At 62.0% G+C, this 49,437-nt stretch carries 44 protein-coding genes; 33 read left to right on the top strand and 11 right to left on the bottom strand.

The window, feature by feature from the left end:
* Positions 1–360 precede the first annotated feature (360 nt).
* Positions 361–1,455 (top strand): Fic family protein, encoded by a 1,095-nt coding sequence (locus HMPREF2690_RS08340; RefSeq protein WP_246815451.1) that lies wholly within the window; start codon positions 361–363, stop codon positions 1,453–1,455.
* 230 nt (positions 1,456–1,685) lie between these two features.
* Here HMPREF2690_RS08340 and HMPREF2690_RS08335 read toward each other — a convergent pair whose 3' ends face one another.
* On the bottom strand, positions 1,686–3,056 hold the full coding sequence (locus HMPREF2690_RS08335) for an FAD-dependent oxidoreductase (RefSeq protein ID WP_070820652.1): 1,371 nt from the start codon (positions 3,054–3,056) through the stop codon (positions 1,686–1,688).
* 228 nt (positions 3,057–3,284) lie between these two features.
* On the opposite strand from HMPREF2690_RS08335, the gene HMPREF2690_RS08330 reads away from it, so the two are divergent.
* From HMPREF2690_RS08330 to HMPREF2690_RS08290, 9 genes are read left to right on the top strand one after another with little or no spacing between them, the layout of a single operon-like run.
* Positions 3,285–4,997 (top strand): nitrite/sulfite reductase, encoded by a 1,713-nt coding sequence (locus HMPREF2690_RS08330; protein WP_070820655.1) that lies wholly within the window; start codon positions 3,285–3,287, stop codon positions 4,995–4,997.
* Positions 4,994–5,251, top strand: coding sequence for a hypothetical protein (locus HMPREF2690_RS08325; RefSeq protein ID WP_070452160.1), 258 nt, complete (start codon positions 4,994–4,996; stop codon positions 5,249–5,251). Before HMPREF2690_RS08330 ends, HMPREF2690_RS08325 begins: the two co-directional genes overlap by 4 nt.
* On the top strand, positions 5,248–6,024 hold the full coding sequence (locus tag HMPREF2690_RS08320) for a phosphoadenylyl-sulfate reductase (protein WP_070820651.1): 777 nt from the start codon (positions 5,248–5,250) through the stop codon (positions 6,022–6,024). Before HMPREF2690_RS08325 ends, HMPREF2690_RS08320 begins: the two co-directional genes overlap by 4 nt.
* A 38-nt stretch (positions 6,025–6,062) precedes the next feature.
* Positions 6,063–6,983 (top strand): sulfate adenylyltransferase subunit CysD, encoded by a 921-nt coding sequence (gene cysD / locus HMPREF2690_RS08315; RefSeq protein WP_070820650.1) that lies wholly within the window; start codon positions 6,063–6,065, stop codon positions 6,981–6,983.
* Positions 6,983–8,317 (top strand): sulfate adenylyltransferase subunit 1, encoded by a 1,335-nt coding sequence (locus tag HMPREF2690_RS08310; protein WP_070820649.1) that lies wholly within the window; start codon positions 6,983–6,985, stop codon positions 8,315–8,317. Before cysD ends, HMPREF2690_RS08310 begins: the two co-directional genes overlap by 1 nt.
* A 5-nt stretch (positions 8,318–8,322) precedes the next feature.
* Positions 8,323–8,955, top strand: a complete 633-nt coding sequence (locus HMPREF2690_RS08305) for a sirohydrochlorin chelatase (RefSeq protein ID WP_070570705.1) — start codon at positions 8,323–8,325, stop codon at positions 8,953–8,955.
* A 1-nt stretch (position 8,956) separates the two neighbouring features.
* The gene (locus tag HMPREF2690_RS08300) at positions 8,957–9,889 is read left to right on the top strand and encodes a sulfite exporter TauE/SafE family protein (protein WP_070820648.1); all 933 of its coding nucleotides are present in this window, start codon (positions 8,957–8,959) and stop codon (positions 9,887–9,889) included.
* Between the two features lie 6 nt (positions 9,890–9,895).
* The gene (locus HMPREF2690_RS08295; protein ID WP_070820647.1) at positions 9,896–10,462 is read left to right on the top strand and encodes a nucleosidase; all 567 of its coding nucleotides are present in this window, start codon (positions 9,896–9,898) and stop codon (positions 10,460–10,462) included.
* Positions 10,446–10,868, top strand: a complete 423-nt coding sequence (locus tag HMPREF2690_RS08290) for a hypothetical protein (RefSeq protein ID WP_070820646.1) — start codon at positions 10,446–10,448, stop codon at positions 10,866–10,868. Before HMPREF2690_RS08295 ends, HMPREF2690_RS08290 begins: the two co-directional genes overlap by 17 nt.
* Positions 10,869–11,096: 228 nt before the next feature.
* Here HMPREF2690_RS08290 and HMPREF2690_RS08285 read toward each other — a convergent pair whose 3' ends face one another.
* Both HMPREF2690_RS08285 and HMPREF2690_RS08280 read right to left on the bottom strand, forming a co-directional pair.
* On the bottom strand, positions 11,097–11,621 hold the full coding sequence (locus tag HMPREF2690_RS08285; protein WP_070423283.1) for a type 1 glutamine amidotransferase domain-containing protein: 525 nt from the start codon (positions 11,619–11,621) through the stop codon (positions 11,097–11,099).
* Positions 11,622–11,666: 45 nt separating this feature from the next.
* Positions 11,667–13,067: an AI-2E family transporter gene (locus tag HMPREF2690_RS08280; RefSeq protein ID WP_141761226.1), complete on the bottom strand. Its 1,401-nt coding sequence runs from the start codon at positions 13,065–13,067 to the stop codon at positions 11,667–11,669.
* 154 nt (positions 13,068–13,221) lie between these two features.
* Here HMPREF2690_RS08280 and HMPREF2690_RS08275 point away from each other — a divergent pair, with 154 nt between their 5' ends.
* The 5 genes from HMPREF2690_RS08275 to HMPREF2690_RS08255 all read left to right on the top strand — a co-directional run bounded on the left by HMPREF2690_RS08275 (position 13,222) and on the right by HMPREF2690_RS08255 (position 19,317).
* Complete coding sequence (locus HMPREF2690_RS08275; RefSeq protein WP_070615468.1) at positions 13,222–14,742, top strand: acetaldehyde dehydrogenase ExaC; 1,521 nt, start codon at positions 13,222–13,224, stop codon at positions 14,740–14,742.
* A 255-nt stretch (positions 14,743–14,997) separates the two neighbouring features.
* Positions 14,998–16,830, top strand: coding sequence for a molecular chaperone DnaK (gene dnaK / locus HMPREF2690_RS08270; RefSeq protein ID WP_070484726.1), 1,833 nt, complete (start codon positions 14,998–15,000; stop codon positions 16,828–16,830).
* Between the two features lie 33 nt (positions 16,831–16,863).
* Positions 16,864–17,544, top strand: coding sequence for a nucleotide exchange factor GrpE (gene grpE, locus HMPREF2690_RS08265; RefSeq protein ID WP_070452538.1), 681 nt, complete (start codon positions 16,864–16,866; stop codon positions 17,542–17,544).
* A 144-nt stretch (positions 17,545–17,688) separates the two neighbouring features.
* On the top strand, positions 17,689–18,873 hold the full coding sequence (dnaJ, locus tag HMPREF2690_RS08260) for a molecular chaperone DnaJ (protein WP_070820644.1): 1,185 nt from the start codon (positions 17,689–17,691) through the stop codon (positions 18,871–18,873).
* Between the two features lie 21 nt (positions 18,874–18,894).
* Positions 18,895–19,317 (top strand): heat shock protein transcriptional repressor HspR, encoded by a 423-nt coding sequence (locus HMPREF2690_RS08255; protein WP_070484720.1) that lies wholly within the window; start codon positions 18,895–18,897, stop codon positions 19,315–19,317.
* Positions 19,318–19,440: 123 nt separating this feature from the next.
* Here the strand turns inward: HMPREF2690_RS08255 and HMPREF2690_RS08250 are convergent, their stop codons facing one another.
* The 3 genes from HMPREF2690_RS08250 to HMPREF2690_RS08240 are packed head-to-tail and all read right to left on the bottom strand — an operon-like array spanning position 19,441 to position 22,662.
* Positions 19,441–21,207 (bottom strand): pyruvate dehydrogenase, encoded by a 1,767-nt coding sequence (locus HMPREF2690_RS08250; protein WP_070820643.1) that lies wholly within the window; start codon positions 21,205–21,207, stop codon positions 19,441–19,443.
* A 58-nt stretch (positions 21,208–21,265) separates the two neighbouring features.
* A complete protein-coding gene (locus HMPREF2690_RS08245; protein WP_070484717.1) occupies positions 21,266–22,417 on the bottom strand; it encodes an alpha/beta hydrolase in 1,152 nt (383 codons plus the stop codon).
* Positions 22,414–22,662 (bottom strand): hypothetical protein, encoded by a 249-nt coding sequence (locus HMPREF2690_RS08240; RefSeq protein ID WP_070452523.1) that lies wholly within the window; start codon positions 22,660–22,662, stop codon positions 22,414–22,416. Before HMPREF2690_RS08240 ends, HMPREF2690_RS08245 begins: the two co-directional genes overlap by 4 nt.
* Before the next feature lie 91 nt (positions 22,663–22,753).
* Between HMPREF2690_RS08240 and HMPREF2690_RS08235 the strand changes: the two genes are divergently transcribed.
* The gene (locus HMPREF2690_RS08235; RefSeq protein WP_070820642.1) at positions 22,754–23,584 is read left to right on the top strand and encodes a carbon-nitrogen hydrolase family protein; all 831 of its coding nucleotides are present in this window, start codon (positions 22,754–22,756) and stop codon (positions 23,582–23,584) included.
* Here HMPREF2690_RS08235 and HMPREF2690_RS08230 read toward each other — a convergent pair.
* Positions 23,571–24,635, bottom strand: a complete 1,065-nt coding sequence (locus tag HMPREF2690_RS08230; RefSeq protein WP_070820641.1) for a ferredoxin reductase domain-containing protein — start codon at positions 24,633–24,635, stop codon at positions 23,571–23,573. The genes HMPREF2690_RS08235 and HMPREF2690_RS08230 overlap by 14 nt on opposite strands.
* Before the next feature lie 70 nt (positions 24,636–24,705).
* On the opposite strand from HMPREF2690_RS08230, the gene HMPREF2690_RS08225 reads away from it, so the two are divergent.
* The 14 genes from HMPREF2690_RS08225 (at position 24,706) to HMPREF2690_RS08160 (ending at position 41,451) form a co-directional block, all read left to right on the top strand.
* Complete coding sequence (locus tag HMPREF2690_RS08225) at positions 24,706–26,058, top strand: sodium/glutamate symporter (protein WP_070820640.1); 1,353 nt, start codon at positions 24,706–24,708, stop codon at positions 26,056–26,058.
* A gap of 1,060 nt (positions 26,059–27,118) precedes the next feature.
* Positions 27,119–28,117 (top strand): DUF3644 domain-containing protein, encoded by a 999-nt coding sequence (locus HMPREF2690_RS08220; protein WP_070820639.1) that lies wholly within the window; start codon positions 27,119–27,121, stop codon positions 28,115–28,117.
* A gap of 521 nt (positions 28,118–28,638) precedes the next feature.
* The gene (clpB, locus tag HMPREF2690_RS08215) at positions 28,639–31,197 is read left to right on the top strand and encodes an ATP-dependent chaperone ClpB (protein WP_070820638.1); all 2,559 of its coding nucleotides are present in this window, start codon (positions 28,639–28,641) and stop codon (positions 31,195–31,197) included.
* 179 nt (positions 31,198–31,376) lie between these two features.
* Entirely contained in the window at positions 31,377–32,408 is a 1,032-nt protein-coding gene (gene adhP, locus HMPREF2690_RS08210) for an alcohol dehydrogenase AdhP (RefSeq protein WP_070423267.1), read from the top strand.
* Between the two features lie 243 nt (positions 32,409–32,651).
* Entirely contained in the window at positions 32,652–33,065 is a 414-nt protein-coding gene (locus tag HMPREF2690_RS08205) for a DUF4265 domain-containing protein (protein ID WP_070820637.1), read from the top strand.
* A 60-nt stretch (positions 33,066–33,125) separates the two neighbouring features.
* Positions 33,126–33,971, top strand: coding sequence for a sulfurtransferase (locus tag HMPREF2690_RS08200; RefSeq protein WP_070423264.1), 846 nt, complete (start codon positions 33,126–33,128; stop codon positions 33,969–33,971).
* A 36-nt stretch (positions 33,972–34,007) separates the two neighbouring features.
* Complete coding sequence (locus HMPREF2690_RS08195; protein ID WP_070615438.1) at positions 34,008–34,850, top strand: type III secretion system chaperone family protein; 843 nt, start codon at positions 34,008–34,010, stop codon at positions 34,848–34,850.
* Positions 34,847–35,377, top strand: a complete 531-nt coding sequence (gene pyrE, locus HMPREF2690_RS08190; protein WP_070423263.1) for an orotate phosphoribosyltransferase — start codon at positions 34,847–34,849, stop codon at positions 35,375–35,377. Before HMPREF2690_RS08195 ends, pyrE begins: the two co-directional genes overlap by 4 nt.
* A gap of 55 nt (positions 35,378–35,432) precedes the next feature.
* Entirely contained in the window at positions 35,433–36,050 is a 618-nt protein-coding gene (locus tag HMPREF2690_RS08185) for a TrmH family RNA methyltransferase (RefSeq protein ID WP_070820654.1), read from the top strand.
* Between the two features lie 81 nt (positions 36,051–36,131).
* Positions 36,132–37,346, top strand: coding sequence for a glycoside hydrolase family 76 protein (locus HMPREF2690_RS08180; protein ID WP_070615435.1), 1,215 nt, complete (start codon positions 36,132–36,134; stop codon positions 37,344–37,346).
* 42 nt (positions 37,347–37,388) lie between these two features.
* Positions 37,389–37,898, top strand: a complete 510-nt coding sequence (locus HMPREF2690_RS08175) for a cysteine hydrolase family protein (RefSeq protein ID WP_070423261.1) — start codon at positions 37,389–37,391, stop codon at positions 37,896–37,898.
* Between the two features lie 20 nt (positions 37,899–37,918).
* Complete coding sequence (locus tag HMPREF2690_RS08170) at positions 37,919–39,106, top strand: hypothetical protein (protein WP_070820635.1); 1,188 nt, start codon at positions 37,919–37,921, stop codon at positions 39,104–39,106.
* Between the two features lie 57 nt (positions 39,107–39,163).
* Positions 39,164–40,198, top strand: a complete 1,035-nt coding sequence (fbaA, locus tag HMPREF2690_RS08165) for a class II fructose-bisphosphate aldolase (protein WP_070820634.1) — start codon at positions 39,164–39,166, stop codon at positions 40,196–40,198.
* A gap of 80 nt (positions 40,199–40,278) precedes the next feature.
* Positions 40,279–41,451 (top strand): FUSC family protein, encoded by a 1,173-nt coding sequence (locus HMPREF2690_RS08160; protein ID WP_070820633.1) that lies wholly within the window; start codon positions 40,279–40,281, stop codon positions 41,449–41,451.
* A 312-nt stretch (positions 41,452–41,763) separates the two neighbouring features.
* Here HMPREF2690_RS08160 and HMPREF2690_RS08155 read toward each other — a convergent pair whose 3' ends face one another.
* Together HMPREF2690_RS08155 and HMPREF2690_RS08150 are read right to left on the bottom strand one after the other, a co-directional pair.
* Complete coding sequence (locus HMPREF2690_RS08155; RefSeq protein ID WP_070820632.1) at positions 41,764–42,612, bottom strand: PRC and DUF2382 domain-containing protein; 849 nt, start codon at positions 42,610–42,612, stop codon at positions 41,764–41,766.
* A gap of 301 nt (positions 42,613–42,913) precedes the next feature.
* Positions 42,914–43,717, bottom strand: coding sequence for a hypothetical protein (locus HMPREF2690_RS08150; RefSeq protein ID WP_083320352.1), 804 nt, complete (start codon positions 43,715–43,717; stop codon positions 42,914–42,916).
* 52 nt (positions 43,718–43,769) lie between these two features.
* Here HMPREF2690_RS08150 and HMPREF2690_RS08145 point away from each other — a divergent pair, with 52 nt between their 5' ends.
* Positions 43,770–45,059: an adenylosuccinate synthase gene (locus tag HMPREF2690_RS08145; protein ID WP_070820630.1), complete on the top strand. Its 1,290-nt coding sequence runs from the start codon at positions 43,770–43,772 to the stop codon at positions 45,057–45,059.
* 245 nt (positions 45,060–45,304) lie between these two features.
* On the top strand, positions 45,305–46,390 hold the full coding sequence (locus tag HMPREF2690_RS08140; RefSeq protein ID WP_141739371.1) for a hypothetical protein: 1,086 nt from the start codon (positions 45,305–45,307) through the stop codon (positions 46,388–46,390).
* On the opposite strand, the gene HMPREF2690_RS08135 is transcribed toward HMPREF2690_RS08140, so the two are convergent.
* Positions 46,361–46,873 (bottom strand): GNAT family N-acetyltransferase, encoded by a 513-nt coding sequence (locus HMPREF2690_RS08135; RefSeq protein WP_070422117.1) that lies wholly within the window; start codon positions 46,871–46,873, stop codon positions 46,361–46,363. The two genes, HMPREF2690_RS08140 and HMPREF2690_RS08135, sit on opposite strands and share 30 nt — an antisense overlap.
* Entirely contained in the window at positions 46,866–47,150 is a 285-nt protein-coding gene (locus HMPREF2690_RS08130; RefSeq protein ID WP_070422119.1) for a type II toxin-antitoxin system TacA family antitoxin, read from the bottom strand. Before HMPREF2690_RS08130 ends, HMPREF2690_RS08135 begins: the two co-directional genes overlap by 8 nt.
* Before the next feature lie 411 nt (positions 47,151–47,561).
* Here HMPREF2690_RS08130 and HMPREF2690_RS08125 point away from each other — a divergent pair.
* The coding region (locus HMPREF2690_RS08125) for a YPDG domain-containing protein (protein WP_210401390.1) at positions 47,562–49,437 on the top strand (1,876 nt) is incomplete at its 3' end.

Below are 49,437 nucleotides of genomic sequence, written 5' to 3'. Positions count from 1 at the left end.
CGTTCAAATCCGGCAGGTACAGCGTGGCCAGGGTCGTGACCAGCTGCAGCACGATAACCAGCGCAATCGTCGGCGCGTAGCGTTTTCCAAATCGCGTGGTTAAGCGGATGAGATCCACGTGGGTGCCCTTTCTGTAGGTAACCGGGCAAGTGTAGACGTTTCTGGCGTGCTGCTGCCTAAAAGACGATATCGCCTTTTACAGGGTGCGCCGTTGCAAAACCCCAGGTCGCGGTCCGGTGGTTGGTGTAAAAGACGATATCGCCGTTTGGGCTGTGGTTGTAGCAGCGGTCCGCGGGGTGCGTCATGTCGATTTTGCATCAAAAAATCGACACGTCGCGCGGACGTGTTTATTCTTTCGACATGACCGGAAACACAGCGGCGTTCGACCCTGCGAAGCCGTACAACGATCTGCCTCCGCTGCCACCACAGCACACGCTTGAGACCGCAAAGGTGCTCAAGGCTGTTATCGACGCCCGCAGCGAACTGGCCGCCCTCAACACCGCATGCCGGTTGATCCCGAACCCGGAGATCATCACCTCCACTATCCCGTTGCGTGAGGCGCAGGCATCGACAGAGATCGAAAACATTGTGACCACGAACGATGAGCTGTTCCGGGCTCAGTGGAGCATCGATCCGGAGCCTACGCCGGCAACCAAGGAAGCGCTGCGCTACCGCGATGCTCTGCGGCGCGGCGTGGACCTGATCGCGGATAGGCCGGTGTCGGAGAAGGTTGCGGTTGAGGTGTGCTCGACCCTGCAGGGTGGGCAGGCCACGCTCCGCTCAACACCGGGTACCTACATCGGCGACCCGGTCACGGGCACGCGCGCGTACACCCCACCCGAAGGCCTCGACGTGCTGCAACGCCACCTTTCGGCGTGGGAACGCTACATCTACTCGGACCACGGGTTGGATCCGCTGGTGTTGATGGCGGTGACGCATTACCAGTTCGAAGCTATCCACCCGTTTTACGACGGCAACGGCCGCACCGGCCGCATCCTCAACATCTTGTTGTTGCTGCAAGAGAAGGTGTTGTCACTGCCGGTGCTGTATCTGTCAGGGACGATCGTCGATAGGAAAGCGGAGTATTACCGGCTGCTGCGCGCGGTCACCGCGGACGGTGGGTGGGAGCAGTGGATCCTGTTCATGGTCAACGCGGTGACTGAGTCGGCCCGGAGCACAAGCTTGCTTATCGACGACCTCTGCACCCTCCAGGACACCACCACCGCCCGTGTCCGCGAAGCCGGCATCTCGCCAGCAGCCGAACTGGCGGAGCTGCTGTTCGTTCAGCCGTATGTCCGCATCACGGACGTGATCGATGCGGGACTGGCGAAGCGGCAGACAGCATCGATGTGGCTGTCGCAGCTGGTCGAGGCCGGCATCCTCGAAGAACAGAAGGCGGGGCGGTCGAAGGTGTTTCTGAACACAGCAGCGCTCGAGGTGCTGACCCGACGCTAACCCCCGATATCGTCTTTTACAGGGTGCGCCGTTGTAGAACCCCAGGTCGCGTCTCGCCGGTCGGTGCAAAAGGCGATATCGCTTTTTGGGCTGTGGGGGCCGCTACGGTGCGCGGGGTGCGTCATGTCGATTTTGCGACAAAAAATCGACACGTCGCGTGGACGTGTCGATTCGGTGTACATCAAGCGGTGCGCGCTGTTTGGTGTGCGCGGACCGCGCATCACATGGCGTTACTCGCCGGCGCGGGAGTGACCCAGCATGTCTTCCCACTCGACGATCTTCTTGCGCTCACGCGGGAAGGTCGCGTCGGCGGCGCCGAGGGCGCGCTCGGCCTCGTCGAGCTTGTACCAGCCGGCCCAGGTGGCGTAGTCGATGCCGCGCTCGCGAAGCAGGTCGAGGATCTCGTCCTTGCCGGTGTGGGCCGGGGTGGCGAGCTTGCCGGCGTCGGCGTCGGCGATGAGCATGTCGGTGGTTTCCTTCGCGTCCGACTTGGTGTTGCCGATCAGGCCGACCGGGCCACGCTTGATCCAGCCGGTGACGTACAGCTTCTCCTCCGGTGCGGCACCCTCTTCGGCGGTGACGAGGACGCGGCCACCGTCGTTAGGAATGACGTGGCGCTCGAGGTCGAACGGCACGCCCTCGACAGGCTCGGAGCGGTAGCCGACGGCGTGGTAGACCTGCTGGACTGGCCAGTCGGTGAACTTGCCGGTGCCGCGGATGCCGCCCTCGCCGTCGAGTTCCTGGCGCTCGGTGCGCAGGCCGGTGATGTTGCCTGCGTCGTCGGTAAGCACCTCAACCGGTTCCTCGAAGAAGTGGATGTAGATCTTGTGCGGTGAGTCGTCCGGCTCGCGCATGGCGTACTGCTCAAGCACCTGGCAGTTGAGGTCGATGGACTTGTCGGCGCGACGGACTTCTTCGGAGAGTTGGTCGTAGTCGATGTCCTCCGGGTCGACGAGCACCTGGATGGTGTCGGACTCGTCGAGTTCGCGCAGTTCCTTCGGGGTGAACTTCGCCTGGGCGGGGCCGCGGCGGCCGAACATGTGGACGGTCTCGGCCTGGTTCTTCTTCAGGGACTCGTAGACGTTGTCCGGGATCTCGGTGACGGCGAGCTCGTCGGCGGTCTTGGCCAGCACGCGGGAGATATCCAGGGCCACGTTGCCCACGCCGATAACGGCGACTTCCTTGGCCTCGAGGTTCCAATCGCGCTCGAAGCGTGGGTTGCCGTCGTAGAAACCGACAAACTCGCCGGCACCGATGGACTTGTCGCCACCCGGGATGAGCAGCTCGCGGTCGCGCACGGCGCCGGTGGAGAGGACGACGGCGTCGTAGTAGTCACGCAGTTCGTCGATGGTGATGTCGCGGCCGACGGTCACGTTGGCGATGAGGCGCAGCTTGTCCTTGTCCAGCACGTTGTGCAGGGATTTCACAATGCCCTTGATGCGCGGGTGGTCGGGCGCAACACCGTAGCGGATGAGGCCGAACGGGGCGGGCATCTGCTCGAAAAGGTCGACGTGGATGTCGTGCTCTTCGTTGCGGATGAGCAGGTCAGAGGCGTAAATGCCGGCGGGGCCGGCGCCGATGACGGCGACGCGCAAGCTCATAGGTGATGGTCCTTTCGCAAAAGGGGGATTTTTTCGATGACTGACACTATAGCGCATAGACAGAGCGGTCTTAAAGTTTCAGCGATTTACATTCGTGTTTCGCGGGACAAGTAAAACAGGCCTTAACGGACGCGGTCAACCTATTACATTCACGCCATTAACCGGCAGTTTCGGCGTTTTGGTTGTGCTAGACAGGCCGGTACGGCATGCTTGCCCATCAACACCGAAATGAACAGCATCGCCGAACCGACCGGTCTACTTTTTGGAGGGCCCGTGACCGCACCAACGAAAACCGCGAAACCGCGCGCAAAGAAGCCGCAGGGGCAATGGCTTATCGACGGCACCGCGCCGCTCAACCACGATGAAGAAATCAAGCAGGCGTCCCCGGTCCTCGACGTGAAGCAGCGTGTGATCGATACCTATTCCAAGGGCGGCTTCGACTCGATCGATCGCGAGGACCTGTACCCGCGCTTCAAGTGGCTTGGCCTGTACACCCAGCGCAAACAGAACCTGGGCGGTGAGTTCACCGGCGAGGACAACAAGGTGCTTGAGGACAAGTACTTCATGATGCGCATCCGTTTCGACGGAGGCATCTGCTCCACCGCGCAAGCCCGCGCCGTCGGGGAGTTGTCCCGCGATTACGCCCGCTCCACGGTGGACCTGACGGATCGGCAGAACATCCAGTTCCACTGGGTGCGCATCGAGGACGTCCCGGCGATCTGGGAGAAGCTCGAGGCGAACGGTCTGAACACCTGGGATGCCTGCGGGGATGTGCCGCGCGTGATCTTGGGCTCGCCGGTGGCAGGTATTGCCAAGGACGAGATCATCGACGCCACTCCCGCGATTAGGCAGATCCAGGAGATCGTTACCGCAGACGAGTTCCAAAACCTGCCGCGCAAGTTCAAGTCTGCGATCTCCGGCAACGCACGCCAAGATGTGGTCCACGAGATCAACGATCTCGCATTCATCGGCGTCGAGCACCCTGAACTCGGCCCCGGCTTCGAGTGCTACGTGGGCGGAGGCTTGTCGACGAACCCGATGCTGGCACAATCCCTCGGCGCCTTTGTCACCCTCGAGCAGGTCCCGGACGTGTGGGCGAACGTGGTGCGTATCTTCCGCGACTACGGCTACCGTCGCCTGCGCAACCGTGCCCGTCTGAAGTTCCTCGTGGCCGAGTGGGGTGTGGAGAAGTTCCGCGAGATCCTTGAGGACGACTACCTGGGCTACAAACTCCCGGACGGTCCGCACGCCCCGAACAACCTGGTGGACCGCGACCATATCGGCGTGCACGAGCAGAAGGACGGCAACGTCTACATCGGTGTGAAGCCGACGCTGGGCCACATGTCGGGCGAGCAACTCATCGCCTTGGCTGACCTGGCGGAGAAGTACGGCGTGACGGATCTGCGCTTCACCCCGTTCAAGGATGTCCTGCTGCTCGGGGTTGCGCCAGACACCGCAGCAAACCTCCAGGCGGACCTGGAGGAGATGGGCCTGTACTCCAAGCCCTCCGAATTCCGCCGCGGCCTGCTCAGCTGCACCGGCCTGGAGTACTGCAAGTTGGCGCACGTGACCACCAAGTCCCGCGCCATCGAACTCGCCGATGAGCTGGAGGAGCGCTTCGGGGACCTCGACTCGCCGATCACCATTTCGCTCAACGGTTGCCCGAACGCCTGCGCCCGCCACCAGGTCTCCGACATCGGTTTGAAGGGCCAGATGGTGGATAACGGCCACGGCGAAAAGGTCGAAGGCTTCCAGGTACACCTTGGCGGCACGATCGGCGAGGGCGCGAACTTTGGCCGGAAACTGCGTGGTCACAAGGTGTTGTCCAGTGAGTTGACGGAGTATGTGGCCCGGGTGGTGCAGCGCTTCGTCGATAAGCGTGAGGGCGCTGAGACATTCCGTGACTGGGTCGCGCGCGCCGATGAGGAGGACCTGCGATGAGCTTTCGCCGCGAACCAAACCCGAACCGCAACTTTCCCACCTTCTGCCCGTACTGCGGTGGCGAGGACCTGTGGCCGAACGAACAGACCGAATTCGCGTGGAAGTGCTGCGAATGCCTCCGCATCTTCGAGGTGAAGTTCCACGGCCAGGACGACCCGCAAGGCGCGCCGTCGAAGGCGCCATCCACGGAGGAAGCGCTGCAGGCCTCGCTCGCACGCCACGGCCACACCGGCGCATTGAAAGGCAACCAATGATTAACCTGCTCAACCAGCCCAGCGACTTCCGCGATCCCGACATCAGCCCCGACGGCCCGACAACGACATCGCCGCTGCCACACAGGGTGGCGCAGCAAAACGCATTGCTTGTCGACGACTGGGCCGCAAAACTCCACAACGCCCCCGCCTCCGAGATTCTCCAGTGGGCGAACGAGTACGCGCCGGGCCCACTCGTCGTGACCCTGTCTATGGAAAACACGGTGCTCGCCGAACTGGCCGAGCGCCACCTGCCCGGCGCGGACTTTCTGTTCCTGGATACCGAGTACCACTTCCCGGAAACCCTGGAGGTGGCCGACCAGGTGGAGGCGCGCTACCCCTCGCACCGCCTGGTGCGGGCGAAGGCGCAACTGACCCGCGCACAGCAGGACGAGACGTACGGGCCCAACCTGTACCTGCGCGCCCCGGGTGCGTGCTGTCGCATGCGCAAGGTCGAGCCGCTGGCGGTGCATATGAGCCCGTACGCCGGCTGGATCACGGGGCTGCGCCGCGCCGACGGACCCACCCGCGCCGACGCGCCAGCACTGAGCCTGGATGCGACCGGACGGTTGAAGATCTCCCCGCTGGTCACCTGGTCCCTGGAAGACACCGCCGCCTTCGAGCGCGACAACGACCTGATCATCCACCCGCTGACCCGACAGGGCTACCCCTCCATCGGTTGCGCCACCTGCACCCTGCCCGTGGCGGAAGGGGAGGACCCACGCGCCGGGCGCTGGGCGTTTGCCACCAAGACAGAGTGCGGCCTGCACGAGTAGCCGAGAAGCGCAACAACCGGACAACAAGGAGCAACACAATGACGCAAGCAACGGCAACGGCAACGCAGCTATCGCCGCACCTGAAGGATTTAGAAAACGAGTCGATCCACATCATCCGTGAGGTGGCGGGGCAGTTCGACAAGATTGGCCTGCTGTTTTCCGGCGGGAAGGATTCCTGCGTGGTGCTGGAGCTGGCGCGCCGCGCGTTTTACCCGGCTAAGCCGCCGATTGAGCTGCTGCACGTGGATACGGGGCATAACTTCCTGGAGGTGATTGAGTTCCGGGATGCGATCGTCGATAAGCATGGGCTCCGTCTGCGAGTCGCGCATGTGCAGGATTGGATCGACCGCGGTGACCTGCAAGAACGCCCCGACGGCACCCGTAATCCGCTGCAAACCGTGCCGCTGGTGGAAACCATCGCCGAGGTCGGATACAACGCCGTGCTGGGCGGGGCGCGTCGTGACGAAGAGCGTGCCCGCGCAAAAGAACGTGTCTTCTCTGTGCGCGACTCATTCGGCGGTTGGGATCCGCGCCGCCAACGCCCCGAACTGTGGGACCTCTACAACGGCGCGACCCTGCCCGGCGAAAACGTCCGCGTCTTCCCAATCTCCAACTGGACCGAAGCCGACGTGTGGGAGTACATCGGCGCGCGAGGCATCGAACTGCCATCCATCTACTACGCCCACGACCGCGAAGTGTTCAGCCGCGACGGCATGTGGCTCACCCCCGGCGAATGGGGCGGGCCCCGCGAGGGCGAGCAGCTGGAAACGCGCCGGGTGCGCTACCGCACCGTCGGCGACATGTCCTGCACCGGCGCCGTCGACTCCGACGCAGAAACGATCGACGAGGTCCTCGTCGAGATCGCCAACTCCACTCTGACCGAACGCGGCGCAACTCGTGCCGACGACCGCCTGAGCGAATCCGCCATGGAAGACCGCAAGAAGGAAGGCTACTTCTGATGACCGCCCCAACCATCGCACCCGCTACTACCTCCGAAAACGCCCCTGAAACCGGCGCTGCCGAAACTGCCACCGCCGCGCTGTCCGCCCGCGAGACGCTGCGCCTGTGCACCGCCGGCTCCGTCGACGACGGCAAGTCCACCTTCGTCGGCCGCCTGCTGCATGACACCAAGTCGGTGCTTGCCGACCAGCTCGCCTCCGTGGAACGCACCTCCGCGGACCGCGGCTTTGAGGGGCTGGACTTGTCGTTGCTGGTCGACGGCCTGCGCGCCGAGCGTGAGCAGGGCATCACCATCGACGTGGCCTACCGCTACTTCGCCACCGACAAGCGCACGTTCATCCTCGCCGACACCCCAGGTCACGTGCAGTACACGCGCAACACCGTGACCGGCATGTCCACGTCCCAAGTGGTGGTACTGCTTGTCGACGCCCGCAACGGCGTCGTCGAACAAACCATCCGCCACCTCACCGTGGCCAAACTCCTCGGCGTGCGCACCGTGATCTTGGCGGTGAACAAGATCGACCTCGTTGACTACTCGCAGCAGCGTTTCGACGAGATCAAGGCCGAATTCGACGCCAAGGCCGCAGCGTTGGGCATCGAAGACCCCCACGTGGTACCGATTTCGGCGTTGCGCGGCGACAACGTCGCGGAGCGCAGCGACGCGACGCCTTGGTACACCGGCCCGACGGTGCTCGAACTGCTGGAGAGCATCCCGGTGCAACACGGCCGCGCCGATGACTTGGACTTCCGCTTCAACATCCAGGTCGTGCTGCGTGAACACGCCTCCGACTACCGTGCCTACGCCGGCCGCGTCAACGCCGGCTCAATCACGGTTGGCGACGAGATCCTCGCCCCCTACGGCCGCACCACCACCGTTGCCGGCATCGACACCGCCGACGGCCCCGTGGACACCGCCCATGCCGGCGACTCCGTTGCGCTGCGGCTTGCCGACGACATCGACCTGACCCGCGGCGACCTGCTGGCCGCGCACACTCGACCAGAAGACACACGCGAGTTCGACGCCACCGTCGTCGGCCTCAACGAGAAGGACCTGCGCGCAGGCCAGGCCGTGAAGCTCCGCATCGGCACCGCGTTCGTCCGCGCCCGCGTGGCCAGCGTGGATCGCGTCCTGGACATCGACGGCGCCGACGGTGACAACACCGCACCCGAGGCGGTTGCGCTCAACGACATCGCACACGTGACCATCCACACCGCCGACGAACTGCCCGTCGAGCAGTACGCCGCCCGCGGTGCGGTGGGTAACTTCCTGCTCGTCGACCAGTCAACTGGCAACACGCTGGCGGCTGGGCTCGTCGGAAAGCGACTGCGGTAATAACCATGACCGCGCTGATCACCCTCTCCCACGGCTCGCGACACCCCCGCGCCAAGGAAGGCATCCGCGCGCTCACCCAAGCCGCGGCTACGCAACTCGGTGTGGAGTGGGCCGACGCCCACCTGGAGTTCGACACACCCACCCTCGCCGAGGCAGCCGCCTCCGTCTCCTCGTCGCGCGCGATTGTGGTTCCGCTGCTGTTCACCCGCGCATTCCACGCCAAAATCGACGTGCCGCGCCACCTCGCCGAAGCCCGTCAGCACTGCGACCTCGTGCTCGCCGAGCCGCTCGGTACCGGCAGCGACATCGCCGATGTCCTTGCGCGCCGCTTGCGTATCGACGACCCCACCGCCACCCACGCAACCCTTTTCCCAGTCGGCACCTCCAACCCTGAACAAGCCGCCAACTACGACCGCCTCGCCGCCGAAGTGGCCAAGCGTGCCGGGGTGGAAACGGCAGTGGTGTCGGCGACGCGTGGTCAGCGGCGCTTCACAGATACGCATGTGCTCCCACTGTTTGTCACCCACGGAACCCTGCTCGACCGGATCCCAGACCACCTGCCGGCATCCGGGCCGCTGACCACAGACCTCGCGCGGATCGTCGCCAACCGATACCGCGCCGCCGAGAAAGGCGCCTGACATGTACAAACTCGAAACACTGCTGCTCATCGCAGTCACAGGTCTTGCCGCGCAACTTGTCGACGGCGGCCTCGGCATGGGCTTCGGCGCCACCTCTTCCACCATGCTCATCGCGCTCGCCGGTATCACCCCGGCCGCTGCCTCCGCCGTCGTCCACACCGCGGAGCTGGGCACCACACTCGCCTCCGGCGTAGCCCACACGCGCTTCGGCAACGTGGACTGGCGCACCGCCTGCGCGATCGGCATCCCCGGCGCCATCGGGGCGTTTCTCGGTGCAACCGTGCTCGTGCGGCTTTCCACCGAAGCGGCACGTCCGGTGATGTCGCTGATCCTCGCGCTAATCGGGCTGAACCTCATGCTGCGCTTCGCCCGGGGGCTCACCCAACGCAAACTCGCCGCGAAGCCTCACTCGCGCGGCTTTCTCGCAGGCCTCGGGCTCTTCGGCGGATTCATCGACGCCACCGGCGGCGGAGGCTGGGGGCCCGTCACCACCTCCACGCTGCTTACCGCAGGCCGTGCCGAGCCGCGCCGCATCGTCGGCACCGTCAACACCGCCGAGTTCCTGGTCACCCTCGCCGCAACGCTCGGGTTCGCGGTCGGGATGTGGCGTGACCTCGTCGCAAATCTCGCAGGTGTGTTGGCCCTGCTCATCGGTGGTGTCATCGCCGCACCTATCGGAGCGTGGATGGTCAGCCGTATGAACCCCATCGCGCTCGGCGGCGTTGTCGGCACCCTGATCGTGCTGCTGAACCTGCCCGTCGTCTTGTCGTATGCCGGCATGACCAGCGGACTCTGGGTCGTCCGCTTGCTTATCGTTGCAATCGGAGCCGCCCTCTCCTGGCGAGGTGTCCAACGCGCCCGCGCCAACTCCCGCGCCGCATCCGAGCGCGAAGGCGCAACAGTGGTGGAGCCGCAGCCCGCCCGCATACGATAAGCAACTATGTCTGATTTGCTCATCGTTGCAGCCATGAAAGAAGAAGCCGCCGACATCATGTCCGGAGGCGACCACGAAGTACTCATCACCGGCATCGGCACCCTGCCCGCCGCGATCGCCCTGACTCGCCGTCTCTCCGAGGGGCCGCTGCCGTCGCGCGTGATCAACGTTGGCACGGCAGGCGCGCTTGTGGACCTCGCCCCCGGCGTCTACGAGATTTCCGACGCCGTCAAGCACGACTTCAAGGTTGGCGGCACCTCCGACATCACCGACTTTGTCTACCCACGCTGGTTCACCTTCGAACCCCTCACCGACCTGCCGAAAGCCAAACTGGCCACCGGTGATGCGTTTGTGAACCGCTCTGATCTTCGCGACGAGCTCGCCAAGGAATGCCAACTCGTCGACATGGAGGGCTACGCACTCGCTGCCGTGTGCTCCACCTTTGGCGTCCCGCTGACCCTGCTCAAGCAGGTTTCGGACTCCGCCGACGAAGGCGCCTCCGCTGTTTGGGAGGCCGCCCTCGAGCGCGCCCGCGTGGAGCTCGAAGAAGCCCTGCGTGAGCACCTTCGCTGAAGACGCGGGCATTTCGCTTGACGACGACCCCACGTCCCTCTTCCAGCTCCTCGTCCTGTGCATGCTGCAAGCGAAGCCCATACGCGCCACCGTCGCCGTCGACGCCGCACGCGGACTGTTCGACGCCGGCCTGACCTCACCATCTGCACTGGTTGAAGCGCCGCGCTCGCAATTGATCCGCATCTTCGGCGCCGCCGGCTACGCCTGCGCGACCATGTTCGCCCGCGAGGCGCAGGGGGTGTGGCCGGAGTTGGCGCCGGTCTTCGACAAGAAGGCACTGCAGGGGGCCGCGAAGTTGGGACTGCCGGAAGATGCGCAGGAGCTCGAATCGCACGCCCGGTCCGAGGGTGTTGCCTTGCCCGCTTTCGCTTCCCACCTAGTCAAAGTGGCCCTCGGCGTTGAATGATCGGTCGTGGCAGGCGGATCGTCTAGCTAGACCTTCTGCCGGACTAGACGATCAAGCATTCCGCGCTGAATTTCCCCAGGTGAAGTTGCAACTGGTTTTCATTTAGGGGCGAATCGTCTAGCAGCATCAGAAGCGAGCTAGACGATCCGCTCCGAACAGCTCCCAGACATGCAGAAAGCCCGCCGGCGTAAACGCGCCAGCGGGCTAAAAGCAGCTACCTCGCAGAAGTTACTTTGCGAACTCCTCGACGAGTGCGGCGTTGAAGGCCGGCAGATCGTCCGGGGTGCGCGACGAGATGACGCCGGAGTCGATGACAACTTCCTCGTCGACCCACTCGGCACCGGCGTTGACCAGGTCGGTCTTGACGTTGGCAACGGAGGTGATCTTCACGTCCTTCAAGATGTCGGCATCCGTCATGATCCAGCCTCCGTGGCAGATCACGCCGATCGGCTTGCCTGCGTCCTTGAACGCCTTGACCAGGGCGACGGCGTCGGAATCAACGCGGATGGCATCCGCGTTGAGGGTGCCGCCCGGGAGGATGAGGGCGTCGTAGTCGGCAGCCTTGGCATCGGCGGTGGTGACGTCGACGGCGACCTTGGCGCCCTTCTTGCCCTCGATCTCACCGGTTTCGGTGGAGACGACCTTGGTGGTTGCGCCGGCTTGTTCGACGGCCTCCTTCGGGGAGGTCAGTTCGGAATCTTCAAAGCCGTCGGTCGCGAGGATTGCGATGGTCTTGTTATTCAGATCGGCCATTGGTATTTCCTTTCGTCGATAACCAATTACGGCACACCACCGTACCTAGTCTTCGTCGTTCACGCCGGGGAGGCGACCGGGTGGGTTGGTGTCGATGTCGGACGGGGTGTCGTCGTCAAGCGGGACGCGCGTGGAGCCAAGCCCCTCTTTCACGGGCTCCTTCTCGCGTTTGGCAAGGCGCATCATGTGGTCGCGCACAGCGAGGAAGGATTCCTTGGAATCCATGGTCTGAGTTTGTTGGGTGGCCATGGCTATCTCGTCGGCGGTGATCTCGCCGGAGCGCAGCGAGACCATTTCAGCCCAGTAACGCAGCCACACGGCGGCGACAGCGGCAACCGGAACCGCGAGGAACGCGCCGACGATGCCGAACAGGGTGCCGCCGACAGCGACGGCGAGCAGGACCACGGCGGCGTGTAGGCCCATCGCCTGGGACTGCAGGATCGGCGAGAGAACGTTGCTCTCCAGCTGCTGTACGGCGATGATGAGGATGAGCACGAACACGGCGTTCATGAACCCGTTGGACACCAACGCGATGATCACCGCCAGAGCGCCTGCAGAAATCGCACCGACGATCGGGATGAAGCCGGCGAAGAACGTGATCACCGCGAGCACCGGCCACAGTGGCACGCCGAGGAACAGTAGGCCGAGACCGATGAAGATGGCGTCAACACCGGACACGATGGCCTGGGTGCGGATGAATCCGGACAGGGTGTTCCAGGAGCGGCTGCACACTTCGGTGAGGTGCCAACCAGCGCGCACGCCGGTGTACTTGCGCACCCATGGCAGGAAGCGGTCGCCGTCTTTGAGGAAGAAGAAGGTGAGCACCAGGGTCAGTGCGAGCGTGGTGCCTACCGACGCAATCGCGCCCAGGCCCGAGAACACTCCCGACGCAATGTTGGAGGCCTGGCCCTTGGCAAAGGCGGTGACCTGATCGACGGTCTGCTGGATCTGCTCCGGCTCGAGGACTTCGAGGTCGCGCTCTTTCAGCCAATCGACGATCTGGTTCACGCCCTGCTCGGCCTGTCGTGCGAGCTCGCTGCCTTGGCTTTTCACGGTTGGGGCCATGGCGGCGAAGATGCCGCCGATGAGGCCGAAGAATCCGATTAGGGTGATGAACGTGGCCAGGGATGCGGGGATTTTGTGGTCGCGCATCCAGCGCACCGGTGGCCACAGGACGGTGGACACAATCAGTGCTAGAAGAATCGGCAGAAGGCCCATCCAGACCCATTTGAGCAGGTAGAGCAGGATAGCCGTGGCTGCGACAACGATGATGAAGCGCAGTGCCCAGGCGGCGGCGGTGCGGCCGTCGGAGGCGATGATCTCGCCGCGGTCGACCGGCTCGCGGGAGAGGTCCTGGGCGGCGTCGGCCGGTGTGGGCAGCGTTTGGATCGGGTCTACAGCCGTGTCCAGAGCTCCCACATATTTTGGTTTTTTACGTTCACTCACGTGGTCATTGTGTCAGAGATGTGTGGTTATGCATAAGGGGAAGGGGCGTGGGGTCGTCGAAAAGTGCGCGCAAGGAAGAGTTGTCCTAGACCGCAAAGAGATTTGGGTGTAGTGTGGCCCACAATTCATTCCACGACCGAGAAAGGCCACAACGATGACTGTGTTTCCCAACCCTGGCACCGAGGGCTCGAACGTCAAGTTCCGTAAGCGCTACGACAACTACATCGGTGGCGACTGGGTTCCGCCGGTAGATGGCGAGTACTTCGAGAACATCACCCCGGTCACCGGCGAGGTGTTCTGCGAGGTTGCACGCGGTAAGGAAGCCGACATCAACCTGGCGCTCGACGCCGCACACAAGGCCGCACCCGCGTGGGGGAAGACCTCCCCGCAGGAGCGTTCCGGCGTCCTGCTGAAGATCGCGGACCGCATGGAGGAGCACCTTGAGGAGCTCGCCGTCGCGGAAACCTGGGAGAACGGCAAGGCTGTGCGTGAGACGCTCGCTGCCGATATTCCGCTGGCGATTGACCACTTCCGCTACTACGCAGGCGCGCTGCGTGCACAGGAAGGTCGTCTGAGCCAGATTGACGAGGACACCGTCGCCTACCACTTCCACGAGCCGCTCGGCGTTGTTGGCCAGATCATTCCGTGGAACTTCCCGCTGCTCATGGCGGCCTGGAAGCTTGCTCCGGCGCTGGCTGCAGGTAACGCGATCGTGCTCAAGCCGGCGGAGCAGACCCCGGCGTCGATCCTGTATCTGATGGATCTGATCGGCGACCTCATTCCGGCGGGTGTGCTAAACATTGTCAACGGTATGGGCGACGAGGCCGGCGCGGCACTGTCTGGTTCTGACCGCATTGCCAAGATCGCGTTCACCGGCTCAACTGAGGTGGGCAAGATCATCAACAAGGCCGCGGCCGACAAGATCATCCCGGTCACCCTCGAGCTTGGTGGCAAGTCCCCGGCACTGTTCTTCGAGGACATCTTTGCCAAGGATGATGACTTTAAGAAGAAGGCCATCGAGGGCTTCGCTATGTTCGCCCTGAACCAGGGGGAGGTCTGCACCTGCCCGTCCCGTGCGCTGGTGCATGAGTCCATTGCCGACGAGTTCCTTGAGCTGGGCGTGCAGCGCGTCAAGCAGATCAAGACCGGCAACCCGCTGGACACCGAAACGATGATGGGTGCGCAGGCCTCCACCGAGCAGATGGACAAGATCAAGTCCTACCTCGAGCTTGGGCCCCAGGAAGGCGCTGAGGTGCTCACCGGCGGCGGCGTGAACAAGATTGAGGGCCTGGAAAACGGCATGTACATCGAGCCGACCGTGTTCAAGGGCACCAACGACATGCGTATCTTCCAGGAGGAGATCTTCGGCCCGGTGATGTCCGTGACCACGTTCAAGGACTTTGACGAGGCCATCCGCATTGCCAACGACACCATCTACGGCCTCGGCGCCGGTGTCTGGGCGCGCTCCGGCACCACCGCCTACAAGGCCGGTCGCGCGATCCAAGCGGGTCGTGTATGGGTGAACCAGTATCACTCCTACCCGGCTCACGCGGCGTTCGGTGGTTACAAGAAGTCCGGCATCGGCCGCGAAACCCACCTGATGATGCTCGACCACTACCAGCAGACCAAGAACCTCCTCTGGTCCTACTCCGAGAAGGAAACCGGCCTGTTCTAAGAGCATTTGCTTAGCGACGACACCCTCACCGCCCACTTATGTTCCCGGTCGGTGAGGGTGTTTTTGCGTGCTTCTACCTGCGGAAACAAATAAAGTTGCGTCGAGTGGGAACAACTTTGGGTACAGTGCCGTTACATAGATTGAGTGCAACAGGCTCAAGGATGTGTCCACCGGTGTTATAGTGGTGGCCGTCAAGTTGAGCCGGAGCGCATCAACTTACTGATAAACCACATTTCAACAGGAGGAATTACTTTTATGGCACGCGCAGTTGGTATTGACCTTGGCACCACGAACTCGGTTGTTTCCGTCCTTGAGGGCGGCGAGCCGGTAGTTATCGCTAACGCTGAGGGTTCCCGCACCACCCCGTCGGTTGTAGCTTTTGCGAAGAACGGTGAGGTGCTTGTTGGTCAGTCTGCAAAGAACCAGGCGGTGACCAACGTCGATCGCACGATCCGCTCCGTGAAGCGTCACATGGGCGAGGACTGGACCGTAGATATCGATGGCAAGAAGTACACCCCGCAGGAGATTTCCGCTCGTACGCTGCAGAAGCTGAAGCGCGACGCGGAGGCTTACCTGGGTGATGAGGTCACTGAGGCTGTTATTACCGTTCCGGCTTACTTCGAGGACGCTCAGCGTCAGGCCACCAAGGAGGCTGGCCAGATCGCAGGCCTGAACGTCCTGCGTATCGTGAACGAGCCGACCGCTGCGGCACTGGCTTACGGCCTGGATAAGGCTGAGAAGGAAGAGACCATCCTGGTCTTCGACCTTGGCGGCGGCACCTTCGACGTGTCCCTGCTTGAGATCGGCGATGGCGTTGTTGAGGTACTGGCTACCGCTGGTGACAACGAGCTCGGCGGCGACGACTGGGATAACCGCGTAGTCGAGTGGCTCGTGGACAAGTTCAAGTCCCAGAACGGCGTTGACCTGTCCAAGGACAAGATGGCTATGCAGCGTCTGCGCGAGGCTGCGGAGAAGGCCAAGATTGAGCTTTCGTCTGCACAGCAGGCTTCCATCAACCTGCCGTACATCACGGTTGATGCAGAGAAGAACCCGCTGTTCCTCGACGAGACCCTGACCCGCACCGAGTTCCAGAAGATCACCTCCGACCTGCTGGATCGCACCAAGAGCCCGTTCAACCAGGTGATCAAGGATGCTGGCATGTCTGTCGGCGACATTGACCACGTTGTTCTGGTTGGTGGCTCGACCCGTATGCCGGCTGTGTCCGATCTGGTCAAGGAGCTCACTGGCAAGGAGCCGAACAAGTCCGTGAACCCGGACGAAGTTGTGGCTCTGGGTGCTGCTCTGCAGGCTGGTGTCCTGCGCGGCGACGTCAAGGACGTGCTGCTGCTCGACGTCACCCCGCTGTCCCTCGGTATTGAAACCAAGGGTGGCGTGATGACCAAGCTCATCGAGCGCAACACCACCATCCCGACGAAGCGTTCGGAGACCTTCACCACGGCTGAGGACAACCAGCCGTCCGTGCAGATCCAAGTCTTCCAGGGTGAGCGCGAGATCGCTTCCGCGAACAAGCTGCTCGGCTCCTTCGAACTGGCAGGTATCGCTCCGGCACCGCGTGGTGTTCCGCAGATCGAGGTCACCTTCGACATCGACGCCAACGGCATCGTATCCGTGTCCGCGAAGGATAAGGCCACCGGCAAGGAGAACACGATCAAGATCCAGGACGGCTCTGGTCTGTCTGATGAAGAGATCGATCGCATGATCAAGGACGCCGAGGCTCACGCTGACGAGGACAAGAAGCGTCGCGAGGAGCAGGAGACCCGCAACAACGCGGAGACCATGGCGTACCAGACCCGCAAGTTCATGGACGAGAACGGCGAGAAGCTTTCCGAGGACATCAAGACCCGCGTCACCGAGGCTGCCGATGCTGTCGACGAGGCCCTCAAGGGCGAGGACCTGGATGCCATCAAGTCTGCAGTGGAGAAGCTGACCACCGAGTCCCAGGCAATGGGCACCGCGCTCTACGAGGCTCAGGCCAACGAGGGTGCTACCCAGGCTGATGCTGGCGACGACAACGTTGTGGACGCCGAGGTTGTCGAGGACGACGACACCGACGCCGACAACAAGTAATCCAACCCAGTACGTGTAAGGAGGCGACGTCTGATGACGAACCCGAACAACGAGCAGATGCCCGACAACCCGGGTAATCCGGAGGCGACGGACGAACAGTACGTCTCCCCGGATCAGGCGGAAGCCCTGGCCGACGAGGCGGCTGAGTCCGAGGCACTGTCCACGGACGAGGACCCCCTCGTTGCCGCGGAAGCTGAGTTGAAGGACTTGGAAGGCGCAGCGCAGATCGCCGACGGCGAGGTAGACCCGGACGTCGATGGTGACGGCGCGGTCAGCGACATCGAGTTGCAGCTCGCAGAGCGCACCGAGTCCCTGCAGCGCGTCAGCGCCGAATACGCCAACTACCGCCGCCGCACCGAGCGTGAGCGTGGCGAGATTGCCACCACCGCAAAGGCAAAGTTTGCCACCGAGCTGCTGCCGCTTCTCGACGATCTCGATCTCGCCCAGCAGCACGGCGACCTGGAAGAAGGCCCGCTGAAGGCCTTCGCGGATAAGTTCCGTTCCATCGTCGCCGGCCAGGGTGTGAAGGAGTTCGGTGCTGAGGGTGACGAGTTCAACCCGGAGGTCCACGAGGCCGTGCAGGATCTGTCCCAGGGCGATGAAAAGGTTCTGGGAACGGTGCTGCGCAAGGGCTACACGGTGGGTGATCGCCTGGTGCGAAACGCCATGGTGATCATCGCCGATCCGGCCGAAAGTGCCGATACCACCGAGTAACAACAACTTGGTGGCAGGGCCGGGGAATGGGTACACGCAAACAAGAAGCGGCCTGATCCCCGGCCTTTTTACTTAGATTATTTAGTGAACGAAATTTAGAAGACAACAACTCCACACCGATTTACAGCGAAAGGAGGGTGCGAGATGGCTATGCAACAGGAATGGGCCGACAAGGATTATTACGGCGACTTAGGTGTGTCGTCGACGGCAAGCCAGGCCGATATTAAGAAGGCGTACCGCAAGCTCGCACGCGAAAACCACCCGGATTCGAACCCCGGCAACAAGAAGGCCGAGGAGAAGTTCAAGCGGGTCGCGGAAGCGTACGACGTTATTGGCGACGAGCAGAAGCGCAAAGAATACGACCAGTTGAAGTCCATGATCGGCTCGGGCGGCTTTGGCCGGTTCGGGCGGGGAGGAGCGTCCGGTTTTCCGGGCGGGTTTCGCGGCACGGAAACGGAATTCGACCTCTCGGACATCTTCGGATCAGCCACTGGTGGACAAGCTGGAGACGGCGGCCTTGGTGATATCTTCGGTGGCTTCTTTGGCGGCCGCGGCGGTGCTGGCAGGAACGCTCGGCCGTCGCGGGGGGCCGACGTCGAAACGGAAATAACCCTCGACTTCCGCGAAGCAGCCAAGGGCACGACGTTCCCCGTCGAGCTCACCGGCGACGCACCGTGCACCACCTGCCACGGCTCTGGTTCGAAGTCCGGCAAGACGCACACGTGCGAGGTCTGCTCCGGCTCCGGTTACATCCGGGAGAACTCCGGCGCGTTCGGCATGGCTCGTCCCTGCACGAACTGCCACGGCACCGGTGAAGTCATCGAGGATCCGTGCACCACATGCAACGGCACCGGCACCGTCCGACGTACCCGTTCGATCACGGTCCGCATCCCCGCAGGCGTCATCGATGGTCAGAAGGTGCGCCTTGCAGGCCAAGGCGAAGCAGGTCCCAACGGCACTCCCGCCGGCGACTTGTTCGTCATGGTGCATGTGCGTAGCGACGACACCTTCACCCGCTCCGGCGACGACCTCGAAGTCACGGTCCCCGTCTCGTTTGCAGAGGTCGCCCTCGGTGCCACAATCGCGGTGCCGACCCTGGACAACCCAGTGAAGGTCAAGGTCCCGGCTGGCACCCCGAATGGTCGCACCCTGCGCGTGCGTGGCCGCGGTATCCCGAAGCGTTCTGGCAACGCCGGCGACCTGTTGGTCACGGTTGAGGTGAAGGTGCCGAAGGATCTCGACCCGTCCGCGACCAGTGCGCTGCGCGCATACGCCCAGGCCGAGAAGGATTCTGGTTTCGACCCGCGCGCCGGCTGGTCCGAGCGCTAGACGGCGAAAGGAGGTGTAACCATGGCAGAAGAGAAGGAATACTTCGTCATCTCTGTCGCCGCCGAGCTCACCGGCATGCACGCCCAGACCCTGCGCACCTACGACAGGCTCGGCCTGGTCACCCCGATGCGTACCAAGGGGGGCGGTCGCCGCTACTCCAGCCGCGACATCTCGATGCTGCGCCGCATCCAGTACCTCTCCCAGGAGGAAGGCGTGAACCTGGCGGGCATCAAGACGATCATTGAGCTCTCCGCGCAGATCGAGGAACTGCAGGACGAGTTGGATGCCCAGCGCGGTCACAACGAAGAGCTGCGCCAGAAGTTGCGCAACGGTTCTCGCCGTGGTGGCGAGTTGGTGCACGTGCCGCGTTCCACCGCGGTCGTGGCATGGGAGCCAGCTGCTTCACGACGACGCCGTCGCCGCAACCTCACCCCCGACGCCTAGTCGGCGGCCGCACCTGAGGCGGCGGCGCCGACGGAAACGACGCTGGCAACGACAAACAAGAAATGCCCGCGCTACCCATCACAGGGCAGCGCGGGCTTTATCGCGCGTTCGAACTACCGCAACCTACCCGCCGAACTCGATGGCGGCAGCACCACCGATGTGGCGGAGGTTGGACTTGGCCAGGTTGAACAGTCGGCCGACGCCACCTTCAAGGAAGGCGGTGCGGGCGCCGGACTTGGCAAAGCCCTTCATCATGTCCCAGGTGATTCCCGGCGGCAGGGAGAGAGCCTCGGGGTCGGTGACGATGTCGACGACCACGGGGCCGTCGTAAGCAAGTGCTTCCTTGAGCATCGGTTCGAGGTCCTCGGGCTCCTCGATGCGGAAGGACTTGATGCCGACACCCTTGGCGATCTCGGCGAAGTTGACCTGTTCGTGGTCGGTGCCGAAGTAGGGCATCCCGGCGACCATCATCTCGAGTTTGACCATGCCGAGCGAGGAGTTGTTGAAGCAGATCACCTTCACCGGCAGCTGGTGCAGTTTGATGGTGAGCAATTCGCCCATAAGCATGCCCAGGCCGCCGTCGCCGGACCAGGAGATGACCTGACGGTCCGGCTGTGCAGCCTGGACGCCGATGGCCATCGGCAGAGCATTAGCCATGGTGCCGTGGAGGAAGGATGCGCCTTCGTCGCGCTTGCCGTTCGGGGTGAGGTAGCGCGAGGACCACACGTTGCACATGCCGGTGTCGACGGTGAAGTAGGCGTCGTCGTCGGCAAGTTTGTCCAGCACGGAGGCTGCGAGTTCGGGGTGGATCGGCTTCTTTGACTCGAAGGCTTCCTCGGTGTAGCTCTTCACCACGTGGTCCAGCAGCTGGTAGTGGCGCTTGAGCATCTTGTCCAGGAACTTGCGGTCCTTCTTCTCCTCGATGTGGGGGAGGATGTTTTCGATGACGCTCTTCACGTCGCCGACGACGGGGTAGTCGACCTTGGTGCGGCGGCCGATGTGGGTGCCGTTGATGTCGATCTGGGCGACGTTTTCCTCGGGCAGCCAGTCGGTGTAGGGGAAGTCAGTGCCGACCATGATGAACAGGTCGGACTCTTCCATAGCGTCGAGGCAGGCGCCGTAGCCAAGGAGGCCGGACATGCCGACGTCGTAAGGGTTGTCGTACTCGAAGTACATCTTGCCGCGGAAGGAGTGGCCGATCGGGGACTTGATCTTCTCGGCCAGGGCGAAGACTTCGTCGCGGGCGTCGCGTGCACCGTAGCCGCAGAACAGGGTGACCTTGTCGGCGTTGTTGATGGCCTCGACAAGCCGTGCGGCCTCAGCGGGGTCGGGGTAGACGCGCTTGTCCTTGCCGGTGGCGTAGACGGAGTCGGCGGTGTGAGGACCGTCGGCAACGTCGGCGGCGAACACGTCGCCAGGCACGACCATCACGGACACGCCGTTGCCGGCGAGTGTGTTCTGCAGGGCGTTGTGCAGCACGCGCATGCCCTGGTCGGCGGTGTGGACGACCTCGCAGTAGGAGGAGCACTCCTGGAACAGCATCTCCGGGTGGGTCTCCTGGAAGAAGGAGGAACCGATCTCGGCCGTCGGGATATGCGATGCAATGGCGAGTACCTTCGCGCCGTTGCGGTGGGACTCGAACAGGCCCTGGACGAAGTGAGTGTTGCCCGGGCCGCAGGACGCGCCGCAGACGGCGAGTTCGTCGGTGGCTAGCGAGTCTGCACCGGCAGCAAACGCTGCGGCTTCCTCGTTGCGGACGTGGACCCACTCGATGTCGCTTTCGCGCACGGCGTCCGAAAGCGGGTTGAGCGAGTCGCCAACCAGACCGTAAATGCGTTTAATGCCGAGGGCCTCGAGGCGCTCGACGACTTGCTCTGCAAAGTTTGCCATGGTTTATCAGACTCCTAAAGGTAGTTTCTTTAAACGTTCGCCATGGTAACGCCATTTCTTAAGTTGTGCTTGCGCGCTGTTGCAAAGCAGACACAAAAGCCGGGTCTGTGAAGTAGTCGGAGTGCCCGCCGCGCACGCCCTCCACGCGCTGTGCGCCCCACCCTACATACGACGGCGACGCGCCGAGCACCGCCGACGGCCCAGAGCGCAGCAACAGGATGGGGTCCTGGGGTGAATCGACGACGTGAACGGTGGCGTGCTCATCCGCAAGTGTGAGCTCGGAAACGTGCTGGCCTGCGACGCCGGCGCTGCCGAGGACCCATAAGTCATCCGCTATAAGTCCATGGTCGCGTGCCGCCGTGGTGGCCAGCAGCGTGCCGTAACTATGGGAGACAACCGTCTTCTGTGCGTCCGGGAAGCGCTCCTCAAGCGCCGCCTGAAACATCGCCAGATCATCCGCACCGGCCGAAGCACGCAGGGGAGAGACCGCCCGCGGCACCGAGCGTGGCGGCGCATAGCCCTGCCACACCACCACCGCAGCACCGGTCTGCTGCGCCAACCGTGACGCCTTTGCCAACTCACCCTCCAACTTCGCGGGCGCGCCCGTGGTCGCGCCGGCCACCATGGTGATCACCCGCGCCGGTTCCACAACGTCACCGACGACAACAGTGGTCGAAGCAGGTCCGGCCTCGAGAACGGTCCCGCCGGCGGCCTCCACGGCGGCACGAGTCGCGGCGGGCAAGGTCGGCACATGACGCGCGTGCAGGTCCTGAAACGACTCATCCGGGTGGGCGAACAGCGGGTCGTAGTCCTGCTCGTGTCCGCCAAGGCGCAACAAGGACCGCGCGAGTTCCAGGTCCAGCGCCATCGACATCGCGTTGAGCCACAACACGGTGCGCGAGTGCAGGTAGCGGGTGGCAAACATGGCGGCCTCGTCCAACTGCCGTTGTAGCCCCGCCGCAGCGGCGACCAACGACGCCGCCGTGGCCAAGTCGTCGGCACCGCGCGCAAACACAGACCCGAATGCATCTAACCGCGCGTACGCCGCATCCGCCGCCACACCCCGAAACCCGGTGGACGCTAACGCCTCGCGTGAGGTTGGCACATGCTCGGCGCGCTCCCGGGCGGCATCAGAGGCGAGGCGCAACGCGGCCGCTGCCGCCGAGAGTTCCGCCGCGTCCAGCGCCGGACGGTACGTGGCAACACTCATGGCGCAAGCCTCGCTTCCAGGTCGGCGTCCACGCCCTCCACCGCGCGGGCAAAGCGCGCGATGGAATTGAGGTGGGTGTTGAGGTGGGCGGTGGTGTCGTCGATAAGCATGTGCGTGCTGTTGCGTATCGACGACAACGCTTCCGCCGTCCGCGACACCCCCACCTGCGCAAACGGTAACGGTGTGAACGTTCGGGTGAGGCCGCGGGCAACGGGTGCGGTGCGTGTTGAGATTTCAAGAGTCATGGGCCGAATCCTCTGCGCACCAGCACACAACCACAAGGGACGAAGAAAAATCTGTGGATAACTGCCCCGAAATCCACCTAAAGTTATCCACATGAAGATCGCGTTGGTGCAAACGGTCACAGGCAGTGACACAATGGACAACTTTGCCCACCTTGCTCCGCTGGTGCGCGACGCCGCCGCCCAAGGTGCGAGCCTGATCGTGCTGCCAGAGGGTGCCAGCCAGGCCTTTGAGCAGGGCCGACTGGACACACAGGCGGCGGGCCTCGACGGCGCGTTTGCCGCCAACATGCGCGACCTGGCAGGCGAGCTCGGCGTGACCATCGTGGCTGGCATGTTCCGGCCCGCCGATACCGTGCAGCGCGGCGAGAAAACCATCAACCGCGTCTACAACACCGCCCTGATCACGGGAAATGGCCTGCATGAGGGCTACGACAAGATTCATACGTACGACGCGTTCAACTACCGCGAGTCCGACACCGTGCGCCCCGGCGAACGCCTGGTCACCTTCGAACACGACGGCGTGACGGTGGGCGTGGCCACCTGCTTCGACATTCGCTTCCCCGAGCAGTTCCAGGCGCTCGCGGACCGCGGCGCTCAGGTGGTTGTCGTACCCACAAGCTGGGCCGACGGGCCCGGCAAGGTGGAGCAGTGGCGCATCTTAACCGCCGCGCGCGCACTCGACGCCGGGGTGTTCATCGCGGCCGCCGGCCAGTCGCGCCCCGACTTCGAAACCAAAGCGGGCGGGCCGTCCGGTCCCACCGGCGCGGGCCACTCAACCGTGGTCGACCCTTCCGGCGTGCGCATCGCCGAAGCCGGCTACGGCCCCGAAACGTTGGTCGTGGACATCGACCCCGAAGAGGCCTCCAAGCAGCGCAAACGCCTTCCGCTCGGCCAGATCCGCGCGGACACTACGATGCGCTAAACCACTCCGGTGTCGCGTCGTGGGAGATGACCTGCACGCCCTCGGCCCCGGCCTCCCGAAGCGCTGCCGTGATCGCGGCCGCGCGCACCTCGTCCGCACACACGATCACGTCGCGGCCCCACCACATTCCCGGCCCCGACACCACCTGCTCCAGCGACGCACCCAGCCGCGACTCCACCACCCAACTCACGTCCAGCCAGTCCTGCGCGCCAGCCAACGCGTCCAGCGCCGCGCGGTCGTACGTCACATCCGAAACCAGGTGCACATCGGGGCGCTCCTCGCATTCCAACCAGTGAAAAACCAGCGCCTTCGCCGCAGCCAACCCCGTCCCCGCGGCCACCAAGAGCACTTGCTTATCGACGAACCCCTGCAGACCCCCGCGCGCCACACCCAATGTCAACCACGCGCCGGGCGCAACCGCAAGATCGGTGCCGGTGCTGATGTGAAACTCCATTTGTCCGAACGGATTCGATGGCAGCGCCGGGATCAGTCCGGTCCACATGCCGGGGGCCTCCGGCGACATTACGGGCAGCGTTTCACCGGGGGCGTAGATGATGCGCGTGCCTGCCTCGAGGCGCACGATCTGCACCCCGTCGCGCTCCTCCACGCTGGTGACCTGCGCCGCTGAGGCCGCCGGCACGCCCGCGTAGTCGGCTTGGGATGCTGCCTTGCGCATCACCTCACCCGCTGCCACGAGCGTCGGAGTGGGGTCCTCGGTGCCACCGCCAGCACCGGTGCCGACCTCGGCGCCGGTTTCTTCGGCGACGGTGCGGATGGCGTCGCCAAGCAACTGCATCGCGTTGGGGTACTCCTCGGCGGGGAAGCCGGTGCGGCGCAGGTCCAGCGCGATCGCGCGCAGGCGGTCGGTGGTTTCGGTGGGGGAGTGGCTGAGGAGGAACGTGGTGGCGTCGATAAGCATCTGCGGCATGCGCTCACCAGGAGCAAGCATCATCGACGCATGTGGATACGCCTCCACGAACCTCGCGCGCCACACCTCACTCACGCGCGATCCGTGGGTGCGCAACAACTCAACGGACTCCGGAAAAGTCATGAAAACAGCGTACTGGGTTACAGTTACACACTGTTTTATATGCGATAAGTGGATAAAGGAAGGTGCTGCGATGGAATTCACCCCATACACGCTGCTTACCGACATCGGATGGATCTCCCTCCTCCTCATCGTCGGCAACGTCCTGCGCAACCGACTGCGCGTACTGCAAGCATTGCTGCTGCCCGCACCGATCACCGCAGGCCTGCTCGGGCTCATCCTCGGGCCGGAAGTCCTCGGCCTGATTAACTGGTCCGACCAGGTGGGCACCTACACCACGCTGCTCATCGCGGTGGTGTTCGCGTCGATGGCGTACTCGATGCAATTCGGCGGCTCCGTGGCCACCGGTGCGCGCAACATGTGGGGCTATTCCACCGCAATGTTCATGGGCCAGTGGGGCCTATTCATCCTGCTTGGCATCTACCTCTTCGCACCCGTATTCGGCACCGAGCCGTGGTTCGGCATGATGCTGCCCGTCGGCTTCGTCGGCGGCTTCGGCACCGCAGCGGCCGTCGGCTCCGCGCTTGAGGAGATCGGCGTTGAAGGCGCATCCTCTCTCGGCTTCACCTCCGCCACCGTGGGCACCCTCGTGGCGATTGTCGGCGGCGTGATCATGGCCAACTGGGGCATCCGCAAAGGCAAGGCGTCCCAGCTCGCGGGCGATCTTCCCGACGACCTGCGCACCGGCTACATCCGCAACGAGGAAGAACGCCCCTCCATCGGCAAAGCCACCACCAACCCGTCGTCCATCGAACCGCTCGCACTGCACGCCGGCTTCATCGTGTTCACCGTGCTCATCGCGTACCTGCTGAACACGCTGATCAAGGGGCAGTGGCCAAACGTGTCCATCCCGCTGTTCGCCATGTCGTTCGTGGTCGGTCTGGTCGGCCGTCTTGCCTTGCGACTCGCCGGGCGCCCGAACTACCTCGACGGCTCCACCATCAACTCCATCTCCGGCGCTGCCACCGACTACATGATCGCCTTCGGCATCGCGTCTATCGTCCCCGCCGCACTCGCCGGCTACTGGCAGGCACTGGTTGTCATGTTCGTCCTGGGTACCGTGTTCTGCGTGGTCTGGATGCTGTGGGCCGGCCCGACCTTCTTTGGCGAAAACTGGCTCGAGCGTGGCCTGTTCGGCTGGGGCTGGGCCACCGCCGCCGTGGCCACCGGCATCGCGCTGCTCAAGATGGTCGACCCGAAACTCAAGTCCGGCACCCTCAACGAGTACGGCGTGGCCTACGTCGGCTTCGCCCCTTTCGAAATCGGCATGACCATCCTCGCACCGATCGCCGTCATCGCCGGCTTCACCACCGGCTTCGGCTGGGTGTCCTTCGCCGTCGCCGTGGGCGTGGTCGTGCTCGCCTACGCGCTCAAGTGGGTGCCTGTGCGTAACGACGACCGCAGCGCCTCCCCGGCAAGGGAGTAGCTACACGGGTTTCCTTTTAAGCACTGAATGGATGTATTGCTGCCCCGCTAGCCAGGATGCGGCAGCGGGGTTCATTGAATGCATAAGGCGTGCGGATATTCGATGAACACGGATCAATTGCCCAGGGTCAAGCAGCGGTTCTAGATGGCTTGCACGATTTCGTGCGTGCCGTACTGCATTTGCCCACTGGTAAATGACAGCGGGATTAGCGCTCTGGAATTCGGAAGCGTTCCGAGCAGTAAATGCATGCTTGAGAGTCTCGTCCCAAATCCGCATCCGGGGATTTTGAGGAGAAGAAACCTGGGGTTGAGGCAAGATGAAAAGCCATGAACCGAAAGGCAAAGCCGCGACAAGGTCGTCATGAGAAGGATTCGGCTTTGCACAATTGCCAAGTTCGTCTCGTAGGGCTGGTTCCGCTTTTTGCCAAAGTGGCCTTTTGCGTGGTGGCGAAATAATCTGGCGAAGTCGAGGTGCAGGATCCTTTAGCCAGTCCCTTGTGTACGCACAAGTACGGTTTGGATCATTAACCGGTTGGGATGCATTCCAAGTTTGAAGGCGTGAATTGATGCTGTTTCTGAGTTGTACTTCGACCATACCTGTGGTCGCAGCGACAGCTCCCGCCATCTCGATATTCCAAAGGTAGAGCAGAAGTGCTTGTTTTTCTGAGCCCCCGGCTGCCTGTATGTAAGTTTTGAAGCGAGGGTCAGAAAGAGCACGCGTAATCGAATATGTAGTTTGCTTCTGCACAAAACTATATATACAGTTGGTTCTCACAAGACGGGTTAAAATCCGGTAATTAAGAGAATGTCCGCTAGGTGCAGTCGCGCCCAGCGGCTTTCTTTTTGTCGCTTAACCCGTAACAACCGTGAGGCAAACGCGCCCCTGATCGTCTAGCTGCGTTTTTGTGCAACTAGACGATCTTTCTTTTATCGACCATCGTTTCCATCATCACCTGGGGAAACATTTTCGACGAAAGCTGATCGTCTAGCACGCACTGCCGCGCAACTAGACGACCAGCACTAAGGGCGTCGCGTTGATCGTTAGACTGAGTCGTTATGGAATGGGGTATGAAGAGATCGTCCAGCGCCTTTTGGAGAAGAGTAAAGAAGCCTTCATTCTTGCGTTGGAGCTTTACAACCGTCCGACTCTGAAATATCACGCTGAGTCCTGCTCGATATTTCTTTGTAATGCTTGGGAGCTCATGCTCAAGGCGTACTTAGTCAAAGAACGAGGAGTCGAGGCTATCTACTACCCCGATGAGTCGGGGAAGACGATCGCGCTTGCAGATTGCCTGAAGAAAATTTTCACGAACGACAAAGATCCACTACGGGTGAACATGGCCGAGATCATCCGTTTCCGCAACATCAATACGCACTTCATTACTGATGAGTATGAGATCTTTATCGGTCCATTCTTGCAGAAGTCGGTGATGAATTATGCAGACAAACTGCTCGAGCTGCATGGGGAGTCGGTAAGCGAATTAATTCCGGAAAATCACCTCACGCTTGCTGTGCGTCGTGGCGCTATTGATCCCGACGTAATCCGGGCAAAATATGAACCACACGTCGCGGAGAAGCTCCTTAAAATGAGACAGTTTGCAGCAGACGCGGCTGGTACAGGCGAAGGGGGAGCCGCTGCTGCGATTTATGAGACGAACCTCCGCATCGTCAAGAAGTCGAAGGATGCTGATCTCAATGTCTACATCGATAGCGATGCTGATGCGGGCATTGCCATTGTCAAGGATGTCCGCGATGCAGCTAGTTACTATCCATACACCAAAAAATTGGCGGTTAACGAGGTGCTCAAGCGCCTCGCTAAGTCGAAGACAACCATCTATCACCGTGGAGAAAAACGCAGATTTAACAAGTATGACTTCGATCTTTTCATCAAAGTTTTTCAACTCCGGGACGACGAACGGTACGCCTACGACCGCAGTACGGCTGGAGAGAATGCGACAATGTGGACATATTCCCAGCAGGCCGTCGAGTTTGTAGTTGGTTATCTGCAGAAGGACCCAGAAGGGTGCCTCGACGCGCTTAAGAGAAAAGTAGGAAAATAAAAACGCCAACCCTCGGAGCAAAGGAATTCTCAGGCCGAAGCCCTACTCCCATTCGGGAACCCAGCTTTATCCTTCTCGGGTTGGCGCTGTAGTCATAATGCTAATTGCACATGTTGTCTTGCACAACACTTATTTGCCTATCGGGGAGCAGTGTTGGGCAAAAAACATGAGGTAAAAACGTTGAAAAACGTGTCTTCAAAGCCCTTTGGTCTTTTAAAGGAGCTGGCCTCCCCTGGTCGTCTAGCTGCGTTTTGCGCAACTAGACGATCTTTCTTTTATCGACCATCGTTTCCATCATCACCTGGGGAAACATTTTCGACGAAAGCTGATCGTCTAGCACGCACTGCCACGCAACTAGACGACCAGCGAAAACGCCCCGCAAAACACCCCGTCAAACACCCCACCAAACCCACCTTGAGCCACTCCCGCGCAACTTTTTTCGTGTTGACAGGAACAGACTCAACTTCTCGTGCGTTACACATAGTGCGAAACAAAATTTAGGCACGAAAGGATGATGCGATATGGCATCGAAGTACACACAGAAAACGCAGGAGGCTTTGCAGCAGGCGCAGATGCGTGCGTCGGCTGCGGGGAACCCGGATATGCGCCCGGCTCATGTGCTTGAGGCGTTGCTGAAGCAGGACGGCGGCATTGCTGCCCCGGTGCTCAAGGCCACGGGTGTGGATCCGGAGACGGTGGCGCGCGAGGCTGGCGAGCTGATTAGTGGTTACCCGAGCGCGGAGGGCCAGGGCATGGCCAACCCGGGGATTAATAGGGATCTGCAGACGGCGCTGAGTGTTGCGCAGGATCTTGCAGGTGAACTTGGGGACGAGTACGTTTCCGCCGATGTTCTCCTCGCCGCGGTTGCGAAGGGTAAGGACGATGCGGCTGAGTTGCTGCAGAAGCGTGGCGCAACGTTTGAGGCGCTCAAGGAGGCGTTCCCGTCGGTTCGTGGTGGCAAGAAGGTCACCTCGGAGAATCCGGAGGATCAGTTCCAGGCGCTGCAGAAGTACTCGACGGACCTGACTGCTCGTGCGCGTGAGGGCAAGATTGATCCGGTGATCGGCCGCGATTCGGAGATTCGCCGTGTGGTTCAGGTGCTTTCCCGTCGTACGAAGAACAATCCGGTGCTGATCGGTGAGCCGGGCGTCGGTAAGACTGCGATCGTTGAGGGGCTTGCGCGCCGCATTGTGGCGGGCGACGTCCCGGAGAGCCTGAAGGGCAAGACCCTGATTTCGTTGGATCTTGGCTCGATGGTTGCGGGTGCGAAGTACCGCGGTGAGTTCGAGGAGCGTCTGAAGGCTGTGCTCGATGAGATTAAGGAGTCGAACGGCCAGATCATTACGTTTATCGACGAGCTGCACACCATCGTCGGCGCCGGCGCCACCGGTGATTCCGCGATGGATGCCGGCAACATGATTAAGCCGTTGCTGGCTCGCGGTGAGCTGCGTCTGGTCGGTGCGACGACGCTGGATGAGTACCGTCAGTACATCGAGAAGGACGCCGCCTTGGAGCGTCGCTTCCAGCAGGTTTACGTTGGGGAGCCGACGGTCGAGGACACGATCGGCATCCTGCGTGGCCTGAAGGAGCGCTACGAGGTGCACCACGGTGTGCGCATCCAGGACTCGGCGCTGGTGTCGGCGGCGGAGCTTTCCAACCGCTACATCACGAACCGGTTCCTGCCGGATAAGGCAATCGATCTTGTCGACGAAGCCGGCTCCCGCTTGCGCATGCAAATCGATTCTTCCCCGCAGGAGATTGATGAGCTGGAGCGTATTGTTCGTCGTCTAGAAATCGAGGAGATCGCGCTGCAGAAGGAGTCTGACGCGGCGTCGAAGCAGCGCCTCGAGCACCTGCGCGAGGAACTTGCTGATCAGCGCGAACGCCTCGGTGAGATGAAGGCTCGTTGGGAGAACGAGAAGGCTGAGGTGAACAAGGTCCAGTCTGCGAAGGAGGAGCTCGAGCGCCTGCGCAACGAGTCCGAGATCGCGGAGCGTGACGGCGACTACGCCAAGGTCTCCGAGCTGCGCTACGGGCGCATCCCTGAACTGGAAGCGGAGGTGGCCAAGGCGGAGTCCGAGGCCAGCAACAAGACGATGCTGGAGGAGGAAGTCACGCCGGACATCATCGCCGATGTCGTCTCTTCCTGGACGGGCATTCCAGCCGGCAAGATGATGCAGGGCGAGACCGAGAAGCTGCTCAACATGGAATCTGTGCTGGGTGAGCGTGTCGTCGGCCAGAAAGAAGCCGTCGTCGCGGTGTCGGACGCGGTGCGTCGCTCCCGTGCGGGCGTGGCGGATCCGAACCGTCCGATCGGCTCGTTCCTCTTCCTCGGCCCGACGGGTGTGGGTAAGACGGAGTTGGCCAAGTCGCTTTCGGAGTTCCTTTTCGACGACGAAACCGCAATGATCCGCATCGACATGTCCGAATACGGTGAGAAGCACTCGGTTGCGCGCCTGGTCGGTGCCCCTCCGGGATATGTCGGCTACGACGCTGGCGGCCAGCTCACTGAGGCTGTTCGTCGTCGCCCGTACTCGCTCGTGCTTTTCGACGAGGTAGAGAAGGGCCACCCCGACGTCTTCGACGTGCTTCTCCAAGTGCTGGACGAGGGGCGCCTCACCGACGGCCAGGGCCGCACGGTCGACTTCCGCAACACGGTGGTGATCCTGACCTCCAACCTGGGCGCCGGTGGCGACCGCGACCAGATCATGGAGGCTGTGAAGCGCCACTTCAAGCCGGAGTTCATCAACCGTCTCGACGATGTTGTGGTGTTCGATCCGCTGAGCAAGGACCAGTTGGTCGGCATCGTCGACATCCAGCTGGAGGGCCTGGCCGAGCGTCTCGCCGCCCGCCGCCTGGTGCTGGAGGTGTCGGATTCGGCGAAGTCCTGGCTCGCAGATCGCGGCTACGACCCGGCCTACGGTGCTCGTCCGCTGCGTCGCCTGATCCAGCAGGCGATCGGTGACCGTCTGGCGAAGAAGTTGCTGGCCGGTGAGATCCGTGACGGCGACACCGTCCACGTCGATGTTGCCGACGGCGGCGAGTTCCTCGACGTCACCGCTGGCGCCACCGCCGCCTAGTTCGGTGCTGTCGCTGTAAGCCCAGGTCGGGTGGAGAAAATCCGCCCGGCCTTTTCTTCTGTACGCTCCTTTTCCCGGACATTTGTCGCTTAATGAAAACGTGTTTCAATTCACTCGACGTACCCCGGTGTGGTCCGTATCATTCATGGCGACCGTCCCCTTTAGGAAAGGAGCACCACATGTCCACCCCAACTTCTATGCGCGCAGCAGTTGCCGAACAGTTCGGCCCAACCGTCAATGTCAAGGAAATCGACCTTCCCAAGCCGGGCCCGTTCCAGGCACTGGTGAAGCTCTCCGCCAGCGGCATCTGCCACACCGACCTCCACGCGGTGGAAGGTGACTGGCCGGTAAAGCCGGCTCCGCCGTTCGTGCCTGGTCACGAGGGCGTCGGTGAGGTCATCGAGTTGGGTCCGGGTGAGCATTCGGTCAAGGTTGGCGACATGGTCGGCAACGCTTGGCTCTGGTCCGCATGTGGTGAATGCGAGTTCTGCCGCACCGGCCGTGAGACGTACTGCAAGCAGGCAGAATACGGCGGCTACACGGTGAATGGATCCTTTGGCGAGTACATGCTCGTGGATACGCGCTACGCCCCGCGCATCCCGGAAGGCGCCGACCCGGTCGAGGTCGCACCGATCCTCTGCGCTGGCGTCACCGTCTACAAGGGCCTGAAGGAAGCGCAGACGAAGCCAGGCCAGTTCATGGTCATCTCCGGCATCGGCGGCCTCGGCCACCTCGCGGTGCAGTACGGCGTGGCCATGGGCATGCGCGTGATCGCGGTGGACATTGCCGACGACAAGCTCGAACTCGCCAAGGAACTCGGCGCCGAGTTCACCGTTAACGCTGCTAACACCGACCCGGGTGAGGCCGTGCAGGAGTTCACCGACGGCGGCGCGCACGGCGTGCTGGTCACGGCGGTGCACCCGGCTGCATTCGGCCAGGCCATCGCGATGTGCCGCTCCAACGGCACGATCGTCTTCAACGGCCTGCCTCCGGGGGAGTTCCCGGCACCGATCTTCGACATCGTGCTGCGCGGCATCACCATCCGCGGCTCGCTGGTCGGCACCCGTCAGGACATGGCGGAGGCGCTCGACTTCTACGCCCGCGGCGAGGTGAAGCCGCATGTCACGGCGTGCGAGCTCGACGACGTGAACAAGGTGTTTGAGGACATGCGCAACGGCAAGATCGCTGGCCGTATGTCCATCAAGTACTAGGCGTTCCGCTCTTCGCCTGTGGCGTGTTTTTCTGTACACTAGCCGACAGACCGTCTTGATAGACCTTGTCTTCGGCGGTGAGGGTCTTGTTGAAGCATTTGTTGCTTGCAAGGCCCTCGTTTCGTTTAGCACTGTGACTTCGTCGAAGGGGGCGACGGCGCACAGCCACCGAAAGCCCACAAACCAACAACCCTTCCACCAACCCTTCCAACAATCCGGCCACTCCGCGATACACTGCCCCTTATGCAGCCGACTACGACGATTCTCACCCGTGTTGTCATTCCTGGTGTGGAGAGTGAGCAGCTTCGGGCTCAGCAGATTGGGTCGAATTTGTTTGTGGTGGCGAGTGTGCCGTTCGTCGATACGACGCTCGCATTGGGGGACATTGTGGAGTGCGTGCTGGTCGGGGGCACGTTCCACGTGGATCGTGTGGTGGTGCGTGGGGGCGCGTCGACGGTGCGTGTGTTGCCGGAGGATGAGAGTCCGCAGGAGATTGCGGCGACGCTGCTGGCGTTTGGTTGTCGCGTGGAGTTGGGCCCTGGCGGCATGTTGGCGGCGAGCATTGGTGCGGATTGTCCGCGCGAGGGGATCGCGGAGTGGCTTGGCGGTTTGGCGGAGCAGGGTGCGATTCAGCTTGCTCCGGGCTATATGGCTTAGCAGCGGCACCAACCGCCTTACACCGCGCCCCGACCCCGAAACCTCGTTACACTTGCGCGCATGAGCGTTTTCGTTTCTGCCGCGGATCTCAATGAACGTATTCAGGCTGGCCTGAAGCAGACCGTTATTGCTTCGCTGTGGGAGCCGGAGGCCGGTAAGGCGTGGTCGAAGTTTCAGTCCGAGCATGTGCCGACGGCGTTGTTTTGTGATCCGTCGTCGCAGTTGGCGGGGCTGCCGGGGCGCAAGGCGGGGCGTAACCCGTTGCCGGCGTTTGGTGTGGTGAAGAAGGCGGTTGCGAATTGGGGGATCGAGGAGGATCGCCCGGTGTACATCTACGACGGTGGCAACGGGCTGTTCGCGGCGCGCACGTGGTGGATTTTGCGTTGGGTGGGCGTGACTGATGTGCACATCGTGGATGGTGGGTTTGCGGCGTGGAAGCGCGAGAAGCTCCCCACGGTGGCGGGCCCGGGTGGCATTGTGGTGCCGCGCGAGCCGGAGCGCCTGGAGCCGGGGAGTATGCCGACGGCGTCGATGGAGGATGTCCGCGAGTTTGAGGGCATGATCCTGGACGCGAGGAGCGCGCGCCGTTTCGCAGGCCGCCGCGAGATCCTGGACCTGCGCGCGGGTCACATTCCGGGTGCGGTGAATCTGCCGGTGACAGATCTTTTCGACGACACCACGCACCTGATCAAGGACACCAACACCATCCGTGGCCGCCTGGCGGAGGTCGGTATCACCCAGAACACGGATCCGGAGAGCGTGATTACGTATTCGGGTTCGGGCAACCACTCGGCGAAGTTGTTGGCGGCGATGGAGCACGCTGGCCTGCCGGTGTTGACGCACTATGTGGGCGGTTGGTCGCAGTGGAGTGCGAATAAGGAGAACCGCGTGGTTACGCGTGTTTAGCGTGTCGTGTCGGCGGGCGCTGTAACATCGTCGCTGATGATTGCTGTGCTGTTAGTTCTCGCGTTTGTGGCGCTCGCCGCTGGTGTTGCGCTGTTTGTCGCTGATGCGCGTGAACGAAGCCCACGGCGTACGTGGGCGCGGCAGCACGGATTTACGTTTGCCAAGGTAGACGATCTGCTGGCGGCGGAGTGGCGTCGTGGTGCGGCGTCTGCGGGGGCGACGGCGCGCGAGGTCGTGTCGGGCTCCGCGTTCGGCCATGATCTGCACTTGGCGGATTTAGGGGAGACGACGGTGCTCGCGGTACCCACGGGCCGCGAGGCGGATGTTGTGGTGGATATGCGCCGCGACGGGTTCGAGCCGACACAGCGCGACGATGACCTGGTGGAGGCCACCCGCGAGGGCGCGTTCACGGTCCATGCCACGAGTGTTGGCCCTGCGCGCAGGCTTATCGACGACCGCGTGCGCACCGCCTTATCCACCCTCCCGCCCGCAGTCAACGCGGTGTGGTTCGAGGGGGCGTGGGTGATTGCCCAGTTCGCGCCGGGGTCAACGGCGCAGGATTGGGATGCGTCGTTGGCCGCGGTGGCGCTGCTGGCGGATGCTGCGCGCACACTCCCGCCGGTCGAGGATGCTCCGTTGTGGGTGGGGGAGGAGAAGGTGCAGGGGGTCGTCGAAAAGCAAGCGGGCCCTGAGCGGCCGGAAGATCCGGTGGAGCTGCCCACGCGGGTCACGGGTGGGGAGCGCGGTGAGGTCGAGGAGCGCGATCTTGGTGGCGACGATGTTGCCGCGATTGCTGGCGACGAGCGCACCGGCACCGACCTGACACGGGTCAAGCGTGTGCAGGGACCGTCGTCGATTTTTGATTCTGAGGAGAAATGATGAAAGAACAACTTGCTGAACTGGTCAAAGAGCTTGCCGTGGTGCACGGGAAGGTAACGCTGTCGTCGGGCAAGGAGGCTGATTACTACGTGGATCTGCGTCGCGCGACGCTGCACCACGAGGCCAGCCCGCTGATCGGCAAACTGCTGCGTGAACTCACCGCTGACCTGGACTTCGACGCTGTTGGCGGCCTGACCCTGGGCGCGGACCCAGTGGCTACTGCCGTGATGCATGCGGAGGGGCGCCCGATCGACGCGTTTGTGGTGCGCAAGGAAGCGAAGAAGCACGGTATGCAGCGCCGCATCGAGGGCCCGTCCATCAAGGGCAAGCGCGTGCTGGTGGTGGAGGACACCACCACGACCGGCAACTCCCCGCTGACCGCCGTGGAGGCCTGCCGTGCGGAGGGCGCCGAGGTGGTTGCGGTGGCCACGGTGGTCGATCGTGCGACGGGTGCGGACAAGGTGATTGCGGACGCCGGCCTGGAGTACCGCTACCTGCTGGGCCTGGAGGATCTCGGGCTTGCCTGAGCTAGAAAACAGCGCCGGGGACGGCGCAGAGCCAGCAAAGGGCCCGACCGAGTGGATGGAGGGCCGCCACGGTGTGGACCCCTGGGAGGGCGAGTGGCCGGATGATCCGCGCTACGACCCGGAGTACCTCGAACACGGCGACACCCGAAACGTCGTCGACGCCTACCGTTACTGGTCGCTGGACGCGGTCGTCGCAGATCTGGATACGCGCCGGCACCCGTTCCATGTCGCGATTGAGAACTTTGAAAACGACATGAATATCGGCACCGTCGTGCGCACCGCGAACGCGTTTCTGGCCAAGGAGGTCCACATCGTGGGCCGGAAGCGTTGGAACCGGCGCGGCGCGATGGTGACGGACCGCTACCAACATATTCGTCACCACGAAACGGTCGCGGATCTCATCGAGTGGGCGAACGGCGAGGGCATCGCTGTCGTGGCCATCGATAACACCCCCGGATGCGTACCCCTGGAAACAGCCGAGCTGCCCCGCGAGTGCGTGCTCCTCTTCGGGCAGGAAGGCCCCGGCGTGACCGAGGCCGCCCAGGAGGCGGCGGTGATGACCTGCTCAATCGCCCAATTCGGCTCGACGCGCTCGATTAACGCGGGCGTGGCGGCGGGGATTGCCATGCATGCCTGGATCCGCCAGCATGCAGACCTGTCTCACGCGTGGTAGCAAAACGGCGCGGTCTGGCAATATAACAGGCAAAATAACTGGCAACACACGTGGAAACGTCACTACTTAGAGGAGACATCAGTGCCTGAAACCTGGGCGCATCGTGCTGATTTGGCGGAATCGGCAATTACTGAACGTCACGCCCAGAAGCTCTGGATGTTGCCGAAAACCAACATGGCGGTCGTCGCCTGGCCGCCGGGGCTGAAAGACAAGCTGTTTTGGCACTGGCATTACTGGTGGCAGGCGCAGTACCTGGATTGCCAGGTGGATGCGGCGATGCGACGTCCGACGAAGACGCGTCGGCGCCGGATCCTCCAGACGATGCGCACGATCCAGGGGCGTAGCCGCGGCCGCTTGACTCGCAACATTTACTACGACGACAAAGCGTGGCTCGCGCTTGCCTGGGCGCGTGCGGGGCAGTTGCCGAAGAATAACGGCAAGGTGTCGTCGAAACGCTCGAAGGTGCTCGAGGATCTGGAGTTTGACCTGCTCTCGGGCATCGACCCGGTGGTGGGCGTGCTGCCGTGGCGTACGGGGGAGACGTTCTACAACATTCCGTCGAACGCGACCGCCGCGATGGTGTTCGCGCGCACCGGCCGGTTGGATAAGGCGCGCGAGATCGTCGACTGGATCTTTGACAACCTGGTGCGCGAGGACGGTCTGCTCAGCGACGGTGTTCGGATGCGTATGTCGGGGCCTGAGGTCGTCGATAAGATTTACACCTACAATCAGGGCACGGTGCTCGGCGCGAGCCTGGAGATCGCGCTCGCGCTGCGCGAGGATGTCGGCCTGGCCCACGACGAACCCATCGACTCGTTCGAAAACTCCGAGCGCGCCGATGCTTCCATGTTCTACATCACCCACATCCGCGCGATCGTGCAGGCCATCGCCCTGGAGATGGCCACCCCGCACGGCGTGCTGCTGAGCCCACCGGAGGAGTCCGGCGAGGGCGACGGCGGCCTGTTCAAGGGCATCCTCGCGCGCTACCTCGCCGACGTGGCCACGCGTCTGCCGGAGGATTCGAAGGAGAACATCGCCACGAAGAAGATCGCGGCGCGCCTGGTCATGCAGTCCGCCGAGTCGCTGTGGTCGCACCGCCTGGAGGTCGACGGCCTGCCGGTTTTCGCCGCGGAGTGGACCGAGGATGCGCGACTGCCGCATAACTATGGGTTGGGGCCGGCGTCGATTAGCGAGGCCGTGGGGCTCGTGCGTATCGACGAACGCGACCTCTCCGTCCAACTCTCCGGCTGGATGCTGCTTGAAGCAGCGGCGAAGGTGTCTGCAGCAATGGCGTAATATCGTGGGCACCGTTGTGGCAAAGGGAGGTGCTCGGGACGCATGCAGAAGAACAAGCGGGCGTTGATCGTCGTTGATGTGCAGGCAGGATTCCTGTCCGACTACACGTCGCGTTGCCTACCGCGCGTGCACGAGCTCCTCGCTTCTGATGAGTTTGACCTGGTTATCGCTACCAGGTTTTTCAACCCTGATGGGTCGGCGTTCCGTACCCGCATTAACTGGGATCGGTTGTCCTCGCCTGAGGAAGTGCAGCTCGATCGGCTCGTGGAAGAGCGCGCGGACATCATCATCGACAAGGACACCTACGGTTGCGGCGAGGCTTTGCTTTCTGCACTGAAGTCTCACGGGATTTCGGGGGCTACCCTTGTCGGCATTGATACTGACGTGTGCGTTTTGCAAAACGCTGCGTACCTCTTTGACCATGGCGTCAATGTTGATGTGGACCTAGCGGGTTGCGCCACAAACGGTGGCCCCGAAGCAGACGCTGCCGCGGCACGTCTGATGGGGCGGACAATCGGTTATAAACACACGCGCGGACACACCGCAGCGTAGGAACAATTTCGGGGGGCGAAATGCAGTGGGGGTTTACAAGATACGAGTTTGCGCCGACAGATGTCGGTGGGCCGATCACAGATGCGCGCGTCATAGCTCGTATCGAAGGCGAATTCCGAGCTCTCGGGTGGGAGCAATGCACGGAAGTGTTTGGTACGCGCGATCGCGCATTGTTGCTGCCACGCACGTATGCAATCGTCTCAAAGGGCGATACCTTGCTTTACCTTTCCCAATCCGGGTACGGAGTGGCCCGATACCAATTCGACTACCGCGCTGATATCGGGGAAGAGCCAGTTGCATCCGTGGCAAACGCGCTTCGGGATCGTGTTCTGTTCCAACAATCACTCAGCGATTCACCGGATGAGGCAGTGCGTGAAGTCGAAGAATTGATTCGGCGCATTCGGAAGATTCAGGAGCGTTACCGTCGGGAACTCTTCCGAGGTTCTGCAAACGACGCGGTGCACGAATATTCATTCTCGGTCTACGCGGTATCTGAGCCCGTCGACGATCGCTTGGTCCACGCGCTTCTGCATCCAAGAGATGTTGGTTGTTCCCTAGGACTGGATCAAGCCAACCTTCCGTCGACCAACCACTTGGTAGACCGAATCAATGGAACAATCCCAAATCTTCCGTGCCCGATCATTGATAGTCAAGGGCACCGTTTCTGGAGCAGCTGGTCGGCCAGCGTTATCGGGGCAAGTTGTTCAGGACTAGAGGAACTCGTCTCACTTAGTGAATTCAGAGTTCAGTCGACCTGGGTCGCTGCACACAAGACCGCGAAGATGGCAGCACAGGTTGACCTCGCAGATCTCGATTCGAAGGGATCCTCCAAAATGCGATTCCTCCAGTCTGACTTTGTATTGGTTGTCGCACGGCACCGTGAACGCTTAGGGGCTCATTCACCTGCACTCCACTCAAGCTTGTTGGACGAAATCAATCGTTCGAGTGATCTCGACGCCGAAATAGCTCGAGCCGAGACAAACCTCGAATCTGCTGTTGCAACGATGGCGTATTACGACGAACGCTCGAACCTAAAAGGCCGAAGACTCATTGAATTCGCAGCGTGGGTTTTCGGTGTAGCGGGTCTAGCCGAGCTTCTTGTCGAGCTTCCACTCCGCCCAAACACGTTTGCTACCCACCCGTTTTCTTTCGCTGCGTGGCTCCTCTTGGCCACTGTTGGGGGCATTGTGGTTTTCCGTCAGCGGTAGTTTTCTAAAACGGGCATACTGGTGTGCGTAAACGGTCCCAATCCCAGGAGGATTTTCATGCCTATCGCAACCCCCGAGGTCTATAACCAGATGCTGGATTCCGCCAAGAAGGGCGGCTACGCGTTTCCAGCGATTAACTGCACGTCTTCGGAGACGATCAACGCGGCCATCAAGGGGTTCGCGGAGGCGGAGTCGGACGGCATCATTCAGTTCTCCATCGGTGGTGCGGAGTTTGCGTCTGGTCAGGCTGTGAAGAACAAGGTGACGGGCGCGAAGGCGTTGGCTGCGTTTGCGCATGAGGTGGCGAAGCATTACGACGTCAACATTGTACTGCACACCGACCACTGCCAGAAGGAAGTGCTCGACGACTACGTGCGTCCGCTGATCGCTTACTCCCAGGAGCGCGTGAACGCCGGCGAGCTGCCGTTGTTCCAGTCTCACATGTGGGATGGTTCCGCGGTTCCTATCGACGAGAACCTGGAGATCGCCCAGGAACTCCTTGCTAAGGCTCGCGCTGCGAACATCATTCTCGAGGTGGAGATTGGTGTTGTCGGTGGTGAAGAGGACGGCGTTGAGGCGAAGGCCGGCGCGAACCTGTACACCTCGGAGGAGGACTTCGCCAAGACCGTTGATGCCCTGGGTACCGGCGAGAACGGCCGTTACCTGCTGGCGGCGACCTTCGGCAATGTCCACGGCGTGTACAAGCCGGGCAACGTGAAGCTGCGCCCCGAGGTCCTGGATATGGGCCAGAAGGTTGCGGAGAAGAAGCTCGGCCTGGCTGAGGGCACGAATCCGTTCGACTTCGTCTTCCACGGCGGCTCCGGCTCGGAGAAGGAGAAGATCGAGGAGTCCCTACGTTACGGCGTGATCAAGATGAACGTGGACACGGATACTCAGTACGCGTTCACCCGCCCGGTTGTGTCGCACATGTTTGAGAACTACGACGGTGTGCTCAAGATTGATGGCGAGGTGGGCAACAAGAAGATGTACGACCCGCGTTCCTACCTGAAGAAGGCCGAGAACGCTATGGCTGAGCGCGTCATCGAGGCGTGCCAGGACCTCCACTCGGTGGGCAAGTCGGTTTCCAAGTAAGCCACTGCTTATCGACGACACCACCTCCCCGGGCCCACAGCCCAGGGAGGTTTTCCCTTTCGGGCCTAAGCTGTTTAACCATGGCTAAGCAGAGGATGGGCACGCGCGCCCGACTGCAGTTGGTTGATAAGTCGCTGCAGTCGCGGGTGAAGCGTGTGCGGAAGCGGTTGTTGCCAATTTTGCAGATCGCCTTGGCCGCCGGGTTCGCGTACTACATTGCGCACGACGTGATGGGTCACGCCCGGCCGTTTTTCGCCCCGATTGCCACGGTGATCATCATTGGCATGACGGGCGGCGACCGTGTGTCGAAGTCGGTGGAGATGGCCATGGGCTGCGTGCTCGGCGTGCTGGTGGGCGACCTGATTTTCTACCGGCTCGGCGCCGGCGGCTGGCAGATCGCGGTGATTGTCGCCGGGTCGTTGTTGATCGCATCGTTTTTGAGCAAGTCGGTTCTGGTGAATAACCAGGCTGCGATCGGTTCGATCCTGATCGCGACAATCATGCCGCCTGGTAGCGAGTTCACCGGCGTGGACCGCACTATCGACGCCATCATCGGCTGCCTGATCGCAATGGCAGTCATCGCCCTGGTGCCTCAGGCTCCGATGTCGGAGGCCCGCGCGGAAGTGTCCAAAGTGATGGGCATCGTCTCTTCGGTTCTCGACGACGTGGCCACCGGCCTCCGCGAACGCAACCCCAACATCATCGACGAGGCCCTCGAGCAAATCCGTGGCACCCAAACGGGTATCGATGACTTAGCCGCCGCGATCAAGTCCGGCGAAGAAGCCAGCCGTGTCTCCCCGTTTTTGTGGGGCACTCGCCGCTACATCAACTCCCTGGCACGCGTGATCCCGCCGGTGGATAACGCGGTGCGTACCTCCCGTGTGCTCGCGCGCCGGGCTCACGTTCTTGTCGAGGACAGCGACACCATCACCGAACAACAAATCGAGCTCTTGGACACCTTGTCCCGCGTCTGCCTCGAACTTTCCGAGGTCTACGACGTGAACTCCCGCGTCGCCCAGGCCACCGTCATCCCGGAGTGCGTCAACGAGTTGCGTGCTGCGGGCCAGGCCGCCGGCATGGATATCGTCCCCAAGGATGCCGTCCTGTCCGCCTACGCCATCCTCGCGCAGACCCGCTCCCTGATCGTGGACCTGCTGATGGTGTGCGGCATGTCCCGCGAGTCCGCCCTCGCCGCCCTGGTGCCTACTTCCATGACGCCGAAGTACGAGCCCGAAACCTTCGACTTCGACTAGTTTCACGCCGCCCTGTTGCCGGCGCCGGTGAGCCGCCCTTCCGCCGCGCCGCCCTGTTGCCCGCCCTGCTCCCTGATCGTCTAGCTCCCTCGCGGCACAACTAGACGATCTCGCCGCTACCGAACATCATGTGCAATATCACCTGGGAAAACTTCGAACCCGAATGCTGATCGTCTAGTAGGGAGCCTAGCCGAGCTAGACGATCAGCAAAACGAACAGCAAAAAGCCCCGGTTAGGAACATTCCCAACCGGGGCGAAAGCCAGGGGCGAAAGCCAGGGGCGAAAGCCAGGGGCTAAGCCCCTATGCAGGTTTTACTTGTTGTCTTCGACGATGCCGTCGGTCTCGAAGCGCTCCTTGCGCACCTCTTCAGAGACGCGCTCGGTGTCGCGGACGGTGTCCTTCTCCAGGGAAACCTTCTCTACCGGGACGGATTCCTTGGATACGGTGACGCGGTCCTCGTGAAGCGTGACGGATGCTTCCTGCTCGCCGATGTTGCCGTCGTAGTTTGCGCGGTCTGCGTCGGTGATCGGCTCGCGTACGATGCGGACTTCCTCGCGCTCGACCGGGACCTCGACGGTTTCGGTCTCCTCGACGACGTACTTACGCAGGCTGACCTGGCCGGATTCGACGCGGTCCTTGGAGACGTTGAGCTGCTCCTCGGAGCGGATCAGTTCGCCGTCGACGTCGGTGGTGCGGTCTGCGGCAGCGGCGCGCTCATTATCGACGACACCACGCTCACCGGCACCAGCACCAGCACCCGCGGCACCAGCACCCGCAGCACTAGCAGCACCGACACCGGCACCAGCAGCGGCGTGCTTACCGGTCTCGTAGGTGGTCACGTCCTCGGTGGTCTCCAGGCCGTAGTGGCGGTAGAAGGCGTCCTGGTCCTGGGTGGTCAGGTGGCCGTTTTCGTCGAGATCCGGTGCGTCCTCGATGCGGTCCTTGGAGAATGCGAGGTGCAGGTCGCCGTCGCGAAGCGTGTGGCCACGCAGCGGGACGATGGAGTCGCCGCCACCGAAGAGGCCGTGGCTAACGGATACGAAGTCCGGCTGGCCGGAGGAGTCGTTGACGTAGACGTCCTTGACGCCGCCGACCTTGTCGCCGTTGACGTCGTATGCGGTTGCGTTTGCAAGATCCTCGATGCGGTTGAGGTTAGTCATTGTTGTTTCTCCTTTTGATTTGTTGTTGCGAGAACGATTCCGACCGTAACGACGATCAACCGTTCTGGCAGCGGACCCAACCTGAGCCTCGAAAAGTAGAACGGGTGTTCGAGCGACAAACACGACAAGTTCAGGTAGTCCCATGGAAACCGCCAACAGCCAGCGGAAACGAAAGTCTGAAAGGTGGCAAAACGTTCAGCGAAATGAACGCAATGTGTCAGTTAGGTAACAGCGAGCTACCAATCGCATAGAGAAAACGCGAAATGTGAAGTCCGCCAGAGCGTGAATATAATTCCTGAAACTATGCCGAACGGACCGCCTGAATGTCGCGCAGGTGGCGGTAGAAGGTGACGCGGGAGACGGGTCGGGGGCGCAGGTGGTCGTCGATACGCACTGCGATCTCATTGCCACCGGATTGCAGGGCGCGACCGGTGAGGGTGCGGCTGCCGTCGAGGCGTGCGACGGGTTGGCGGCGTAGGAAGCGGCGGGTGGGTACGAGTGGGCTGGTGAAGGGGGCGGCGGCGATGCCGGGCGCGTCGACGGTGGGCACGAGGCGTGCGCCGTATTCGACGCCGGGGTGGACCAGCACGTCCGAGTCGACGACGACTTCGCCGTAGTAGGGCGTGGCGCCGTCGTCAGTAAAGAGCTCCGCGGATCCTGCAACGACCTCGCCGAAGTCGGTGCGGATGCAGGGGATGGGCCGCACGGGCCCGCCTGCAGCAAGATCCGCAGACTCCGCGCCCCAGAGCACCGCCGCGGGCGATTGCGGATCCGCGGGCACGTACCCGACCTCCACCCACATGCAATCCGCGCGCATCAGGCGGGTGAGCACGAGCCCGAGGGCGCGGTCGCTGCCTGACACCACAACACGCAACGGCTCAGAGGGTTGCTGCGGCGCAAACGTGGGTGCGCCGAGGTGGTCGACGGCGGGGTTTTTCTGGATCTCGTCAAGCGACGGGGTGGGATCTGAGGGGAGCACTTCGCGCGCGATGGCGTCGAGAAACTTGAGGTCGCGCTGGGTGGGGTGCGCGGGGAGTTGGAACGTTTCTGCGCCCGGAATTGAGGGTTCGGGGGACGCGCCGCATGCGCAGTGGATGAGCCGCATGGCGCTCACGGTACAATATGCCCGTTCATACGCCATATTTAAGGAGTGCGTGATGTCCGCCATCATCATCGTGGGCGCCCAGTGGGGCGACGAGGGCAAAGGCAAAGCAACTGACATTCTCGGCGGTCGGGTCGACTACGTGGTTAAGCCCAACGGCGGTAATAACGCTGGGCACACGGTGGTTGTCGGTGGGGAGAAGTACGAGCTGAAGTTGTTGCCCGCCGGCGTCCTGTCCGAAAACGCTACCCCGATTCTGGGCAACGGTGTGGTGGTCAACCTTGAGGCGTTGTTCGAGGAGATCGACGGTCTTGAGGCGCGCGGTGCGAATGCGTCGCGGTTGAAGATCAGTGCGAATGCGCATTTGGTGGCGCCGTATCACCAGCAGTTGGATCGTGTGCAGGAGCGTTTCTTGGGCAAGCGCGCGATTGGCACGACGGGTCGCGGCATCGGCCCGACCTACGCCGACAAGGTCGCTCGCGTGGGCCTGCGCGTGCAGGACGTTTTCGACGAGTCCATCCTGCGCCAGAAGATCGAGTCTGCGCTCGATGTGAAGAACCAGATGCTGGTCAAGATGTATAACCGTCGCGCGATTTCGGTCGAGGAGACGATGGATTACTTCGGCCGTTACGCGGAGCGCCTCGAGCCGATGGTGATTGATGCGGAGCGAGTGCTTAACGACGCCCTCCTCGCCGGCAAGCACGTCCTCATGGAGGGCGGCCAAGCCACCATGTTGGACGTGGACCACGGCACCTACCCGTTCGTGACGTCCTCGAACCCGACCGCCGGCGGCGCGTGTGTGGGTGCGGGTATCGGCCCGACCAAGATCACGGGCGTGCTGGGCATTATCAAGGCGTACACCACCCGCGTGGGTGCGGGCCCGTTCCCGACGGAACTGTTTGACAAGTGGGGCGAGTTCCTGCAGGTCACCGGCGGTGAGGTCGGCGTGAACACCGGCCGCGTGCGCCGCACCGGCTGGTACGACAGCGTGATCGCGCGCTACGCCTCCCGCGTCAACGGCTTTACGGACCTGTTCCTGACCAAGCTTGACGTGCTCACCGGCATCGGCGAGATCCCGATCTGCGTGGCCTATGACGTGGACGGCAAGCGTTTCGACGAAATGCCGATGACCCAGACCGACTTCCACCACGCAACGCCGATCTACGAGACGATGCCCGCCTGGGACGAGGACATCACCGGCTGCCGCACCTTTGAGGAGCTGCCGCAGAAGGCCCAGGATTACGTGCTGCGCCTCGAGGAACTCTCCGGCGCGCCGATCTCCTACATCGGCGTCGGCCCGGGCCGCGACCAGACCATCGTGCGCCACGACATCATGGAGCGGTAGGGGAAGTGGCACAGGGCGGACGTGATCTGGCCGATTATGTTGCCGCTGCCAGCCAAGAATGTAGCGTCACTGACCATCGGTTGTGCAACGGGCTACGGACTTGTGAAACACTAAGTGAGTTACTCGTTTCCTCGGCTGATCACTCAGAGGGCGTAGGGGCAGATTATGTGCACCTCCCGGGTGAGCCAACGAGCTGCTGGACGACTGCGCAGCTCCTTCGGCTTGTCTCGGACAATCTGCGGCGATTGAACGTCCCAGACAGGTTGCGTCGTGATACTCAAATCACGTCCGCACTTGGCAAGTTGGCCGATCGCGGTCTGTCCGCCGATGCGATCATCCGAACTGGATTCGGGCCGATGTTGATCGATTTTGTCCTTGAAGGAGCGTTAGCGTGCCGGCAGCTCGTGCTGGAAAAAGAACGCGGGAGTGATGAACTGCTTCTGGGAGAATGGGCTGATCTTCTTATTGCAAGTCCAGAGCTTCAAGGCGTAGCAGCAGGAGACCGGAGCTTGGCCCGAGCTAGGGCGATGAATGGGTCTTTTGTTCGGGAGGTGCAACGTTGGCTTCAAGAGGCGCCTATTGCGCATCTCGTTGGGTGGCGTTACTCAACAGACCAGTCTCTTGCCGATGATGAGGATCTGTTTTTGCTCAATGGCCGTGACGCAACGGTTTGGGTATGTGAGCGGTTTACAAAAACGTATCTAGACGAGTGGGCTAGTGAGTCCCTGCTGTGGGAGCTGACTTTCATAACGAAGCCCGGTGCGGTTCAGGGATTAGCCCAATTTGACGTTGGTCTTCTGGAGGAACGCAGAGTCTCTTTGTTTGATGTAACCCAAGAGCTCGCTAGGCGCGCGACTTCACAAATTGCGCCCTATCAGCGGGGGCCATTGGCTGAGCTGGAGAAAGCACAGAAATCCGTAATTGCCGCATTAGACAAAGGTGACGTGGACCAGGCGGTCAACCTGGCAAGTGAAAACATAAACCTGTTTCCTAATGAGCCAGAGGTGAAGAGAAACTTCGGGTTCTGCATTATTGGAGAAAACCCGGAGCGCGCCTTGGAGACGTTGAAGCTCTACCAACCGGTAGAGGAGGGGTCGCTGGTCAGCACGCTCAATCATTTCAATCTCGTCGCCGCTTCATACCGCTGCAATAGGGATGCGCCACTAGAGAGTATCCAGTTTCTGATTGATGCTTTGCCCGCCGGTATGCCGACGGGATCGATGTGGTTGTGGGAGCCTGAAACCCTGAGGGATACGCCTACCGTTGTGCCGATTGAGTTGGAAGCGTGGAGGCGCCGCATGCTAAGAGTTCTGGGCTTGTTGGATCAGTGATTCCACCGGCAGGAGGAGATGGAGCGGTTCTCCTGGCATTTCATGAAAGTTAGCGTTATGGAGGTAGAACTGTTTTGCGCTTTCATCGTGTGCGTGGATGAGGATCGCTGCCGCACCGATTATCTCCGCTGCGGCGATCGCGCGTCTAAACATGTCCTGTAATAGGGATTTGCCTAGTTGTCTGCCTTGAGCGCGCGAATCGACAGCGAACCGCCCCAGAAGGATGATCGGAACATCCTTGGGACGGTTGTTGCGGAATCGCTTGGGCAGGGCATCTCGGCTGACTCCGCCCGATGCGAGAGCGTAGTAACCAACTACCTTGTCGTTAAGCGTTGTCACGTAGGTGACAGAATTGTTGGCGCGTTGGTTTTTCCAAGCGTTTTCTTTGAGCCACTTGTCTAGGCTTTCCACCCCGCAGGAGAAACCTGCAACATCATCTTCCTTTTCGATCGTTCGCGGAGGTTGGATGATGTCCCTAGTCAAGGTGGAACTCCTTTCCGAAGACGGAGTCGGATGCGAGAAGGCGCGCTAGTTTCGTGCCGTCGACGGGGGTATCGAGGGCTTTCTCGAATTTGGCGAAGTCTTCGTCGCTCAATTCGAACCAACGGCGATCGGCAAGAATCTTTTCCGCTTCGATCATTGCGCTGCCGAGCACGAAATCGGACACCGGAACATCCTGGGCTTCGGCGGCACTTCGTAGCGTCTCGTCCTGGACCTCTGTTGTCCTGAGGTGAAGTCGCTTAACTTTTGGCTGAGTCATAGGGACCACTGTCCTTACTTTTGTGTGGTGAGGTCTTCAAGCAACGTGTAGAACCTGTGCGCACAATGTACGCCACGCTGCCTCGCGCCTCAAGTTGAGGGGTGAGAACGTGCGTTGATGGCACTATGTGATCGTCACCAACCCCACCGTCAGCAAGCGACCCTATGCAAAATTTCACAACCTAAGAAAAGGGGGATTGCGGTGTGGGTTTTGCCATGTGGAGAGGCTTGAACGCTTTGAAGAAGCTTAAAGAATTAAAAGCATTATCAAGCGAAAGAAACAAAATATTGCAGACACTTGTCTAACTCCTTACTCTCGGCTATGTCGTCTCTGTGTGACATGTGTCAAAGACGGGGCACAAAGAGATGCACGTATCTAACCGAAGGATCATTTTCGAGGGAAGGAATTTCGGTGAAGAAGAACTACATTTCCCGCCGCCGCGGCACTTCCATTGCCGCAGCCGCGCTGTCGTTTGCGTTGGTTGCGCCGTTCGCACAGCCAGTTGCGTTCGCGCAGGAGGAAGCGCCTGCTGCTGAGTCTGAGCAGAATTCGCCTGCTCCGGTGGTTGATGAGAACGGAATCATTGATGCGGACATGATCGCCAGCGGTCGTGTCACCAAGGCCGCGAACCTGACTGATGCACACGGTGTTGGTAAGGGCTTGATCTCGGGCCACGTCTACTTGACCACCCCTGGCGGTAACCCGGGTGCGGCGTATGACAACGGCAACGTGAAGCTCGACGGCATCACCGTCTATGCCCAGTTCCGTGACAAGGACGGTTCGTACTCGCCGATCTTCAAGGCGCAGACGCACACGCTGCCGGACGTCGTCGGTGGTAACGGCGGTCAGGGTACGTTTGCGTTCGGTACTGGCGATAAAGGCATTACCTGGACGGACAAGCTTGGCCGTGAGCACACGTGGTCTGCCCGTACGGACCAGAAGCACCGCATCTGGGTTGAGCCGTTTACCAACGAGCGCGGCAACAACGTTGTCATGTTCCGTCAGGCCAACGGTTTCGTCCCTGGCTCGTTCAACGGGCTGGTTGAAGGGCCGCTGGGATCCTTTGGCGTTGCTGACGCGAACATTCAGCTCATGGCTGCGTTCTACCAGGAAGTCCCGCCAAGCCACAAGGAAAGCTGGATGGCTGCCAAGGGCGACAGGCTGGTCGAGGACCCCGAGGGCCCGATCGGTCTGGCGTCAACCCAGACTGACGTACCGAATACCGTTTCCGGTCGCGTGTGGCTGGAGACCGGCGGTCCGGACAAGGGCATCGTGGCCACCGGCCCGTCGTACAACGGTATCGACGAACCCGCGGACGGCTACACCGTTTACGCATCCACCCTGACCAAGGATGGTGCCGCGGCAAACCAGGTGCTGCACGAGCAGTACAAGAACGACCCGGCGAAGTTGGCCGAGGCGACCAAGCAGATGCTCGAGGACAATCCGGAGTACATCCTCAAGACCGTCTACGGCAAGACCGATAACGAAGGCCGCTACACCCTGCGCTTTGGCAACTACGAGAAGGGCCAGGTCCGCGAGGATATCCTCAACCCGAACCACATGTTCGTGTGGGTGGAGAACAAGGACGGTGTGGTCCAGAACGGCTACACGGGCTTCCACACCCCGATCTTCCAGCGCTTTAACGGCGGTGGAAACTTCAAGGCGGCGGCTTCCCCGGGCGAGAACCAGCTGCCGATTAACTTCAACGGTCTTCCGTACCAGGAACTGAACTCGCTGTACAACGTTAACTACGCGGTCATGCCGTACACCCCGGTGTCGATCACGGCTGATTACAACGCGACGGATAAGCCGGCTGCACCTGGCGTCACGGTGACGCCGGAATTCCACGGCAACCTGTCCACGCTGCCGTCGAAGGTGGAGTGGCGCGACGCTAAGGGCAAGGTCCTCAAGACGTGCGACCTCGACCAGTCCAAGGGTATCAAGGCCCAGGTCGCAGCGTGCACCTTCGACATCCCGGATGATGCGAAGAAGGGCGACTTCTTCAACGTGGTCCTGGTCTCTGGCGGCAATGATGTTTCCGCATGGACCGTGCTGGTCACCCGCGACGCGGACGAGTACACCCCGTCCTATGAGGACAAGCTCGTTGTCCCGGGCGAGGAGACGAAGTCTGCTCCGACCTTTACCAAGGTCGACGAGGATGGCAACGAGACCGAGGAGAAGGTCGACGCTCCGGAGGGCTCCAAGTTCGCAATTCCAGGGGACTTCAAGGCTCCTGAGGGCTACGTGGTCACTATCGACGAGAACACCGGTGAGATCACCGTCACCT

Origin of the sequence: Corynebacterium sp. HMSC034E11, from assembly GCF_001835905.1 — a bacterium.
In the GTDB taxonomy this organism is placed as follows: Bacteria; Actinomycetota; Actinomycetes; order Mycobacteriales; family Mycobacteriaceae; genus Corynebacterium; species Corynebacterium coyleae.
This window is presented reverse-complemented; position numbering and strand designations above follow the sequence as displayed.

What these genes read in the sequence shown, in the direction of transcription:
- HMPREF2690_RS08340 (WP_246815451.1), top strand. Translation starts at nt 361, where the DNA reads ATGACCGGAAACACAGCGGCGTTCGACCCTGCGAAGCCGTACAACGAT.
- HMPREF2690_RS08335 (WP_070820652.1), bottom strand. Translation starts at nt 3,056, where the DNA reads ATGAGCTTGCGCGTCGCCGTCATCGGCGCCGGCCCCGCCGGCATTTAC.
- HMPREF2690_RS08330 (WP_070820655.1), top strand. Translation starts at nt 3,285, where the DNA reads ATGAACAGCATCGCCGAACCGACCGGTCTACTTTTTGGAGGGCCCGTG.
- HMPREF2690_RS08325 (WP_070452160.1), top strand. Translation starts at nt 4,994, where the DNA reads ATGAGCTTTCGCCGCGAACCAAACCCGAACCGCAACTTTCCCACCTTC.
- HMPREF2690_RS08320 (WP_070820651.1), top strand. Translation starts at nt 5,248, where the DNA reads ATGATTAACCTGCTCAACCAGCCCAGCGACTTCCGCGATCCCGACATC.
- cysD (WP_070820650.1), top strand. Translation starts at nt 6,063, where the DNA reads ATGACGCAAGCAACGGCAACGGCAACGCAGCTATCGCCGCACCTGAAG.
- HMPREF2690_RS08310 (WP_070820649.1), top strand. Translation starts at nt 6,983, where the DNA reads ATGACCGCCCCAACCATCGCACCCGCTACTACCTCCGAAAACGCCCCT.
- HMPREF2690_RS08305 (WP_070570705.1), top strand. Translation starts at nt 8,323, where the DNA reads ATGACCGCGCTGATCACCCTCTCCCACGGCTCGCGACACCCCCGCGCC.
- HMPREF2690_RS08300 (WP_070820648.1), top strand. Translation starts at nt 8,957, where the DNA reads ATGTACAAACTCGAAACACTGCTGCTCATCGCAGTCACAGGTCTTGCC.
- HMPREF2690_RS08295 (WP_070820647.1), top strand. Translation starts at nt 9,896, where the DNA reads ATGTCTGATTTGCTCATCGTTGCAGCCATGAAAGAAGAAGCCGCCGAC.
- HMPREF2690_RS08285 (WP_070423283.1), bottom strand. Translation starts at nt 11,621, where the DNA reads ATGGCCGATCTGAATAACAAGACCATCGCAATCCTCGCGACCGACGGC.
- HMPREF2690_RS08275 (WP_070615468.1), top strand. Translation starts at nt 13,222, where the DNA reads ATGACTGTGTTTCCCAACCCTGGCACCGAGGGCTCGAACGTCAAGTTC.
- dnaK (WP_070484726.1), top strand. Translation starts at nt 14,998, where the DNA reads ATGGCACGCGCAGTTGGTATTGACCTTGGCACCACGAACTCGGTTGTT.
- grpE (WP_070452538.1), top strand. Translation starts at nt 16,864, where the DNA reads ATGACGAACCCGAACAACGAGCAGATGCCCGACAACCCGGGTAATCCG.
- dnaJ (WP_070820644.1), top strand. Translation starts at nt 17,689, where the DNA reads ATGGCTATGCAACAGGAATGGGCCGACAAGGATTATTACGGCGACTTA.
- HMPREF2690_RS08255 (WP_070484720.1), top strand. Translation starts at nt 18,895, where the DNA reads ATGGCAGAAGAGAAGGAATACTTCGTCATCTCTGTCGCCGCCGAGCTC.
- HMPREF2690_RS08250 (WP_070820643.1), bottom strand. Translation starts at nt 21,207, where the DNA reads ATGGCAAACTTTGCAGAGCAAGTCGTCGAGCGCCTCGAGGCCCTCGGC.
- HMPREF2690_RS08245 (WP_070484717.1), bottom strand. Translation starts at nt 22,417, where the DNA reads ATGAGTGTTGCCACGTACCGTCCGGCGCTGGACGCGGCGGAACTCTCG.
- HMPREF2690_RS08240 (WP_070452523.1), bottom strand. Translation starts at nt 22,662, where the DNA reads ATGACTCTTGAAATCTCAACACGCACCGCACCCGTTGCCCGCGGCCTC.
- HMPREF2690_RS08235 (WP_070820642.1), top strand. Translation starts at nt 22,754, where the DNA reads ATGAAGATCGCGTTGGTGCAAACGGTCACAGGCAGTGACACAATGGAC.
- HMPREF2690_RS08230 (WP_070820641.1), bottom strand. Translation starts at nt 24,635, where the DNA reads ATGACTTTTCCGGAGTCCGTTGAGTTGTTGCGCACCCACGGATCGCGC.
- HMPREF2690_RS08225 (WP_070820640.1), top strand. Translation starts at nt 24,706, where the DNA reads ATGGAATTCACCCCATACACGCTGCTTACCGACATCGGATGGATCTCC.
- HMPREF2690_RS08220 (WP_070820639.1), top strand. Translation starts at nt 27,119, where the DNA reads ATGGGGTATGAAGAGATCGTCCAGCGCCTTTTGGAGAAGAGTAAAGAA.
- clpB (WP_070820638.1), top strand. Translation starts at nt 28,639, where the DNA reads ATGGCATCGAAGTACACACAGAAAACGCAGGAGGCTTTGCAGCAGGCG.
- adhP (WP_070423267.1), top strand. Translation starts at nt 31,377, where the DNA reads ATGTCCACCCCAACTTCTATGCGCGCAGCAGTTGCCGAACAGTTCGGC.
- HMPREF2690_RS08205 (WP_070820637.1), top strand. Translation starts at nt 32,652, where the DNA reads ATGCAGCCGACTACGACGATTCTCACCCGTGTTGTCATTCCTGGTGTG.
- HMPREF2690_RS08200 (WP_070423264.1), top strand. Translation starts at nt 33,126, where the DNA reads ATGAGCGTTTTCGTTTCTGCCGCGGATCTCAATGAACGTATTCAGGCT.
- HMPREF2690_RS08195 (WP_070615438.1), top strand. Translation starts at nt 34,008, where the DNA reads ATGATTGCTGTGCTGTTAGTTCTCGCGTTTGTGGCGCTCGCCGCTGGT.
- pyrE (WP_070423263.1), top strand. Translation starts at nt 34,847, where the DNA reads ATGATGAAAGAACAACTTGCTGAACTGGTCAAAGAGCTTGCCGTGGTG.
- HMPREF2690_RS08185 (WP_070820654.1), top strand. Translation starts at nt 35,433, where the DNA reads ATGGAGGGCCGCCACGGTGTGGACCCCTGGGAGGGCGAGTGGCCGGAT.
- HMPREF2690_RS08175 (WP_070423261.1), top strand. Translation starts at nt 37,389, where the DNA reads ATGCAGAAGAACAAGCGGGCGTTGATCGTCGTTGATGTGCAGGCAGGA.
- HMPREF2690_RS08170 (WP_070820635.1), top strand. Translation starts at nt 37,919, where the DNA reads ATGCAGTGGGGGTTTACAAGATACGAGTTTGCGCCGACAGATGTCGGT.
- fbaA (WP_070820634.1), top strand. Translation starts at nt 39,164, where the DNA reads ATGCCTATCGCAACCCCCGAGGTCTATAACCAGATGCTGGATTCCGCC.
- HMPREF2690_RS08160 (WP_070820633.1), top strand. Translation starts at nt 40,279, where the DNA reads ATGGCTAAGCAGAGGATGGGCACGCGCGCCCGACTGCAGTTGGTTGAT.
- HMPREF2690_RS08155 (WP_070820632.1), bottom strand. Translation starts at nt 42,612, where the DNA reads ATGACTAACCTCAACCGCATCGAGGATCTTGCAAACGCAACCGCATAC.
- HMPREF2690_RS08150 (WP_083320352.1), bottom strand. Translation starts at nt 43,717, where the DNA reads ATGCGGCTCATCCACTGCGCATGCGGCGCGTCCCCCGAACCCTCAATT.
- HMPREF2690_RS08145 (WP_070820630.1), top strand. Translation starts at nt 43,770, where the DNA reads ATGTCCGCCATCATCATCGTGGGCGCCCAGTGGGGCGACGAGGGCAAA.
- HMPREF2690_RS08130 (WP_070422119.1), bottom strand. Translation starts at nt 47,150, where the DNA reads ATGACTCAGCCAAAAGTTAAGCGACTTCACCTCAGGACAACAGAGGTC.